This is a genomic window from Nitrosospira sp. Nsp14 (assembly GCF_900113575.1).
Lineage (GTDB): Bacteria > Pseudomonadota > Gammaproteobacteria > Burkholderiales > Nitrosomonadaceae > Nitrosospira.
Window position 1 is genome coordinate 173015 of sequence record NZ_FOPV01000003.1, and the last position, 44727, is coordinate 217741.

The window sequence follows — 44727 nt, forward strand, 5'->3', positions numbered from 1 at the left end:
AATTGCTGTCTGCGAGCATCGGCGCCGCTCGCCACTGCTGTGCCTGCAACACAGCCAATTCGGACGCGAGCAGGGAAAGCGCGTGCTCGTCGCTCAAATCGATGCCGGATGAATTTCTGCGTTCGGCGCCGTACAGGTCGCGCGGCAGGGGAATGGCTGGATGGGGATGAATGCCCTCTTGCTCGATCCGGGTAATTGGATCAGCCGCCAAGTCGTCCATGCTTACATTCTCGTCCACCAGCTGGCTTATGAACGACGAGTTTGCGCCGTTTTCGAGCAGGCGCCTTACCAGGTAGGCAAGCAGCGTCTTGTGACTGCCCACGGGCGCATAGATGCGGCACGGCTTGTCGTGTTGATCCACGCCGACCACCTCGTCATACAACCTCTCACCCATGCCATGCAGGCACTGGAATTCATAGTCGTGGTTGCCTGCATCCTGCGCCATTTGGTAAACCGCCGAAAGCGTTTGGGCGTTGTGCGTCGCAAACTGAGGGTAGACCGCATCCGGCGCGCCCAGTAATTTCTGTGCGCATGCCAGGTACACGGCGTCGGTGTGTATCTTGCGCGTATAAACTGGATAGCCTTCCAATCCTTCCACCTGCGCGCGCTTGATTTCCGCGTCCCAGTAGGCGCCCTTGACCAGCCGCACCATGATCCTGTGGTTGCTGCGGTGCCCGAGATCAACTATCCAGTCGATCACAAATGGGCAGCGTTTCTGATAGGCCTGAACGACGAATCCAATGCCATTCCATCCAGCAAGCTCCGGATCGCGCGCGAGCGCTTCCAGTAAATCAAGCGAGAGGTCCAGGCGGTCCGCTTCCTCGGCATCGATGTTCAGCCCGATATCATAGCGCTTCGCCAGCAGCGCCAGCGACTTCAGCCGCGGCAGAAGCTCGGTCATCACCCGCTCGCGCTGGGAGCGCCCGTAGCGGGGATGCAATGCCGAAAGCTTGACCGAGATCCCGGGCCCTATATAGACACCCCGTCCGCCGCTCACCTTGCCGATCGCGTGGATCGCACCTTCGTAGGAGGCGTAATAGCGGGCGGCCTCGGCCGCGGTCAGGGCGGCTTCGCCCAGCATGTCATACGAATAACGGTAACCGCGTGCCTCGCGCTCGGGGCTGCGCTCGAGCGCTTCCGTGATGGTTTCCCCGGCTATAAACTGCTGCCCCAGCATGCGCATGGCAAGGTCTACGGCCTTGCGGATCAAAGGTTCTCCACCTTTTTCGATCAGGCGCGCCAGCGCTGCCGTCAACCCGCTTTCGGCATGGGTCGACACCAGCTTGCCCGTGATCAGCAGGCCCCACGCAGCCGCATTCACAAACACCGACGGGCTGTGTCCGAGGTGAGCGCCCCAGTCGCCTTTACTGATTTTGTCGCGGATCAGCTTGTCGGCGGTTTCCGGGTCCGGAATGCGCAGCAGCGCCTCGGCCAGGCACATAAGCGCGATACCCTCCTGGCTGGACAGGGAAAATTCGTGCAACAACGCATCGACGCCGAAGGATCGCGTGTGCTTCCCACGCACGGCGCCGATCAGGTTGCGCGCGTGCGCCTGTGCCTGGCAGCGGCTCGCCAGCGGCCAATGCATCCGCGTCATCAGTTCGCCCACGCTTTGCGCCTCATCCTGCCGGTACGCGGCAGTGATCGCAGCACGCAGAGGCGGCTGTGTAGCAAAGAGCTCGGATTGAAGAGCAACAATCATGTGAAAGTCGGCGGCTGCTCTCGCAGCCGCAGATCGTTCGTCATCAGGGAAGTTTGAAGCATGCGTTGCAGGTTAGTTCAGCCGCCGGCCCCTTTTTCACGCTCGCGGCAACCAGCGAATCCAAACTCCGGCCTCCAGGCATAGTGCGACGCCCTCCTCATCCACATAAATGTCGCACGACTGTAATACGCAGGTCATAGACAGGTAACAGGAAGGTCCTAGAATCCTTCTTGGCGATGGGAAATGTAACCAAATCAATAGAGGTGAAAAATGACTTACGAGAATGATGCGTGGGACCTGTCAGAGGAAGAAAAGGAATTAAGAGACGAGATCAGAGCAACAGCGGATGAAGCCGGGAACGAGGACGATGAGGAAGCGTTCCGGAAAATAATCGATGCGGTCGAGAACCATGACGGCGACATCAACCTGCTATATTCCGGCACCGGAATGTATTTGCTTGGCATGACATTCGGGTGGACAGCACTTCGTGTCGTCCACACCAGGAAAGCCGTCCTCAACTACAAAGAAGTTCTCGGCATCACAACGCACTCGCTCACGTTTCCCCACGGCGGCTCGTTTCCCCACGGCGCCTATAAGGCCGCCGCATAATTCCAGCCCCAGCTCCCTGGGGTTTGGGCCGTTTGAGAATACTGAGCCATACCGAGCCCATACCGAGCCCCGGCCATCATCGCGCAAAAGATGGGGCGGCGCAGGACCGACGTCGCCTCCACTGTCATGCCGGGCGGAGCATTGCTGTCGCCCGGAATACATTTATACCACCTCATTTGTACCATATCCCATTCTGAAATACTGAACAAAACCAGATTTTCCCCCCTTTTCCGGCTCAAACCCAGCTCAAGCAGTGGTACACTTGTACTGCTGTGCTGAACTGGAGCTTGCACAGCTTCTTGTAATTTCCCTCGCAGTACGAGCGTCTGTTGCACAGCGCTCATTCTTTTAACTTCGCACGTCGAAATAAACTGGAGCTTGCTTATGTCCCAAGTCAACGCCTATGAGCAGTACATGCTCGAACTCATCAACGCGGAACGCGCCAAGGTTGGCGCCCAGCCTCTTGCCTCTGATGGCGATCTCAATGAGTCGGCTGAAAACCATAGTGCCTGGATGATCTCGACAGACACTTTCTCCCACACCGGCGCCGGCGGGTCGAATCCTGGCGCCCGCATGGAGGCCGCGGGCTACAACTTCACCGGCTCCTATGGCTGGGCCGAAAACATCGCCTGGATGAGCACCCGCTCCCCCGCAGGGCTGCAAAACGAAGTGGAGCAACTACACACCAACCTGATGAACTCCAGCGGCCACCGCGCAAACCTGTTGAATGACAGCTACCGCGAAATCGGAGTCGGGCTGGAAGTTGGCCAGTACCGTACCTACGAGGGCGCATTCGTCACGCAAAACTTCGCCCGTAGCGGATCCAATTCCTTCGTAACCGGCGTCGCCATCGGCGATGCGGACGGCGACAAGCGGTATGACATTGGTGAAGGCATGGGTGGCATCACTGTCAGCGCCAAAAACAATGCGACCAACACCGTCACGACCACTTCTACAAATGGCGCCGGGGGCTTCGAACTGTCGCTCGCCAGCGGAAACTACACGATCAATTTTTCCGGCAGCGGAATTGCCGCCACAACCAAGCAGGTCAATCTTGGCAGCAAGAATATAAAGCTTGACCTGATCAATCCCTCCAGCGGCGGCGGCGCGCCGACGGTTCCGGACGAACCAACGACGCCAACCACACCCACCACGCCGACTACCCCGACCATTCCAACAACCCCAACCACTCCCGTCCCCGGCACCATTTCCGGGACAGCACGATCCGAGAGCCTGTACGGAACTTCAGGCGATGATGTGATTTTGGGGCTCGATGGCAGGGACAGGCTGTATGGCAGCGCCGGCAACGATAAGCTCGATGGCGGTAACGGCTCCGACCGGCTATACGGCGGTTCCGGCAACGATAGTGTCAACGGTGGCAGCGGCAACGATACCCTGGCGGGTAACAAGGGAACAGACACCTTGACCGGTGGAACAGGTGAAGATGCGTTTGTGTTTAATACCTCCTTCGCGGGCGCGATTGACAGTATTACCGACTTCTCGTCGGCAGACGACACGATCTACCTCGAGAACCGTATCTTTACCGGTCTTAGCAGCGGCGACCTGAATGCATCAGCGTTTTACATTGGCGCTGAAGCGCACGACGCCACAGACCGGATAATATACAACGCGGATACCGGCGGACTGTATTACGATGCCGACGGCACAGGTAGCGCGAATGCCCAACAGTTCGCGCAATTGACGGCTGAAATTAATCTCAGCAACGCAGATATCTATGTAATCTGATCAAGCGGGAACCGGGGTTGGAGCAGTTCACGCCTCGGCTCCCCGCGACAATACCCCCGCAGTCTGATAGGCGGTGAATCTCAACGGCTGAGGCGAGATGGAGTTTTCTCCTCCACCCCGGCTATTCCAAATTTAAAAACCACCTTCGGGTGGCTTTTTTCACTCGTAAACCCTGAATGATTACTTGCCGTAAGACTTGAGACTTGAAATCGTTTTTGCTGTGGCCGCAACCAAGCTCACAGATCGTGGTCATCGGCGAGTCTGATCAGAATTTCCGCCAAATCCTCCCGCTGCCGCCATGCAAATATATTCCACCTTTCCGGAGCGTCCTGGATGAATGATAGTAGCGATAACGGAAGAAGGCGGTATCAGTGATCACAAGAGGCCAAGTAGCCGCTACGCCACAAGCTGAGGTGATCGCCCCAGCTCACGCCGGGCAGCCGTGCCTTTCACAGGAAAATCGGCGCTTGTCGTGGAGGCAGCTCATGCTGCCATTTATCTATTCGATGCGGAGCTTCTCTCGAATAAAGCCAAGCTCGGCTGCCTCGACCCGATCAAATCTTTCCACTATTAATACTTCAAGTCCCTCGCTTTCTCGCGGGCATCCTGCTTAGTGTCTCGCTTGTCCTGTCGGCATTCCGCCCGGGTCTTCTCTTCTCCCGCACGACATTCAGCCTTGGTCTCTCTTCCCTCCTGGCGCGCGTCCTGCTTTATGTCCCGCCCTTCGCGGCGTTGTTCGCCTTGTTCTAATGCGTAGCTCGTTACAGGTGTTATCAACAATCCCATTGCGATGGCCAAGCTCGATACCACAACCTGAAAACCGGTTTTACGATTCATGTTCTTGCTCCTTGATATGAGATCTACTTCACGTTTACTGTCCAGACAAGCCCGCAACAACAGCTATGCCGGACCCCGACTCAAAGTCTTCAGCAAAACATCTTCAGCAAAACATCTTCAGCAAAACACTACTGAACCTCCATCCTGTTTATTCAGTATAGTACACAGAAAAAATAAACACTCTTTTTGCTGGTAGAAGCGGCCGATAAGCATGGCCTAGACATTCATGGGTACGTCTGGATGGCTAACCATATACGTCTATTGGCATCGCCCCAATTCCACAAGAGCAACAGCAAAGTCTTACAGTCGGTCGGGAGACACCACGTGCAGTACTTCGATTTCAACTATAGACGCACGGCACCCTATGGGGAGGACGTTACAGGGCGACCATCTAGGCCTCGGCTTCCCTGCGACATCACCACAAGTAGCCTCTCAGCCGGTGCACCTCAACAGCTGGGGCGAGATGAAGCTTGCTCCTCCGCTCCGGCTATTCAAATTTAAAAACCACCCGCGGGTGTTTTTTTGCTGTGGCGCTGCAATCAAGCTCACAGATTGTCATCATCGGCGAGCCTGATCAGCATTCTCGCCAGGCCCTCCACCACTGCCGCCATACGAGCATAGTCCAGCTTTCCCGGAGTGTCCTGGGACGAATGGTAGTGGCGATAACGGAAAAAAGCCGTGTCGGTGATCATAAGGGCGGGGTAGCCACTACGCCAAAAGCTGAGGTGATCGCTCCAGCTCACGCCGGGCACCCAGCTGAAGGCAGCTGTGCCTTCCACGGGAAAATTGGTACTCGTCTTGAAGGCGGCCAAGGCGCTGTTGAGCAGAGGGCGCGAGCGCAGGTTGGATACGAAGGCGATAAAATTTCCCTGGCTCGAACGACCGCGACCGAGAAAAGGCGGATACCGCTGGCTTCGCGGCTCATCGTTATAACATCCCAGCATTTCCAGGGAAAACATGGCGCGTATGTCCTCATTGCGCTGCCTTGCTGCCCGGGCATAAATCACACTACCCATTTTTCCCCAGTAGAAGAACGGTGCCTCCTCATTAACAAAAGCCACCAGGCGGATCGTGCGGCCGGGTCGGCAGACGTAGAGGCGACGGCCCAGTTCCAGCAGCGCGGCAACGCCGCTGGCGTTGTCGTCCGCGCCTGGGGAACCCCGCACTGTATCGTAATGTGCACCCATCAACACCACCTGTCCAGGAAGGCGGGTACCGGGCAAAATAATGCTCAGGTTGGAACAGGGGACATCCATCACTTCATATGTCTGTGCTTCAACCACATACCCTTCCGCCTCCCAGCAGCTGCGGATATAGTCTCGCGCCTCCGCCAGCGATTGGGGCCGAAAGACATGACGCTCGCCAATCTCATGGGCCAGTTTGCGCACATGTGCTTCCAGGGCCGGGGCTGAGATGGGGGTAACGGCATCTTCATCACACGCAGACATCAAAATTTCCTTTGGAAAACCGCCTGCCTCCGGCACTTGAAAGACAAGCTGGACCGTCATACCTGTCGCTCATGCGAGGAGCCAGGAGGGTCCAGACACGACACCGAAAAAGCGAATCCCGCCTGAAGAACTAATATAGAAGAACTTCCTTCATCCAGCCATTACCCTCTTCCAATACCGAGATACAGGAAAAAAGATGAAAGACTGGAACGTGCTAGTGACCGTCGCACCCGGACCGGGGCGAAAATCCCGCCTCCTGCGCCGCTTGCGCGGCCTCGGCTGGTTTGAGCCGACCGAATTCAAGAACGTGTGTCTCGGCAATGTCGAGGACCGGACCCAGTTCCTGGAAACGCTTCGGATTGGCCGGGAAAACGACGAGCCGTGGCTGGCTGATCTCGCGCGCGCCATCCCGGTCGAGCAAACCTTTTCATTCATTCCCGAAAGCCTGACCGAACAAATGAAACAGGCAGCAGCACCGTTCGTAGGCCGCATGACGGACGGCACCTTTCACGTGCGGCTTGAGCGGCGCGGGCTCCCTGGGCAAGTAATGAGCCAGGAGGTGGAGCGCCAAGTTGGGGAACACCTGCTGGAGCTGGCAGAAACAGCCGGCAAGCGTCTGCACGTCTCATTCGCGAATCCGGACTACATTGTGGCAGCGGAAACGGTAGGAAACCAGTGCGGCATCGCCCTGTTGGGCCGCACCCTGATCGACCACTTCCCATTTGTGCTGCCGCATTGAACGTTCGGATCCAGGGGTGCTGAAAACTTGTAATGGAGAGGTTCTACAATTCCTGCGGACACTTGAATACATGAGAAACTTGAATACGGGGGTGAGAATGATTCAGCCAAATGTTACATGGGAAACGCCAGAGGAAGAGCAGGAAGAGGAGGACGAGGACCTGGAGGAGGAGAGGAAAATAACGGAGGAGAAAGAAGAGAAAGAAGAGGAAGAAGATGAGGACGACGAGGAGGTATAGCGCCGCTGGACGAACGCGTCGCGGTAGTGAGTGCGACGGCAGCCAAGCTGCCGTCGCACTCGATTTCCCCGTGACAGGAATTATTTCGCTGACATCTTCCTGCGGCGTGCTACCGCTCCGAGCAAGCCAAGACCTGCCAGCAGCATGGCATAGGTTTCGGGTTCCGGCACGGCGGAGATCATGATGGTGCTATCCGCCAGGCTATCGGGGTGCTGAATATTTACGTAAGCGACATTGGGATTGAACTTGTCGAAATAAAGGCCCGTGGGTTCCGCGCCTATGGTGGACATGGATGCCCAGCGCCCCAAAGACTCGGCCACGCCGTCGTTGTTAGTGTCCCGGGCAAACCAGATGTCGGCCATTCCACCAGGCTGGTCCTCGACAATGTAAATATTACCGGCCGCGTCGATCGCCAGGTTATCCGGGCTCGTCAGCGTCGTACCGACTGCCGCGCCGGTAGCCTCGTCTATCGTAGCGCCGCTCGCGGACAGGCTCATCTGATTTGAACCAAGGTTAAACGAATAAATTTCGTTCGTCGTGGTGGTTGTGAAGAATATCATTTGATCGCCGTTGGCCAGCGTTTTAATTTCCATATCCTCGGGCCGCTGGTAGTCGGTTCCATGCACGGCGTTCGCCGTCAACCGGCCGTCGATGCTTCCGTCCGCGTTGAGCACGGATACGCCGGCAAGAGCGCCGCCAGTGGCATTGGTAATAGGCGCCCAGGTGATCGCGCCAACCGCATTGGCATTGCTGCCGCCGTTGACCAGCATGGCAAAGGTCTGCCCGGCCGCGAAGTAGTCGTCACCGTTCGTCGCATTGGGATTGGCGGAAACATATTTGTAGATGCTGCCGCCATTCAGCTCATCGATGAAGTAGAGGCTGTTGTCCTTGTCGAAAGCCAAGCCCTCATGCGATACGTGCGGCACGATGGACCGGCTTATAAAATGGGCATCGCTCGTGCCGGTGGCCGTCACGGGGTTGGTCAATTCGAACAGGCGGCCCTTGGTGCTGCCCGTGCCCCATGATTCTTCCGCAGTCAGGTAACCGCCCCAAGGCGCCCAACGTGAGGCGTCCCCGGAGACAAAGCCTTGCGTTCCGGGCGCAACGATGGTCCTGGTGGTTCCCGTCATCAAATCGATGCGCTGCACACCAGCCGTCGAGGTTTCGAAGGGGCTGAAGAGGTAACGGCCGGCGTTGGGGCCGGTCTCATTGGCGGTGATCATATCCCAGCTACCGCTGTTGGCTTCGCCAAGACCGAGCTGAGTGGTGCGGTCGGCGATCCGAGCCTGCGAGAAACCGGGCGAGGATAACTGGAACGGGGCAGACTCAGGCAATGACCCCGCCGGTACGCTGCTGGCCAGCGGCGTGAAATTGTCGAAACTTGTGGGCGCGGCCGTGGCTTGCGTGACTTGCGCGGCCCCGCCCATGACCAGGAGTGCCCCTGAAACAAGAATGCTCATTTTTTTCCGATGAAACATGATAACTCCCCAATTGAGTTAAGAAATAGTCCTAGTTATGTACCGGCAGCCCCTGCTTCTGGCTGTTTACGCACGTACCGAATGCGGCTGCGCATATCCGGGGTTCCGAACTCCGTCTCAAGATAGACGGGCGGCCTTATCCTTGCGGCTTGCGGGTACGGGAAAAAATATAACTCGTGGATATGACGAACAAGGCCTCGCCCGAAAGCTCTGCCATAGGCCATTTGGGGGTTGGGAGACTGTCGCTGATTGCGAACGGCAACACGGTCGCGTATGCGCACAGGTGTGCTATGGTGTATTTGAGATTCGACATGATTTCGCACTATGCGGAGGGACGTTGCCGTTGAGGTTGCGGTTGACGTCGAACAGGCAGTCTTCAGCGGATTCAGCATGTCACTTGATTGTAGTTGCTTGCGGGGATTGTTCAAATTCGAGGAGGAGCATTCATTGCATTGAGATGGCCTGCCCCGCGCACGCTTCCCACATTCACAGGCGCATGTCTATCCAACACCAACGTTTTCTCTTTCTGGTGTGGCATGCGATATGAGAGTGAAGATTCCTGGAAGGGCAAATCATGAACACGGCCGAGTTGCTCACGCAACGCCTGGAGCTCGTCTACCGGTGGTACGAGGGCATGGTCAACCCCGATACGGGGATGTTTGAGTATCTCTACCTCCCCCAGGCCGACGACTTCGTCCGTGAGCGATCTCCCATTCGCGACATCGCCTCAGTATGGGATGTGGAAATGCTCAGCGGTGTGCTGAACAGGGGTGAACTTCAACCACTGGTCGAGAAGTCGCTGCGGCACTATGAGGATTACCTGGTGGAACGCGGCGACTTCATGATCCTCGATCCCAGCCGCCTGGAGGAACCTTCCTCCATCGCCCACAGCGCCTTCATGATCCTGGCCCTGCTGCACGCCCCGCCGCCCCGCAGGAAGAGACAAATCGCGGCCCTCGCCGACGGCATACTTCGGCAGCAAAGACCAAACGGCTCGTACAGGGTGTACTTTCACGACCTGCCGGACCATGGAGAGGAACTGTACGCGGGCGAGGCCCTGCTCGCCCTTCTGGAAACCTACCGGGAGCTACAGGATGCGCGTTACCTCCAAAGCGCGGAACGCGGCTTCTCCTATTACGATACGCAGTACTTCCGGCGCGGCCGCGTAGCGGAGGACATGCTTGTCTTCTTCGCCAACTGGCAGTCCCAGGCCTGCCGCCCACTATTCGAATGCACTCAGAACGACGGGATCAAGCAGGACGTCGCGGACTACGTCTGCCGCATGCACGACCAGATAATCAAGCGGGGTTTCTACGAGAACATCGAACGGCAACCCGCGGAGCACGTATCAGTGGAGGTAGCCTGCGCCCTGGAGGGTCTCAACGACGCCTATGCGTTTACGCACGCCTGGGACGATAAGCGCGCCGAACGCTATCAGCAGTGCATCTGCACCGGCTTGGCGTACTTGCTCAGGCTGCAATGCACTTATGACGGAACGGAACGGGAACGCGGCGGTTTCGGCCTGACCTTGGAAAATCGAACGCAGCGGATCGACATCACTGGCCACGCCGCCAATGCCTTCATGAAGATCGTAGAGAATGGCATCGATTGCACGTTGCCAGCGCCCTAAACATTCATAAGCGCGTCAATAATTCTTGTATTTCGCGCGAGGACTTTATTGTTCGGCCGTTCCAGGCATCCAGTGCTACCATCCCAAAATTCGCGCTCTCTACAACCCTCCCAAATTCCCCTTTTAAACAAACTCCCTCGGTGACTTTCCTGCACCCTCAGATTTTCAACCATGACAGCACAACCAAACATGACTAAGGCGGAAACCTCGCCCATCCGTCTGGTGATTCACGGTGGCGCCGGAACTCTCACGCGTGCCCGGCTGAAAAAGGAGCGCGAGCAGGCTTATACGCAGGTACTTGAGCAATCGCTGACGGCTGGACATGCAGTGCTCGCAGCAGGCGGCAGCAGCATCGATGCCGTGATAGCCGCGATCGTGGTGATGGAAGACTCGCCGTTGTTCAACGCGGGCAAGGGCGCGGTGTTCAGCAATGCCGGCCGTATCGAACTTGATGCATCCATCATGGATGGTTCCACGCTCATGGTAGGTTCCGTGGCCGGAGTCACGACAATACGCAACCCCATCCGCGCCGCGCGCGCGGTGATGACGCAAAGCGAACATGTGATGCTGATAGGCCAGGGTGCCGATGCCTTTGCCGCCGAACAGGGTCTGGAGATCGTGGATCCTTCCTATTTTTATACCCAATTCCGCTGGGATCAGTTGCAAAAAGCCATCGCCCAGGAACGCCTGCTGCGCGACCACGACGCGCTTTCCGACAAGCCCGACGCGGCCGAAAAGATGGATCAAAAACACGGAACGGTGGGCGCCGTGGCGCTGGATAGGCACGGCAATCTCGCCGCCGGCACCTCGACCGGGGGGATAACGAACAAGCGCTTCGGGCGTGTGGGAGACTCGCCCATCATCGGCGCCGGAACCTATGCCGACAATCGTTCGGTTGCGGTATCCGCCACCGGCAGCGGAGAAATGTTCATTCGTACCTGTGCCGCCTTCAACACGGCGGCACAGGTAAGGTTGCTGCACAGCTCACTTATCGAGGCGGCGGATAATACACTGAAGGACGTTGCCGCCATTGCGGGAGATGGCGGCTTGATCGTCCTGGATGCAAAAGGCAACTATGCAATGCGTTTCAATACCAGAGGGATGTTCCGCGGCATTGTTGGCAACGATGGCATTGTGCGGGTGGAGATTTTCGAATGAGCTACAACTCGGGATGAATAAGCAGAGTTTAGGCTGGAATTCCTCAAAAATAGCGAAGCACCTTCTACAGCTTTTGTATAGTAAAGCCACAAACTGAAGATAGATTTTATCGCCACTTTATTCGGACTGGAATGCCACCTTTGGGTCGCAGGGTTACCGCCATTTCAACCTCGGCTTCATCCTTGTTGAGCAACTGTAAATCACAGTGCTGAACTATCATGCTTAGCAAAAACTGGGCTTCCATTAATGCAAAATGACTCGCGATACAGCTTCGCTCCCCTATCCCGAAAGGCATAAACGAAAACCTCCGATTCTGGGGTATTAAAAACCGTTCCGGGTCAAACTGCTCGGGTTGCGGCCAAAAATCGGCGTGATGATGAAGATTGAAGATACTGAATATCGCGGGTCTGCCGGCCTTTAAAAAATAGCCATCAACCTCGGTATCTTTATTAACTTTACGCAGCAGGATGCCAGCAGGTGGACGGAGGCGCATCGACTCATTGAGTATGGCTCTCGTATAAACAAGCTGCTGCAAATCTTCGGCGCGCGGTATTTTTCCTTGCAGCAAGCTATCCAGTTCCTCATGCAGTGTAGCGAGTACATCGGGATGCCGCGCCAATAAATATAAGGTCCAGCTCAATAAATTTGCGGTGGTTTCATGCCCTGCGCTGAAAATGGTGATAACTTCATCACGGATCTGCCTATCAGTCATCCTTTCACCACTGCTGTCATCGCGTGCTTTTAACAGCACATCCAATAAGTCATTTTGTGCCGATGACGTCTTGCGACGTTGTTCGATGATTCCGTAAATGACGTCATCAATTATTCCCAACGCCTGTCTGAATTTTTGATTGGCCGGGGTGGGTACATACAACGGGAGAGTCAACGGACTCACGATGGTTTTAGCGGCATACCTCAGTAAAGTTTCCAAAGATGGAGCGATACGTTCTATTTTGTCGAGCACGCTGGTGCTGAACATGGTCTGGGTGATGACTTCTAATGTAAGCTTCGTCATTTCATTAGACAGATTAACCTGTGCGCCATCACCGAGTTGTCGCCATCGATCCAACATATTATTGCCAGCGGTGACCATTTGCGGCAGCAGCGTGGTTATGTTGCTTCTCTGAAAAACCCCCTGCATTAACCGCCGTTGTCTTTGCCATAAATCTCCCTGACTTGTTACTAATCCCTGACCTAAAATCAACGCCAGACCTGTCGGTTTTTCAGGGTTGTAGATTTTTACAAAAACATCGCTTTGCTTGATCAAGGCTTGTTCAATCAGTTTTGGGTGACTGAATAGATAAAATTGGCGGGTAGCCAGTCTGAAGCTGACCAAGTCACCATAATCTCGCTGCCAGTCACAAAGCGCTTGAAACGGATTCGCAATCATCTGACTTAAATTGCCCAGCAGAAAATCGCCTTTGACCTGTGGAACTGTTTTGTTATGCGGCATCGCGAATATAGTTAGAAGTTTCAGTGACAGTTCCATTAGCATTCAATTCAGCGTATGCATCAATCAAACGCAATAAGCCAAGCAAAAGCAAACTCACTGTCGGTTCTTGTCCAGTTCTCGCTATTCTGTTGCCCTCCAGCGGCAAATCAGTATAGCCGACATTGAAAGGCATCAAGCCTCGGCAGTGCTTGGATACCAAACGATGCAAAGGCGCCAGTGGAAGCGTGTTTTTGAACCGTGATAATGTTGAAGGAGAGAATGGAGCTTGACACCAATTCTCCTCACGCTCGCCCACACCAGACTCGCGCGTCAAACGAGCGGAGCTCGATTAGTCAAACCTCGCGACGGTTCTCATCCCAGTTCCCTCAAATTAAAAAGCCACCCGCTGGGGTGGCTTTTTAATTGTGGGGCAGCGTGTGTGTATTGAACAGCTATGATCGTAGGGGGATATTCCTCACGCTATTCCCCACCCAACCAGAGCATGGCCTATTTATTTTGGAACGGATCAAAACATAAATACCCGTCGGATTATCCAAGGTTCGTAAAATCAAGGTGCACTCGCTGTTGCATAATTGTTTATCTTCTCGATATCACCAACCCTGCCGTATATAAAGGCCGCACAGGTCTGCGGATAGTGTGCTGCAACGGCCGATTTGGTGGTCGTAATTGTAACCGTGCGCCTTACATCCTGACCTTGAGGAAGCTGACCGAGGTGGCACGTGGCATACCCGTGGTCTTCCTCTCTAGGACCGCTTCGCTTACAACTTCCCGGCCCTTGTAGTACCGTCATATCTATGATTTTTACTTCCAGAGGTAGCAGTACGATGACGTGGGTGTCAAAGGAGTCGTCATCGTTTCGATTATTGATTTCCGTAGTGCAGACGAAGCGGTCATCCGCAACCTCCGCGCGCACGAAAACAATATTCACGTCTGCGGAGTGTACCTGCGCGTAGGCGACCGTGTAGCCTGAGCACGCAAGACCGAGTAACGAGAGTGATACGAGCCTTTTAATCATGATTTCCCCTTAATGTGCAAAATTACAGAACGAAAATCGGGTAATCGCATACTTAATTAACTCACAGCACAGGTCGGGGCGAATCAATTTGAAGGCGCGGGAATTGTGCCGATGTGGCCAAAAAGATTTTCAAGAAGTATCACTGCTAAGCAGCAAGATTTCTTCTTATCCTTTAGGCACACGATAACTGCGCTTAACACAATTTTCTGTGATAAAACTCACTCCAGACAGGGATTTCCCTTATGTTTATTGCCATGGACCTAGTCCGTAAAGCTAAGCTAGCCAGCAATGTCGGTTTTCGAACACGAGCAGCTGTAATCCCAGGGGAATAAAAGTAACGCGTAGCAGAGAACCAGTAACAGGAAGTTACTGTAAGGCGGCAGCTAAACCGAGAGCAGTTTTTTGAAGTTCCTTCTTGAATCGGGGTGGCAAACTCGCGGGTATTATTGGTGGGGTTACCTCGGAGAGCTGAAAGGATAGGTAATGTACGCACATATTCGGCAGATGCTGGTTTTATGCGTCGGCTGCGTTATTTCGTCTGCCGGCTACGCAGATGAGCGGCGAACACCCTCATGGCTGCATGAAGTTAAGCTCGGCGTGCTGCACCACGATACCAGTAGTTTGTGGAGCGGCTTCCGCCGTGAAAGCGGGGTGGATGTTAATCTCGAAGCAATTTTTTCGCCCCAGCTCAAAATTCTCGGAGGAGCCATTCGTCCCGCCTTTGGCGGTTCGGTGAATACGGCCGGCGATACCTCCAAGCTCTACGCCGGTATTCGTTGGCAATATGAACACATCAGCGGGATATTCTTCGGTGTGGGACTGGGCGGTGCAGTTCATAACGGCGATCTCCATTTACAGCACAATGACATGAAGGCCCTCGGGTCACGGATTCTGTTTCACATACCGATTGAAGCTGGATATCGTTTCGACGGCAAAAATGCGTTATCGGCATACTTCGATCATATCTCCAATGCCAACCTTGCTGACCCCAACGAGGGCATGGATACTCTAGGGATGCGGTATGGCTACCGTTTCTAAAGCGCCGCCTTTACTTTAGTTCGCGCTTCCCGAAATCATTCCCCTCCCCCTCGCGGGACAAGTGGCGGAAATAGCGCCGGCTCAGTGCTTTTTCTACCCGCGCATTAATCACCGTTTTCTCTTTGCAGCGGCCTCTTTCGGGTGCGATACCCCCAGGTAATGCCGTCAGATCTAAGTTTCCCAGCCAACGTTAAAGCATAAGCAAGGCCTAGCCGGTCTCATGTTGTATTGAGGATGGGTATAGCCACCAATCCCATCAGAGCTGCGAGCATCCATTGCACCATTCCTAATGGGCACGGACTCAATTCTTGCATCTCCCGGATTTTCCAAAATCTTTGGCATAACTGGAACTCTGCCTTTGACTTTTAGATTCCATCACCTAATCTGAGTAATGGAACTCTTCAGTACTTTAAACTCCATCTTGCCGGAGCATACAATGATAATTAACAATTGCTTCAGACTCCGCAGCCTTATCCTAGCCGCATCCGCTGTTTTAAGTTTAGCTTTTGCCCTACCCGCGCAGGCTACCGCACTAAAAATTCTCCAGCGCTTTGATTCAACAAATTCAGCATTATTCCTGCAAAATGACTGGAACCCGGCAAATGGGAATACATTCTGGGGACCTGTTGGCGTGTCTCAAAGCACAGATCCTGGCCCTACCGACTTCGCGGGTGCAAACCTTACAGCGAGCTTTTCTGTAGGGGCGGATCTTTGGGAGACCGTTTCGATAAAAAGCCCTGCCGGAAAACAGTTCAATCTTCAGGGAACCCAGGAAATACAGCTTGTCGCCCGCCCGGGGTATGTGACCAGCAGACCCTATGTCAGTGTCGTGTTACGCTTGATCATGCAGGACGGCAGCATTTGGGACCAGCCCAAAGTGCTGGCAAACAATGTGTGGCAAACAACAGCGTTTCCCGTTAAGGACGACTCCTTCGCCCTTGCTGAATGGGGGCCACCGGGAGTGTTCGATCTTGGCAAGGTTGTCTCATGGGAAGTTATCCTGGTAGACCTGCCCCCAGGCAATAACCATTACATCAACTTTCATACCCTTTATATGAAGGGGAGCTATGAAACACCAGGAAACGCTGCAGAGCCATTCGCAGTAGAGTTTTCCTCTGGAGACGGGAGCATTCTGTTCCGCCATGCTGACTGGAACCCAGCAGATGGTGATACCGACTGGTTATATCATGTACGCACGCACCAACATTACTACAATCCATTTGGATATGTGAAGGCGGTTTACCGCTCGCAAGGGGACCCATGGGAAAACGTATCCTTGCGTAAGGAAGCACAAATCTATTTCGACCTGACCGCCAGCGGCAGCGGGCAAATCGTCGCTTTAGTGAATGCCAGCCAGAATTTCGATCCCAATGCATTGGTCATGAGCCTGACCATGCAGGATGGAAGCGTCTGGCAACAGGGAAAGCGACTGGATGTGGTTAGCAAGACTGCCTTAGCCCATTTTACGCCTTCCGGCGACATCGTTCTTCCATACAGGTTTTCGCTTAATCCTCAAGGAAAAGGCTGGGCGCGGGCAGCCTGGGGACCAACAGGCAACTTTGACCTGAGCCAGATCAAAGCTTGGGAACTGTCGTTCACTAATCTTGGGGAAGGGGAAAATTTTGTCTTGCTGAGCAGCATTGGCCTAATGGAAGCTTCTTTAGTAAAAGCGGACAACACGTTTGGAGCCACCGGGCAGGCGCAATGGCGAGAGCTCAGCTTTGCTTCTGACGGCGTGACTGCAGACATTAGTTCAGACGGCTTGGGAAATAGCCTTTACATTGCCTCGGAAACTCCGGTGAATGGGTTGGGACTGGGCTTCAACCTTGAAATCACCAGTAGCTATGTAAACTCCTCCCCGGATGCGGTCATCTTCAAGCTGACGACAAGTGATGGAAAAGTCTGGCAACAAAGCTTTGGTCTGCCCGAAGCTGGACGATCAATACGCAGGATCTATATCGCTTGCCCGAGCCCTTGGACCATGGTACGCCCTGACCCGGATGATTTGCGCTGCAAGAATATATTGGGAGCGTTTTATGGGATGAGCTCTGCCGTTACGAAATGGGAAGTAATTCTAAACAAACCGCCCGCCGGGGAGCACAAAGTTGGGGTTAACCTTCTATCCACAATTCAATAAGCGGTAGCTGTGAGATAGCCTTTGAGGTCACGTGCACCGTGACCTACTGAAGATACCGAAGAAGGAAGGACCCTGCAATGCAAATACGCTATCGCCCCGGAACAATCGTGAAACCCATCATTAACTTAATAAAAATACTGTCAGTTTATAAAATGTGTCCGCCCAAACAGAAAAAAAGCGTAATTCAACTGCTTGCAGCTGTCGGCATCACTCTGATGACGGCAACTGCAAGTTTTGCTGAGGCCATGTTTCCGTCTAATTTATGGAATAAAAGAGGCTCTTCCACGTCGCAGTCCTTGGAAGTTCTCCATGTAAAAGATCAGCACGGCTCAGATGATAATTTTGACAGGTATATGGAATTCAATAGTGATCAAGATGGATATGTAGGAGACTTCAGGTTCAACCTGCCAGCCATGCCTGACAAAGTGATTCAGAAATTAATATTGCATGCCAATTATCGGGGCCCGGAAAATTCCTTTCAGAAATGGGAATTTGAATTGCTTGATGTTAAAACCGGCAAATGGGTTTATATCGCGGACAATGGCGATGTAGCTGACTGGTCCTGGAGTAACATCACCGCAACAATAACGAACCCCAGCCAATTCATAAACGGGCGAAATCAGATAACGTTGCGCTACGTGGCAAAAAATAAGGGGGACAGTAGCCAGCTTGACTTCGTTGCGTTCGAGATAAAAAGCGCGCCATCCAAGCGGCCTATGGAGGCGTCAGGAACAGCTAGTGATCGGGGGAGCCATGGAAACCGCTGGAAACCGGCTCCCGGTTTAAAGTGGCAAATTCAATATACTGACCCGCTTGATACGTCTTTAAATGTCGATGTTTACAACATCGACCTGTTTGATACCAGCGCGGCTGTTATCTCGGCACTGCGATCAAAGGGCAAGCATGTCATCTGTTATTTTAGCGCGGGTAGCTATGAAAACTGGCGTCCTGATATTCGCGCATTTCCAGCGTCGCTTCTCGGCCGGAATCTTGACGGTTGGGAGGGTGAGAGATGGCTCGATGTGCGGAAATTAGATGTTCTGATGCCCATCATGCGGGCTCGCATGGAACAAGCTGCTAAAAAAGGCTGCCATGGTGTCGATCCTGACAATGTTGACGGCTATAGCAACAGTACCGGCTTTGCCCTCAGCTACGGTGATCAGCTGGTTTACAACATAGCCCTTGCTGACGCAGCACATGATCTGGGACTTGCTATAGGTTTGAAAAATAATCTTGATCAAATCAAGCATCTTGTAAGTTATTTCGACTTTGCTGTGAATGAACAGTGCTTCCAGGACGGTGAATGCAACGCGCTCAAACCATTTGTTGATGCCGGGAAAGCTGTTTTCGGTATTGAATATCATCTCTCGAACAGGAGTTTTTGCCCGCAAGCAAATAAAATGAATTTTGATTTTCTAACGAAGAATTTGTCCCTGGATGCTAAAAGGGTGCCGTGCAGGTAGCCATATTCATACCTCAACGAAACGGTAGGAAGAGAATAACAAGCTCAAGCGATGCTGGTTGACACATTGTCCGAGAATGCGGCTCAAATTAAAAAGCCACCTGATGAGGGTGGCTTTTTAATTGGTGGTGGAACACGGAACCGAACCCGCGTGCATAATCGGAGCCAGATAGTAACGCATCGCTCTTGAGTCCGTAGATTCGACAATTTGACCGCTTGCTCAAACCTGAGCTTGGACGCATAATGTCATCAATTTGATGATATAAGGCGTGCTCGAATGAGCAAACGTGAAGTTGGTTTTGGTCCATCCGTCGTTTGTGGCGGTTGAGGAGCGCTTGACCATGCACCCCCAACGAGTCGAGAGCCTGAGCCATGCACAACGAGAGCGGCTCGCCTACATCGACTTCCGCCTGTACTTCATCGGCGAGATCGGTCGGCCTGATCTGAGCAGCCGCTTCGGAGTGGCGCCGGCGGGTGCAACACGAGACTTGGCCCTGTACCGTGAGGTCGCCCCCCAGAACATCGAGTTCGACGGTAGCAACAAGATCTACCGCATAGGCAAGAGTTTCGTGCCGGTCTTCGAGCACTCACCACAGCGTGTTCTGTCGGCACTCTCGTTGGGGTTTGGCGATGGCGTAAACGGTGATTCGCCGCCGCTCTTGCCTTGCGAGTCACCTGCTGCACTGAGCAGTCCCTGCATGGACGTGCTGGCACCTATCTGCCGAGCCATCCACGCCAAGCGTCCGGCAGCCATCCGCTACCACTCGGTGAGCAGCGGAGAGTCCGAACGGGTGATCGTTCCCTTCGCTCTCGTGGACAGCGGCCTACGTTGGCACGTCCGAGCGTTCGACCGTAAGACCGGAGGGTTCCGCGACTTCGTCATCACCCGGATCGAAGCGCCCAGGACACTCGACGACGACCCAAAGGTTGGCGAACGTCCTGACGATGACATCCAGTGGACACGGATTGTCGAGATCGAACTGATTCCGCATCCAGACCAGCCTAGACCTGAAATCACTGCACGCGACTACAGTTTCACGGGCGGCGTGCTGGCGCTGAAGCTTCGGGCTGCTACGGCTGGATACATGCTCCGGCGCTGGAGCGTCGACTGCTCCCCCGACCACCGTCTGCGTGGCCCCGAATACCGCCTGTGGCTCAAAGACCATCTGGCACTTTACCGTGTGAAGAACGCGTTGTTGGCCCCGGGCTATCGCTCGCCAGACACATAAAAAACCTTGGGCAAGGCTGACTGATGCGCCGCGCCGAAAAAGAACAACTGAACTTGACTAGATTCCCTACATGCCCTTAACCCTGCCACAGCTCGAACGCCACCTCTTCAAAGCCGCCGACATCCTGCGCGGCAAGATGGACGCCTCCGAGTTCAAGGAATACATCTTCGGGATGCTGTTCCTCAAGCGCTGCTCCGACGTATTCGATCAGCGCCGTGAAGACGTCATCAAACTGGAAATCGACGCAAGCAAGAGTAAAGCTGATGCCGAAAAGTCTGCTGAGAACTCGCGCTGGTACAAGAAGGAAGGCTCCTTCTGGGTGCCGCCGCAATCGCGCTACGAGTTTCTGCTCAACGACGCACACCAGAACGTCGGCGACTTTCTGAACAAGGCGTTGACAGGCATCGAAACAGCGAACACCAGCCTGTACGACGTGCTGGAGCACATCGATTTCACGCGCAAGGTCGGCCAGAGCAAGATTCCGGACACCAAGCTGCGCCAGCTCATCTCCCACTTCGGCAAATACCGGCTGCGCAACGAGGACTTCGAGTTCCCCGATCTGCTGGGTGCGGCCTACGAATACCTGATTGGCGAATTCGCCGATTCGGCCGGCAAGAAGGGCGGCGAGTTCTACACCCCGCGCTCGGTAGTGCGCATGATGGTGCGGCTGATCAAGCCGACCCTGGCCCACGACGTCTACGACCCCTGCTGCGGGTCCGGGGGCATGCTAATCGCGGCCAAGGAATACATCGACGAACACGGCGAGGACGGCCGCAAAGCCAATTTGTTTGGTCAGGAGTTCAACGGCACGGTCTGGTCCATCGCCAAGATGAACATGCTGCTGCATGGCATCAGCACCGCCAACCTGCAAAACGAGGACATCCTGGCCGAACCACAGCATGTCGAGGGCGGCGAGTTGATGCACTTCGACCGCGTTCTCACCAATCCGCCGTTCTCCATTCACTGGGGCAATACCGAGAAGGATGCCGACGGCAAGCCCGCCTGGAAGCCCAAGTTTGAAGCCGAACGCTTCCCTTACGGCCAGGTGCCGTTGGGTGCCAAAAAGGCTGACCTGATGTTCCTGCAGCACATGCTGGCTGTCACTCGCGACGGTGGCATGGTGGCCACCGTTCTACCCCACGGCGTGCTGTTCCGGGGCGGTGAGGAAAAAACCATCCGCGCCGGCATCATCGAAGATGACTTGCTCGAAGCCGTCATTGGCGTCGCTCCCAACCTGTTCTACGGCACCGGCATTCCGGCCTGTATTCTGGTATTGCGCCAGCGCGTGCAGAACGGTGCCAACCGCGTCAGCGGCAAGGCCGCCGAGCATCAGGGCAAGGTGTTCTTCATCAATGCCGACCGCGAGTTTTTCGAGGGCCGCGCACAAAACTACCTGCTGCCCGAGCACATCGAGAAAATCGTCACCACCTTCGACGAGTTTCGCGCCATCGACGGCTTCTCGGCCATCGTCGACAACGCCACGCTCAAGGCCAACGACTATAACCTCAATATCCGCCGTTACGCCGACAACGCGCCGCCTCCCGAGCCGCACGACGTGCGCGCCCATCTGGTCGGCGGCATCCCGAAGGCCGAGGTGGCTGACAAAGCTGGATTATTCAGCGCCCATGGTCTGAACCCGATGGACTTGCTGGTTGAAAGGGACGCCAAGTATTTCGACTTCGCGCCTGTCCTCGACAAACGGCAGGCGCTCAAGCCGACCATCGAAAACAACGCCGGTCTGGTCGCGAAGGAAGCGGCCATCCGCGCCGCCTTCGAGCAATGGTGGCAGGTCCACAGCACCCGTATCACGGCGCTGTCCGGGCAACTGGACAATGCCGCCAGCCTGGTAGCCCTGCGCAACGACCTGCTGGCTAGCTTCAGCGAATCGCTCGAAGCCATCAGCCTGCTCGACCCCTTCCAGGTGCGCGGTATCGTTGCCGGCTTCTGGTACCAGACCAAGTACGACTTCCTCACCCTGATGGCGCGCGGCGCCAAGGGTGTGGTTGACGCTTGGCGCACCAGCATCGTCACCGCGCTGGAAGACAGGGCCAGCAAGGAAAGCCCGCTGGATCACAAGCTAGTCAAGTTCCTGATGAGTGATTTCGTCGAAGCCATCACTGAGCTGGAATCCAAGAAGGCGGAGCTAGACGGCCAGATCAAGGCCGCCAGCCCCAAGGACGCGGACGGTGACCACGGCGACGCTGCCGACGAAGAAGCGGGCGCTGACGAGGCCGGCGAAGAGAATGTGGTGGACGAAGCTCAACTCAAGGCCTGGAAGAAGGAGCTTACGGCCGTCAAGAAACAGTTGAAGGCCAAGAAGGAGAGTTTTACCGCGCACATCAACGCCGCTGTCGATGGCCTCGCGCCGGAAGCCGCCACCGAGTTGCTGCTGAGCATCCTGCACAACGACATGCAGACCATCGTCGAGAGCTACGTCACCGCCCAGCGCAAGCAGATCGCCGCCGCGTTCGAGAACTGGTGGGACAAGTACCGTGTGACGCTGACCGAGATCGAAGGCAAGCGCGATGCGGCGACGCAGGCGTTGCAGAGGGTTTTGAAGGGGTTGCGGTATGTCTGACAGTCTCTTTCCGGTGAGGCCCCTGTCCGAGCTAGCAACAGCAATCAAGGACGGCACCCACGGGACACATAGACGCGTACAAGAAGGCGTTCCGCTTCTGAGTGCAAAAAATATCTCAGCAAACGGCACCATCATTTGGGACGAGTCGGACGACCTTATTTCTGAGTCAGAGTATCAGGTTTTGAGTCGATCGTTTCAGTTGGAGCCCAACGACCTGCTGCTGACTATCGTCGGTTCACTTGGACGAAGGGCCATTTACGCAGGCGAGCGCGTCACGTTTCAGCGTAGCGTGGCTTATGTTCGCCCGGACAAGAGAAAGCTGGACAGCCGATTTCTCTTCCATTGGATGGGGCATCCGAAATTTTCTGCAGAGCTTGTTCGCAGAAGTAATGCCACAGCCCAAGCAGGTTTGTACCTAGGTGAACTTGCCAAGGTTTCAGCGCCAATTCCGATTCCATCTCAGCAGCGCGCGATCGCCCAAATCCTCGATACCCTCGACACCGCTATGCACGCAACAGAGGCGATCATCGCCAAGCTCAAAGCTATCAAGCAGGGCCTGTTGCACGACCTGGTGACACGCGGCATCGACGCCAATGGCGAACTGCGCCCGCCCCAGGCCGAGGCACCGCACCTCTACGAGGAGTCGCCGCTGGGGTGGACTCCGAAGGAGTGGGATGTCGTCACTCTTGAGTCGGTGTCCAAGACGGTGACCAGCGGTTCGCGCGATTGGGCGCGCTTCTATGCTGACAGCGGTGCGCTGTTCGTTCGCATTGGTAACTTGACGCGTGAGCACATCAACTTCCGCTACGAATCGATCATCTATGTGCGGCCCCGTCGGAATGCGGACGGTCAGCGGACACGACTTGAGTCAGGCGACATCCTTATTTCTATCACAGCCGATTTGGGTATCGTCGGCGTCGTTCCAGATGGTTTGGGCGAGGCCTACATCAACCAACACATTGCGCTGGTACGCCCAGACCTTGATGCTGTTAATTCGCGATTCGTTGGCCATTACATGGCCGGGCCGATTGCGCAAACCTACATCAGCAAGTTGAACGATGCTGGCGCGAAGGCGGGGTTGAATTTGCCGACGATCCGGGGCCTGCTGACGGCGAAGCCACTACGTTTCGAACAGGATCTGATTGCCATGCGCTTGGACGAGATCGACAACCGCATACAGAACGCGACGACCGAGTCCGCCAAGCTGCGAGAGCTCAAAGCCGGCCTTATGCACGACCTCCTCACCGGTCGCGTCCGCGTCACACCATTGCTGGCCGAAGCCGCACAACAACAAGGGAGCGTCTGATGGGCTGGGAACTCGAAGACGTCGAAAAACCATTCGTTGCCCAGTTGCAGGCACTCGGTTGGGCATATAACGAAGGCAGTCTTGACGACCCGGCAGTCACGGGTCGAACCAGTTTTGCCGAGGTGATTCAGGAGGGGCTGCTGCGTGAGCAGTTGCGCGCGCTGAACCCCGGCGCTGACGGCGCGCCCTGGCTGGACGATGCGCGGCTGTCCGAAGCTGTGGCGGCCATCACCCGCCTGGGGACGCACAAGCTGATGGAGGCCAATGAGAAGGCCACCGCCTTGTTGATCCGAGGCTTGACCGTTGAAGGTCTGCCCGGATGGGACGGTGGGCGGGGTCAGACGATTCGCTACATCGACTCGGATACCCCGGCGAACAACCGCTTTACGGTGATCAACCAATATCGCGTGGACTGCCCGCCTGGCTTCAACAGCGGCAAGGCCTTCATCGTGCCCGACCTGGTGCTGCTGGTGAACGGCATACCGCTGGTGGTGGTGGAGTGCAAGAGCCCGGCCACGCCCGAGCCGCTGGCCGAGGCTGTGGACCAACTGCGGCGCTACACCAACCAGCGCAAGGCCGCGTTTGAGGTGGACGATAACGAGGGCAACGAGGCGCTGTTTGCCACCAACCAGTTGCTGGTGGCCACCAGCTTCGACGAGGCACGCGTGGGTTGCGTCGGCGCGGCCTTCGAGCACTACGCTCAGTGGAAGACGGTGGTCGGCCCTGATGGCGCGGGTAGCGAAATCGAAGTGGCGCAAGGCTTGGGCAAGCCCGCCCTCTCTGAACAGGAACGCTTGATTGCCGGGCTGCTTTCACACTCGCATCTTCTGGATGTGGTGAAGAACTTCATGTTGTTCATGCAGACAGGCGGCCAGACCATCAAGACGGTGTGCCGCTACCAGCAGTACCGGGCGGTAAACCGGGCAATTGCCCGGCTCAAGACCGGCCAGACGCGACTGCAGCATGGCGAACACGATAAGCGCGGCGGCATCATCTGGCACACCCAAGGTTCGGGCAAGAGCCTGACCATGGTGTTCCTGGTGCGCAAGATGCGGATGGCCGCGCAACTGCGGCGCTTCAAGGTCATCGTCATTACCGACCGTAAGGACCTGCAGGGCCAGTTGTCCGTCACCGCCACGCTGACCGGCGAGGTGGTGGATGTGGCCGAGAGCATGGCGGGCGTGAAGGCGCTGGCGCGGCGCAAGGGCCCGGGGCTGATCTTTGCCACGATCCAGAAATACCGTGACCCGGATAGCGCCGGCGATGCGCCGCTGACAGCAGACGATCTGCCCAAGGTGGAAGAGCCGAAAGCCAGCTACAAGGCCGACGAAAAGTTTGAGGTGCTGAACGAGGACGACAGCATCCTCGTGCTGGTGGACGAGGCGCACCGTACCCAGGCTGGCGACCTGCACGCCAACCTGCTGACGGGCCTGCCCAATTGCGCGCGCATCGGCTTTACCGGCACACCGATCATCATGGGTGACAAGAAGCGCACCCATGAAATTTTTGGCGAGTTCATTGACCGCTACACCATCAAGGAAGCCGAGGCCGACGGCGCGACGGTGCCGGTGCTCTACGAGGGCCGCACGGCCAATGGGGCGGTCAAGGACGGCGCCAGCCTAGATGAATTGTTCGAGGACCTGTTCCGCCAGCACTCGCCGCAGGAGCTGGAGGCAATCAAGAAGAAGTACGCCACCAAGGGCCACATCTTTGATGCCCCGGCGCTGATTGCCGACAAGGCCCGCGACATTATTCGCCACTACGTGACCAACATCCTGCCCAACGGCTACAAGGCGCAGGTGGTGGCGTACAGCCGGTTGGCGGCCATTCGTTATTTCGAGGCGTTGCGGGCCGCCCGCGATGAGTTGCTGGCTGAGGCCCACGCGCTTTCGCCCGAGGACAAGGCGCTGGATGACGAGGCACTGTGCCAGCGTCCTTTGAGCGTGAAGGCGGTGGTGCAGGCCTGGCGCTACCGCGACACACTGGTACGCATTGAATTCGCGCCCATCATTTCGGGCAGCAACAACGACGACCCGGCGTGGAAGCAGTGGACAGACGGCGCGGCGCACGAGCAACTGATCAAGCGCTTCAAGAAGCCGCTGTTCAATGCCAAGCCAGAAAAGACCGACCCGCTGGCCTTTCTGGTCGTGAAGTCGATGCTGCTCACCGGCTTTGATGCGCCGATCGAGGGCGTGATGTACCTCGACCGCCCGATCCGCGAGGCGGAGTTGCTGCAGGCGATTGCCCGCGTCAACCGCACCGGCTTTGGCAAGCGTTGCGGCATCGTGGTGGACTACTACGGTGTGGCGCAGCATTTGAAAGAGGCGCTGGCGGCCTACGCCGATGAGGACGTGGAAGGCGCGCTGGCCAGCCTGAAGGACGAGGTGCCAGTGCTGCGCGACCGGCATCTGCGCGTGGTGGATCTGTTCCGCCAGCGGGGAATCGAGTCGCTGGACGACACCGAAGCCTGCGTCGAGGCATTGGGTAGCGAGAAATTGCGCGCCGAGTTCGCAGTCAAGCTCAAGGCTTTCTTGGGGTCACTGGATACGGTACTGCCGCGCGCCGAGGGATTGCCATATTCCGGCGATGCCAAGCACCTGGCCTACATCTACGCCCGCGCTCGCAACCGCTACAAGGACACGCCGGTACTGGGCAAGGATGTCGGCGCCAAGGTTCGCAAGCTGATCGACGACCATGTGATCTCGCTGGGCCTCGACCCCAAGATCCCACCGATTCAGCTGACCGATGCCGAGTTCGATACGCACCTTGCGCGTGCCGCGAACGACCGCGCCAAGGCGTCCGAGATGGAGCACGCGATTCGCTCGCACATCCGCAAGCACACCGATGAAGACCCGGTGCTGTACCGTAAGCTCTCTGAGCACTTGAACGACATTCTCAAAACGCTGGGTGAAAAGTGGAACGAGGTGATCTCACAACTACAGAAGATCATCGACGAGCTGCGCACGGGCAAGGTAGGGAGGGCCGATGCGCCGAGCGACTTGCCCGAGCATTGCGCGCCGTTCCTGCGCACCGTCCTGGATGTGATTTGTGCTGGCCAGACGCCAACGGCAGCCGAGTTGTTGCGTCTGAAGGATGTGACCGTGGAGCTGGTGGACCTGCTGGTGCAGGAGCTGCAAGGCAACCGCGATATCTGGAGCCCCCACAAACGCGCGGCACAGGAAGACCTGAACACGCAGCTGTTCGAGCACTTGATGCGCCTGCGGCCGCCGTTGGTGGATACCGATAAGGCGGGTGTGCTCGCTGACAAGTTGATGGAACAGGCTCGCGCCAACCACGACAAGCTGGTGCAGGTGTAAAGCAATGCTGGCGCCCCTGAAATCTACCGACCATCAAACGGACGGCCCCTTTGTTGAGGCAGAGGCTTCCATCCAGGTGGACGACTTGCAATTCACGATACGGCGCAGTGCCAGGCGCCGGACGATGCAAATCACGGTGGAACGAACTGGGGAGCTGATTCTGAGCGCTCCGCCTGACGTTAGTATCGCCCAGTTGCGCGATTTCGTCAGGGAAAAACGCTTCTGGATCTATACCAAGCTGGCCGAAAAGGACCGGTTGCAACGCAAGGTTCCGCGCAAAGAGTTCGTCGGTGGTGAGGGCTTCCTGTACCTGGGGCGCAGCCATCGACTGAAATTGGTCAATGACCAAGACACGCCATTGAAGCTGGTGAATGGCCGCTTTGCGCTGCGCCACGATGCTCAAGCAGCCGCACGGGAGCATTTCATCCGCTGGTATAGCGAAAGGGCTCGTGTCTGGTTGTCCGGCCGGGTGGCCGAGTACCAGTCACGCATGGAGGTGGCACCTGCTGGCGTGAAGGTGCAGGACCTCGGTTATCGCTGGGGCTCTTGCGGCAAGGGCGACTGGCTGTACTTCCACTGGAAGACCATCTTGCTGCCAGCCCGTATTGCGGAATATGTGGTGGTGCATGAGATTGCCCACCTGCACGAGCCACACCACACCCCTGCTTTCTGGCTGCGCGTTGAGCGCGCAATGCCCGACTATGCGCAGCGCAAGGCTTGGCTGGCGGAACACGGGATTGATATTGAGGGAATATAAAAATATGGCGGACTATTTCACCAGTGACCACTTCAAGCTGCTGAACAAATGGAAGGGGCAAAAGCGCGACGAATCCAACCCCGAACAGAACCGCGCCTACGAGGAATTGAAGAAGGCCTATGAGGTTACCGAGGCGTGGGCCAACGAGGTGAAGACCAAGTTGTTTCCGTTGGGTGTTGTCAAGGTTCGCAAGCGTCCGACAAGCCAGGCGAACTCCTTCCTGCCGTACAACTGGGCGCGTATCTACCCGGCAACGGATTCACCCAAGGAACTTGCCTATACCGTTGGGATTGGAGCTGACGATGGTTTTGTGGTCAAGATCGATACGGTCGGGCTTGATGATGGTGCGCCCGTTCGTCGTGACTACCTTTCACTGCGCGGTGGCTACGACAACGCTTCACCCATCGTCGCAATGCTTCCGGCGTCGGATGGTCTAGGCAAAACGCTGGCTGAGTTGGTCGATTGGAGCGTAGAGGCCATTCGCAAATTCCGCGTCCGTTATGAAGAAGTGGTGACCAAGCTGGATTTGGGGGAAAAGCTGAGCGACGAAGACCTGTTAATCCATTTTGATGGCAAGCCCGTCTTCAAAACGTTCCGTGCCTCTTGGTCGCCGCAGGACAAGGCTACGTTTTCCAGGCTGGCCAGAGCTGTTCACGCGGCGGGGCTGGATTGGTGGCACATGGGCAAAGGCATCCAGGTTCGCTTTGGCCGCAAGAACCTCGGGAGTGAGCGTGCGGTCGGCGTGCTCGGCGTGATCCGTGGCACCCGCACCAGGAAGATATCCTGGATACGCGATGTCGGTGCGGTGCACAAGTTGAACCGGGAGCCACTGACCGATGATCTGGTGGCGAGAATTGAAGGCGCCTTGGTTGTCGAACGCGAATCGCTGGACGATTGGTTGGTATTGGAAACCGAACGCCCTGGTCTTTGGCCTGATCAACTTCGGGACGACCCGACAGAGTCCGACGAGGATTCCGATGACGAGGAGCCACCGACGGATACTGTCGTCACGCAAGCCTTCAATCGTATCTACTACGGCCCGCCAGGGACAGGCAAGACTTACGAGGTATCCAAGTTGCTGCGGCGGGATTATGAGCAGGCAATGACATCGGTGTCTGCTGAGGAATGGCGAGGCCAGTTCATCGCAGAAAGGATTGCCCCGCTTAAATGGTGGGAGGGTGCCGTCCTTGCTCTGGTCGTCCTTGGTGGCAAGGCGAATGTCAGCCAACTATTGGAGCATCCCTTCATTGATGCCATTGCGATTACCAAAGGGCGCAAGGACAACTTGCGACAAACGATCTGGACTACGTTGCAAGAACGCACCGTTGATGAATCCACGACCGTCAAACAGAAGCTGCGATTTAGCCCGCAGGTGTTCGATAAGGGTGAGGAGTCTGTCTGGCAGCTTGCCGGTGAATGGGAGGAAGCCTGTGCCGACCTCGTTGCGTTGGTCAAGGAGTACCGAGCTGGCGCCCAGTCTTCGGAAATTCTTCGTCACTACAGTTTTGTCACGTTCCACCAGTCGTATGGTTATGAGGAGTTCGTGGAAGGGCTGCGTCCCGTACTGGATGACGATACTGAATCTGGTGCGATCAAGTACGAAATACGACCTGGCGCTTTCAAGGATCTCTGCCGCAAGGCACGTCTCGCACCGGATCAGAGATTTGCCATGGTCATCGACGAGATCAATCGGGGCAACATCAGCAAGATATTCGGCGAACTGATCACTTTGATCGAACCAGACAAGCGGGAGGGTTCGGAAAACGCAATCTCGGTCACGTTACCGTACTCTGGCGAGTCATTCTCAGTCCCACTCAACGTGGACATCATCGGCACGATGAACACAGCGGACCGGTCCTTGGCCCTGCTTGATACAGCGCTGCGTCGAAGGTTCGACTTTGTGCCTGTACTGCCAGATGCGCGTGATGACGCGGGGGCACCAATTTTTGCCCTGCGCGTGACCTTAGGTGAGCAGGTCATCGACATTCCGCGAATGCTGTCCGTCATCAATCAGCGCATAGAGGCCCTTTATGACCGCGACCACTGCATCGGGCATGCTTATTTCACATCACTTATGAAAGTACCCGACGGTGACGAAAGGCTGGTCGCGCTATCGCAAGTGTTTAGTAATCGCATCGTTCCCTTGCTCGAGGAATACTTCTTTGAAGATTGGCAAAAAATCCGGCTCGTGTTGGCAGACAACCAGAAGCCGGAGGTTGCTCGATTTGTAGTTGAGAGTAAGGATCATGAAGAGGATCTAGCACGTTTGTTCGGTGGCGATCACGGCTTGGGTACCTATGCCACCAAGCGACGCTACGTGGTACAGGATGCGTCGTTCATTAACCCGGATGCCTATATCGGCATCTATCAGTCGCTGCCAACCTGATCGGTAGCCACGGTGATGAACGGTATAACGATTTACGAGTTTGATGCCCTAGCGGTCACAGGGGCGGGCCTCTCGGGTATCGATGGCGTTCGCATCGTTCCGGCCAGCGTATTTCATTGGCTTGAAGATCAATGCCTACGCGCTGCGGAAGAGGGAGACGCTGCCTGGCTGCGATGGACCCAACGCCGTGGACGTCGTGTCATACAAGTGACCAGCTTTGTCGGGGTCATTCGTGCACCAGACGGATATCAAATTGAGGTGTTGCCTAAGGTTGGCAAAGCCATCGGCGGTGGCGCCGTGGAGGCGCGTCAGCTGCTGATTGAAATGTTGTGCTGCCTTCACGGCTTTCGGCATGTCCTTACCGATAGTGCCAAACTTTCTGCGGCGCGGATGCCTTTATTGGAAATCTTCATCAGCGAGTTTCTGCGTACTGTAGAGCACATCGTCAAGCGTGGACTTCGCAGCGACTATCGCCAGCGACAAAACAATCTATTTGCCCTGCGTGGCAAGCTACTGATGTCGCCGCACTTGCGGCAGAACCTTTACCGAGCGGACCGTTTCTTTACTGAACACGACGAGTTTTCGACGGATCGACCAGAAAATCGACTGCTGCACGCGGCGTTACGTCAAGTGTTGCTTCTGACAGGAACGCAGGCCAACCAACAACTGGCCCGAGAGTTGGATTTCGTGTTTGCGGACGTTCCACCTTCCACTCAAATACGGATTGATTTCCAGCGTGTGAGGCTGGACAGAGGTATGGGCTACTACGCCGATGCCCTAGCCTGGTCGCGCCTCATACTTGACAAGGAGTCGCCCTTGACGGGCACCGGTGCCCACAATGCGCCGTCACTGCTGTTCCCGATGGAGGCGGTGTTCGAGGCATTCGTCGCCAAGCATCTTCATCGACAGCTGACACAACCTCTGATTCTGAATACTCAGGCTCGCAGTCATCACTTGGTTCGTCACCGCGAGCAGAATTGGTTCCAATTGAAGCCAGATCTGCTGATTCGGAATTCGGATCGAGATTTACTTGTACTCGACACCAAGTGGAAGTTGCTTGATGGTCTGAAGGCGAATGGGACGGACAAATACGGTTTGTCCCAGAGCGACTTTTACCAGTTGCAGGCCTATGGATTGAGCTATCTGGATGGTGCCGGGGATATTGTGTTGATCTATCCAAAGACGGACGCATTCACTGAATCGCTGCCTGTTTTTGATTTTCCGAAGGCGATCGGGATGCGCCTTTGGGTACTGCCGTTTTGCCTCAAGGAACGTCGACTGAAGTTGCCAGCATTGCCGCAACTTCAGTCGATCTTCCTCGGGGAGAACAGCAATGCATCGCAGGCCGAAGACTTGAATGCCGTGCCAGCTTAAGAGCAATACGAAGAGGAGATACAAAAATGGCGCTTAACCTTGGCAAAGCGGTCGCCTCTTTCAGACGAAAAAAAGTCCAAAACTGGGAACAGCTGTGGCTTCAATATTGGTGGAGGCGGCGGGAATGTGTCTGTCTCGCCTTAGGGCGATCCAGCCATCCCTGCGCTTCGCTTCGGGACCGCACTCGCCCAATTCCGGCTCGCGCGTCCAAGCGAGCAGTGCTCGCTTAGTCGAACCCGATGGCGGGTTCTCATCCCAACCGCCTCAAATTAAGAAGCCACCCGCTGGGGTGGCTTCTAATTGGTGGGGCGGCGACTACCGGATAATGTACTTAACTTGTTGAAACAGTACTTAACTTTCATTTTCATCAGATCCTATTACCCCAACAGTTACCCCTACTCAAGACCCTCTGCCTTCTATCATTCTCTCTGCTCCCACGCCTTTGAATATCCAATAATTGGTGACAGCTTCTATGTTTTTTCTTTGCACTTGTTTTCATATTCAAATCTTTTTCTCTTACGGATTTACGGAAAGTAAGATTGGTTTGATAATTAAATTAAAGAAAACGGATAGCACCAAGACCAATGTCACCGGCATGACGGCTTGGTAAGCTTCCTCGGAAAAGGCGGCCGACCGTCATGAGATCATCCAAAGGCGAGATTCACGGGACGCTCATCCAGATAAGGCTGCTCATGGCGGGACCGGGACCTCCCTTGTTCCTCCAGCAGGGCCACATAGCGGGATAGCACGTCCGCGTCGCCCACATCGATCATTTCCTTCACGAAACGCTGGTGGTGCGCTTCGATGTAAAAATCATCACATCCATGTGTAAGAAATTTTTCGATCTGCCGATAAACATCATCCCGGCAGCGCAGTTCCGTCTCCGGCAGGTATTCCGCCAAAGCGGAGCGTCCCGCATGCAGGTAGTCCCCCGCCAGTACCGGCTTCTTCGCCTTGACAGCCTCAAATACCACCGAGGTGGCCAGGTCAATGATGACGTCCGCCCAGTTCAAGAGGTGGATGGAGTGGATGTCGTCGGCCACGCTCACGTTCGGCAGGCGTCGCAGGGAGGCGTCACTGGTCAGCGATTGCTGCCAACCGCCGCGCGTGTGCGGCTTGATCATCAGTTCCACGCCTGGAAAACTGGCAACGATGCGCACCACTTCACCCACTTCTTCCCAGAAGGTGGAAAAGTTGCTCTTTCTCAGAAAGATGACGACTTTGAGCCGGCTACCTGAACGGGTCAGCGGCGACGGCGGCATCAGTGTAGCCAGCTTGGCGAGCCACTCGTCGCAGTAACGTGGCGACCCCAGAACGGCTAGCTTGCGGTTGTCCATGAAGGGGCGAAAACGAACAGAGCAAAGTTCGTTCGGGACTACCACTCTGTCGAATATCCCTGCGTTGGCAAAGGTGGTGTCGGGCTCCAGGCGCAATTCACCGCGCCGGATCAGCTGGCTCGCATGCGGGCTGTCTCCATGCGGCAGCGACACGGTGCCAAGCCCCATCGCGCGCGCCATCGATAGTACGACCGCTACCCATTCCACGCATATGGAGGAGTTCCTTTCGATCCAGTCGAATACCACCACGCCGTCACCCGCGCCTTCATGGGTATCCCCGAAGCTGCGGGTCAGCAGACGTTGCGCAGTGCTGTTCCACACCGGCGTGCGTTTCTTGACGTCATAGAACCTGACCAATGCCGCCGTTATCGACGCCAGGTAGGGACGGCGTACCTTGCGGATCAGCAGCAGCGTCTGCAGAAACCAGCGGGCAAATTCGAGCCGCGGCAACAGGTCACTGATGTAGGCCACGCGCACGCCATTAAGCTTGCGCAGAAATTCAATACGGTAGTCATTGGGAAACCGCGACCTGCCTATCAGGACAATATCGCAGGTATTACCCAAATCAACCCACTTGTAGATAACTGGGGTAATGTGATCAATATCGTTATAATGACGGAGAAAAAAAAGAGCTTTCATACCCAGGCGTTTAGCTCCGGCATGTTAAGGAGAGACAGCATATCCATTATTTCATTATCCATTAAAGGTTTAAGCCGCCGGGTTTAGCCGGTCAGCTTTAGCTCGCGGCGATATGCTGCACGAAGGGAGGGGTGGCATGCAATACAGGTACGAAGTCGTACGATTTTTCAGATAGCGTACCATTTTGTATGGGTAACGAAAGACCTGTACAAGTGCTGAACGGGGAAGTTACGCACGAACTCGAGAACTTATGCGCGAAACGGGCGGAAAAGGGCGTAATTGTACACTCGCGAATATGCGTTTACCAGTAGAGTGCCCGGATGCTGTAGTGACGCACGACATAGCAGATATGATGCGGAAAGCGGGTTCAATACGCATAGTATGTGGCATTTTTGAACTTTCAGAAGGCTATTGGATATGACTGGCATCAAGGAAAAGAACGCTATCAGAGCGATTATTCTCAGCGCTGGTCAGGGACGGCGATTGTTGCCGCTCACCGAAAATATCCCGAAGTGCCTGTTGCCGATCGGAGGCAAGCCAATTATCGAATGGCAGATTGAGGCGTTACTCGCAGCCGGGATTCATGACATTACTGTGGTCACTGGCTTCAAATCCAGCCTGGTTGAAGCTCAGTTGCAACGCTATGCGAAGCAGGCGCAGATCAGTACGATTTTTAATCCATTCTTTGAAGTTGCGGATAACCTGGCTAGTTGCTGGATTGCACGTTCCGCCATGGACCACGACTTTTTGCTCCTGAATGGAGATACTATTTTTGATAAATCGCTGTTGGTACAAGTGTTGAACTCCGTCCCTACTCCCATTGCTCTCAGCGTGAGTCACAAACCCAGCTATGATACGGACGACATGAAGGTGCAGCTGGATGGGAATGGATGGGTCAAGCACGTAAGCAAGAACTTGCCCGCCGATCAAATCGACTGCGAGTCCATCGGTCTTATCTTTTTTCGCGAGCGCGGGCCGCAATTGTTCAGCAACGCGGTCGAGGATGCGCTTCGGGACCCGGCAAGGCTTAATTGCTGGTATCTCTCGATCGTGGATGCCCTGGCCTCCAGGCAACTGGTGAGTACGTGCTCAGTGCCCGGGCATCTCTGGTGTGAAATTGATTTTGCCGGGGATCTGGTCAGGGCCGAGGCACTTTTCAGCAAAACAGATCAAGATAAAATGCTGCATAACTTCCTTTGCCCGGGTTAGTCAGTCACTTTCGAATTCGCCGGTTCGTTACGAGAAAAAGCACAAGGATTTCTGAATGGTTAGTTCGCCGCCGCCGGATGCACCGGTCTTTAACGCAACAATGCGAAAGTTCGGGGCGCCACAGACAATAATTCATCAATATCAATACTGGAGCGTCATGCTCCGCCCCGTCCAGTTAACGCTTGGTTCCCTGGTTCTCGCCGCCCATGAGCCAGCTCACGAATTCTCTAAGCTCAGTCAAGCGAGTTTTACCGAGCTTCACAAAATAACAGCACAGCTGGAACCCGCTTTAGCAAAAGCGTTTAATTACGATAAGCTTAATTATCTGATGCTGATGATGGTTGACCCAGACGTACACTTCCATGTTATTCCACGTTACGAAAAGGCAAGGTGTTTTAATGGGCTGGAGTTTATCGACTTTGGTTGGCCTGGAGGGCCCGACCTCCGCAAGTCGAATGAAACCGATGCTGAAACCAACCAGCGTATCATCGATTACATTTTGCCCTGCTGGACAGAAGCCCATTGATGCATATCCGGATAATTTTTCCGAAATTAATGCCTCCGTAGTTGCGTATGAATTCCGGTAATGGTAAGTTCGCGCGGCTTGGTACTGCTTTGCCATCGTCGAAAAAATCTTCAATATTGGTGCTTCGCTCTACAACCGCCAAAATCCTGCGGGTCTCTTATTCGAGAAAACCAGATACGGCAAGCCTTCGCGATACTGGCAACGTTCCCGGACAGATTGGCCTCGTTGGCCAGTTAAATTGTAAAACTTATAGCCGGTTACTATAGATATGATTTATGAAATGAGCCAACGATGATACAACTCGTCCTGTTGAGACATGGGGAAAGTATCTCAAACCGGGATGGGTATTTTACCGGCTGGAATGATGTCGCACTGAGTCAGCGGGGTGAACATCAGGCGGAGCAGGCCGGTCGCCTGCTCAAGGAGACGGGTTGCGAATTCGACATATGTTTTACTTCAGAACTTAGGCGAGCCACTGATACATCGCGCATCCTGCTATCGTCGATGGGGCTTGACAGAGTGACAACGCGGCAGAGTTGGCGCTTGAATGAGCGCCACTATGGCGCGCTGGAGGGAGTTCATCGTATCAGCGCCATCGGGAAATTCGGCATATGGCCCGTCCTTGGCTCCCAATTGAGGTTTACCGCCATACCCCCCCCATTACGCCCTGGTGATGCACGTTGTCCGGGAAATCAGCTCCGCTATTCAGATGTCGACAAGAATGAGTTGCCGCTTTCGGAGAGCATGCAGCAGACTTTCACGCGAGTCTTGCCTTATTGGCAGGAAACCATCGTGCCCGAGCTCCTGCGTGGGAAACGGGTTCTCGTCGTATCTCACCGGCATGTCTTGCGCTCATTGATTATGCAGTTGGACGGATTGTCCGTTTCCCAGCTAATGAAGTTAACCATAGCCACGGGACGTCCGTTGGTATACAACCTTGATCATAAACTCGAACCCGTTCAGCACTACTATGCTGATCGTCAGTCCGCTTAGCAACATGTCGAGTACCGAGCTTGGCCCTTCCGCGGCTCTATGCCTTTCAGGTAACGGGCGATAGCTGAAGCCGATCATGGATTACGGCGCGGTTCAATGTCTGCAAGCCAGTAGTGGCGCGCGCACGCGTGCAGATACAGGATTCTGCTCGAACTACCCGGAATCGTAGAAGCGCCCCATCTCTTTTCGTGATCGCATGCGTACTTCGAAACTGTCATTCCGTCATCTACTGGCTCATCTGCAACGCCTGATGACGCTGGCCGGCGGTACGGTCCCCTTCCGTAGCGCCAGCCGATTCGCGGCAGCCGGGATGGTTGGGGCCGTCACCGACGTGCTGTTATTCCAATTGTTCACGAGCCTTGGCGCGACCCTCGCGTTGGCGCATATGGCGAGTTTTTTCGCCGCCGCTGCGTTGAACTACTTTCTCGACTCGAAATGGTCGTTCCGGCCCCGCCATGCGGATGATCAGCGATGGCGCCATTTTGGCCGCGTCCTCGTTGTCGGGTTATTCGCCTTGCTGATGCGTGGTGGAATCCTGGCATTGCTGGTCTTTGGCTGGCATATGTCCCCCATGCTGGCAATTTTTCCCACCGTTGCCGTCACGGCCGCCATTAACTATCTCGGTACCGCCTTCTACGTATTCCCTGTCAAGCAAGATCCTCACACCGTGGATGTGCGCTGGCGGGTCGCTTCACTCGGTATTGTCGCCTTTACCATACTGCTACGCCTGATTTACCTGGGACAAGCGCAGCTGATTCCGGACGAGGCGTACTACTGGAATTACGCCCAGCACATGGATCTGAGTTTTTACGATCATCCGCCCATGGTTGCGTGGCTGATCTGGCTGGGCACCGCACTCTTCGGCGATACGGAGTTCGGCGTTCGCATCGGCGCATTCATTTGCGGCCTTATAACAATGGGCTACCTGTACGCGCTGGCACGCAACCTGTACGACGAATCCACCGCCATGCGCGCGGTGCTGCTGCTGGCGGTACTACCGTTTTACTTTTCCACCGGCATGGTGATGACAACGGATGCGCCGCTGGTGGCCGCTTGGGCTGCGACGCTGTACTACATGGAACGGGCATTGATCGCTGATCAAAATTCCGCCTGGCTGGGCATGGGTATTGCATTCGGCCTGGGCATCCTGTCCAAGTATACCTTGGGCCTGCTGGGGCCGGCGGCGTTGCTGTTTGTGATCCTGGACCCGGCCTCGCGTCGCTGGCTGCGCCGTCCGCAGCCTTACCTTGCCGCTGGGCTTGCCCTGCTGCTGTTCTCCCCCGTCATCATCTGGAATATGGAGAACGACTGGGCCTCGATTATGTTCCAGTCAAACCGGGTCAAGGGGGGAAGTGAAGACCAATTCGCGGCACATTTATTATTTCTCCACCTTATGGTGCTGTTGACGCCGGTGGGCTTGCTTGCCGCAGCCATGGCGGTGTGGCCAGGGGCCGAGCCCGACCGCGACGCCTTTGCGCGCAGGCGTCGTCTATTCGTACGAGTGTTCACCGGCTTGCCGCTGGCAGTGTTTGTAGTTCTCAGCATTTCCGAGTCGCAGCGGTTTCACTGGACCGGACCGACATGGCTCGCACTGCTGCCGACCATGGCATGGTTGATGGGCCAGGCAGGCGATTTCAGTACCCTCTCACGCCGCGTGAGAGCGGCATGGAAACCCACTATTGCGGTTTGCATCTTTCTCTACGCACTCGTACTGCACTACGTGGTGCTCGGCATTCCCGGCATCCCCTATGGCTTTTTGTCCGAACACTATTTCTGGCGCGAGGCTACAAAGGAAATCGAGCAGGTTGTAGCGGAAGTTCGACAAGGAACCGGGCAAGAGCCCATTGTGGTAGGCATGAGTAAATGGTCGATAGCGTCCTCCCTGGCCTTTTACAATCGTAGCGGCAAGCCGATGGAGATACGCTCGCGCAACCTGTTTGGCGACAGCGGCGCAATGTATGATTTCTGGTATCCATCGGAACCACCCACTTCCCGGCCGATCATCCTGGTGGGCATGAGGAGCCACGAGCTCGCGCGTACCCGAAGAATCCCTGACATCGATCGGATGCTTGTACAACCGGGCTCGATACGGGAGCAAGTAGCCATGCGGGACGGCAAGCCGCTGCGGCGAATATATTACCGCATTGCACAGGGGTATTTGGGTAAAGGCCTTGACCCTGAATCCGGCCGTTGACCGCTCATTTAACAGATCGGCAGCTTGCTTGTGATGCAGGTAATACCTTCCACTCAGACCTGGTGGTTTGGCCGAACAAGCGGCAACCCGCGCACGGCTACGGCAAGCTCGGGTGGGCTGGGATGACGGACCTCAATCTATTTATCCTTGAATTTTCCATCATCCTTCCTGATCGCCACGGGTGCAAAAATACGAACCGCCAGTTTTCCTTCATCCTGACCGGGAACAATGTCCTCGAACCATGATCGTAAAGGCCCCTGGGATTGCCGCGCTTGCCAACCCATCATTACCCGGCCGGCAAGAAAGATTGTTGAAAGAAGATGCCAGATAATTACCGACCAGAGACCGATGTCCGGTCGGTCTATAAACCAGCCGAATGTCAACAGGATCAGGTTGGGATTACGCCGAGCAGTAATCAGCCGGTTAAACGAATCCAGCGGGCGCCAGATAAAAATATCAAATGATGCAATCCAAAACTGGAAAGCTCCTTCACACAATCGGCCACCGATATAACCGATGAGTATCAACGAGAATATTAGTTGCAAGTCGGAAACCTGCGTCAGTTCTGCTGTCAAGCCCACACCCCAGGCCATATACCAAAGCGGTGGATGAACAATATCCAGGCCGTGATCGAGCACATCTCCCAAACGGCTCGAGGTGACAGTTACTCGTGCCAGCTTCCCATCGACGGTATCCAGGAAGGTCATTAGCCATCCCATCACCAGACCGACGCCATAGTGGCCATGCCAAAAGGCAACCCCGGCAAGCACTGCAAACACAAGACTGAGCAGCGTAACCTGATTTGGCCGTATACCGAAGCGTACGCAAGCGCGCACCGTCCAAAACGCGGGCGTGGGCCAGAGCCATTTCGTCACAAGGTCGGTCACGCTTTTGTATGATCTGGCAAATAGCTCCGACTCCAGCTGCCGGCTGTTAACTCTGCTGATAGGCAATAGGTAGGGCAGATCCCTTTTCTTGAGATTTTGCTGAAGTCCCAGCAGATTCAAGTCTTTCAGTGTATAACGCGGCAAGTCCGGGAAAGTCTCTCCTTCTCCCTCTCCCATAAAATTCGCCAGCACATGACGCATATTTCCATCGGTAATCCGGACTGCGACCGGTTGACCTGCGTCACTGTTGAGCACCAGGTTCTCTCGCGTGTTAATCAGCGCCGCCAGGACCCTGGCATCAAACAAATGGTCTGCGCGTAAAAATAATGCCGGCGCATCTACTGGAATCTGATCGGGACTATCGACCGTTCTGGTCTGATTGAATCCTCTTAACATCCGTTCCAGGCGCTCACGCCCGCTCAGGCCCCAGATGTCGGTCTCGCTATCTCCAAGGATATAGATGTAGGTTATCACTGGAATATTCCGGATCGTTTGTCTGTGTCTGGTCATGGCGCACTTGGCGTGTGGCGCTACGACGTTCCAGGTCTCTTTGACTATAGAAGGTTTTGAGGCTTCCCTATTTCCTCATCCTTTACGGTTCGGCTGGCGAGGGACAGTAGCTTTTCCTTGCCCTCAAATTTATACCGGAGACGCCACCACTTGCCCCCTGATGGAGTAACAATCAGGAACAGGCCGCGTTCATCGAAGAGTTTGACAGGCTTTGCGCCGGGCTTTGCATTGCGAATTGCAGTATCGGTAAGGGGCATTTTAGGGTAACTCTATTTCATGAATCGGGGTTACCCCGAAGAGTTACCCTATCTAAATCTGGATGTTATCAGACAATACCACCCCTTCTTGGACGAATAAAGTAATAAAAAACCCGCTTAACCGCGGGTTTTTGGACATTATTGCATTTTCTTGAATCAGTTAATGGTGGAGGCGGCGGAAATGTGTCTTCTCGCCTTAGGGCGATCCATCCATGCGCTTCGCTTCGGGACCGCACTCGCCCGGTACCCGGCTCGTGCGTCCAAGCGAGCAGTGCTCGCTTAGTCGAACCCGATGGCGGGTTCTCATCCCAGCACGCCTGCCATCGCCCGGCAGCTTTCTTTAAACCCGGGCAGGCACGCTGAAAGAAGACGTCTAGACGTGCCTCCTCTCACCGTGCCAGCTTATGGAATACGCTGATAGCTGGCTTTGAACAGCAAAACGCGTTTGTTGCATTGTTGCGTTTGCTGCCTTTGTCGGAATGCACCGTTGGAGGCGCAGTCCAGCAGCCCGTATTTTGCCAGTCTTCCACTTTTGCTCCCTGCCCTCCGCGTTCCGCCACCCTGCCACACCGTTAATGGAAGTCCATGCTTCGGATGCAATCTTCGAAGGATGAGACTGTTTTGGCCGTAATTCCGGGTCTTTCGCTCCGAAGTCATCTGTTATTGTCTCCACGCCTCAAGCAGGGGCAGCTTAACGTATCTCTGAGCTTGGCTGAATCTGTTGAAAAGCAAGAGCAGGAGATTATTTCAGTCGGGAATTTACAGAATGTGTTCGTACCATTAACTTCGGACTCTCTTATATCCATATATGTTTGCATTCTTTGAGCAGCTTGTTCGACCTACTGTTGTACCCACCAAGTCGCCGCCTTCCGGCCTTCTCGCCTTTTACTGGCATTTTGTCAGCCAGACAAAAGGCGTTTATGCGGCGCTGTTCGCCACGGGCCTTACGGTTGCGTTGATCGATACACTGATCCCCGTTTTTATCGGGCAACTCGTCGATCTTATGGAGGCGACCGACCGCCCTAATGCGTTAAAGACAGCCACACCAATGTTGATAGGAATGCTCGGCTTGGTGCTGATTGGTAAGCCCCTGGCCATACTGATCGACAGTTTCGTACGATATAACGCCGTTGTGCCCGGCGTTAGCAGTCTGATCCGTTGGCAGAGTCATTGGCATGTAGTGCGGCAGAACTGGACGCTGTTTCAGAACGACTTCGCGGGGCGGATCGCAAGCCGTGTCATGCAAACAAGCGACGCCGTAAGAGAGTGTGTTGTGTCAAGCATCCATGCCGTTTGGTATATCACGGTGTATTGGATGTCGTCTTTATGGCTGATGGCCAGCGCAGACTGGCGCTTGGCCGTTCCTACCGTGATATGGCTGGTCGCCTACATCGTCTTTTTATACTACTTCGTGCCTCGAATGAGGGACCTATCCAAGAAAAGCAGCGAGCAGCGCTCTGTATTGATGGGTCGCGTGGTCGATAGCTATACAAACATTCTGACCGTCAAACTCTTTTCACGAATGAACGACGAGGATGCATACGTCCGTGATGCCATCAACGATCATGCGGCCGCTATTGCGGCCCATATGCGTCTGGTCACCAAGTTCTCGACCACCTTGTCGGCGCTTAATGCATCGCTGCTTGTTGCGACGACGGCCGTTGGTATTCTCCTTTGGGCTCGCGGTGATCTTGAGGCGGGAACAGTGGCCATGGCGGTGCCTCTCGCCTGGACCATCGCTAACGCGGGCGGATGGGTGAGTTGGGAAATGAACAGCGTCTTCGAGAATATGGGTGTTGTGCAGGAAGGCATGGAGACAATCGCTGTGCAAAGCACGTTGCCCGATGCCCCCGCTGCACGCGATCTCGATTCCGGTGAAGTACGCGGAGAAATTCGCTTCGAACGCTTGAATTTTACTTACGGGCGCAGCGATGGGCGAAAGGTGGTGGATAACTTGAGCTGCATCATTCACCCGGGCGAGCGTGTAGGACTAGTTGGAAGCTCGGGCGCGGGCAAATCGACTCTGATCAACCTGTTGCTTCGCTTCCATGAGATTGAATCCGGCGGCATCCGCATCGACGGCCACGACATCAGGGAGCTGACTCAGGAGAGCCTGCGCGGTTCCATTGGTGTAGTTGCCCAGGATACCTCCCTGTTGCACCGTTCCATTGCTGAAAACATTGCGTACGGTTGTGCGGGGGCGACACGGGCCGAAATTGAAGCGGCGGCACGGCGTGCCCATGCACATGAATTTATACTGAGCCAGAGAGACGATAAAGGCCGCACCGGTTATGACGCGCATGTGGGCGAAAGGGGAGTAAAGCTCAGCGGAGGGCAGAGGCAACGAATCGCAATCGCGCGTGTAGTGCTGAAAAATGCGCCAATCCTTGTCCTGGATGAGGCGACATCCGCGCTTGACAGCGAAGTGGAAGCTTTGATCCAGGATCATCTTCTCGACTTGATGGAAGGCAAGACGGTAATTGCCGTGGCGCATCGTCTTTCCACGATTGCCTGCCTGGATCGCCTACTCGTGCTCAACGAAGGCCGTATTATCGAGGAAGGAACACACGAAGAACTGTTAAGGCTCGACGGACAGTACGCCATGCTCTGGCGCCATCAATCAGGAGGATTCCTCTAAATAAAGGAGCGCGACCGCGAAGTGCGGTGGCCATATTTACAAAGAAAAACGCCGTCACTTGGACGGCGTTGGATGTTGCTGGGGGTATTAATGGTGGAGGCGGCGGGAATGTGCCTGTCTCGCCTCAATGCGGTCCAGTCATCCCTGCGCTTCGCTTCGGGACCGCACTCGCCGATAAACTCGGCTCGCGCGTCCAAGCGAGCAGTGCTCGCTTAGTCGAACCCGATGGCGGGTTCTCATCCCGGCCACCTCAAATTAAAAAGCCACCCGCTAGGGTGGCTTTTTAATTGGTGGAGGCGGCGGGAATCTCCAACCTCCACTCACCTAGACTTTAAGCCGCTGATAATGCTTCTTTTCGTAATTCGATCAGCTTGGATTGCCACCCTCACTTGGAGTGTTAAGTTGGGGTCAGTATAGCATCACAAAGGTGTGCTCGGCTCTGACCCATTCAATTCCCGGTTTCGGACTCCGGTTCAATTCCGAGATCCTCCAGCTCCCAGAATAAGCACAACCGAACTCAAGATATGAGCTAATGAATTTAACGCTTACGGCTACGAAACACGACGGGCGAAGAACTGCTATTGCATACTTCGAATAACTAAATCGAACGTAGCCCGTTTGATAAGAACGTTTAAAGACTTTACAGTCGATTATTTACGGTTGAGTATGGGGTGGGGTTAAACAATTGAGAAAACGCGGCAGAGGCTGACAGCGCATTTAACCACTGGCTATTGTTCAGGTAGCGTTAGGGTTGGGTATCGGTCTTGCTTGGATGCGGGGAACCATAAGCATTGAGAATAGGGAGTCCGCGTAAAAAACCTGCACGGGGCAGTGGTTTTTATCACAGACCGCGAGGCCTAATATCGTTACCGTTTACTTGCGTGACAATTGCACGCTGACGCTTCATTACATAAGGGAGATATATCATGAACTTTATTTTTGGAACTCCAGGATCCGACGTCATAACCACATCGTCTGCTTCGACTGGAGTCCTTGGTTTTCCTTCGAAACTTACGACGGCAGATTCGGATAGGATCGACGGAGGTGACGGCAAGGACGTGCTTGACGGTGGAGGCGGTGACGACACCCTTTTAGGAGGATTAGGCGCAGATACCCTGCTAGGCGGCGCTGGAAAAGACACGTTCCAGTTTGATTCGGTGAACGAGAGTCCTTATGCTATTACTGGATACGACACGATTTCCGACTTCAACCCATTGGAAGGGGATGCAATCGACCTTACCCGCATTGATGCGGACACGGGCCTTCTGGGGGATCAGGCATTCCTTCCGAACCAGTTGGTATTTGATCCCATTACCGGAATGCAGAATGCATATTTAAATGTAAATGGGGTGACTGATCCTTTGCCTGCCCTTCAGATTCAAATAGTCTCGGTGGGCATATCAATACAACCCATCATAGGATCGGGGGACGCCTTTTTTGAGTAGGGGTTTAACATTGGCTAATGGCACCGCGTTTTAGAGGGTGACATTAGCTTAGCAGCTACTAACAAGCAGCACCCGCCCGCTCGCACATCCCCCCATTCTTAACCAGAGGGCGCCGCCGATCGTCAGTCGGCTTCCTCGGCCGTCAAAACGCCAAGCCCCCACTAGCTGTCCTTAGCCAGTGCCTATCCAAAACTCATTCGCGTTCTAACAAGGAGCTTATTACTCTCAAAGGATGGGCATCAATAACAACCGGCTTGAATAAGCTATCCACTCCTCGGAGCTCGACCCCGCAAAAAGCAATTGAACAAAAACTGCTGTGGTGTGGTGGTCAAATCATTTCAGACACCGTGACCTGCTATCGTTTTTTGTAGCCAGTTCGAAGGTGAGTCTTCCGGTTCAGGCATTCTGATTTTGCAACCGTTGCAAGCCTGCTTCAGCCGGTGTTCGATTGCCGA

Annotated in this window: 32 protein-coding genes and 1 pseudogene (1 of these 33 running past the window's edge); 23 read left to right on the forward strand and 10 right to left on the reverse strand. The window is 55.1% G+C overall.

The annotated features are described in order from the left end of the window. Window positions 1-1702, reverse strand: the start of a protein-coding gene (gene putA / locus BM022_RS03235) for a trifunctional transcriptional regulator/proline dehydrogenase/L-glutamate gamma-semialdehyde dehydrogenase (protein ID WP_091136830.1). Its footprint begins 1985 nt before the window's first position; the window shows 1702 of its 3687 coding nt (coding positions 1-1702); the start codon lies at window positions 1700-1702; the stop codon falls past the left edge of the window. Window positions 1703-1972: 270 nt separating this feature from the next. On the opposite strand from putA, the gene BM022_RS03240 reads away from it, so the two are divergent. Next, on the forward strand, window positions 1973-2311 hold the full coding sequence (locus tag BM022_RS03240) for a hypothetical protein (protein WP_091136832.1): 339 nt from the start codon (window positions 1973-1975) through the stop codon (window positions 2309-2311). Between the two features lie 384 nt (window positions 2312-2695). After that, on the forward strand, window positions 2696-4057 hold the full coding sequence (locus BM022_RS03250) for a CAP domain-containing protein (RefSeq protein WP_091136836.1): 1362 nt from the start codon (window positions 2696-2698) through the stop codon (window positions 4055-4057). Window positions 4058-4627: 570 nt separating this feature from the next. Here BM022_RS03250 and BM022_RS03255 read toward each other — a convergent pair. Next, the gene (locus BM022_RS03255) at window positions 4628-4894 is read right to left on the reverse strand and encodes a hypothetical protein (RefSeq protein ID WP_091136837.1); all 267 of its coding nucleotides are present in this window, start codon (window positions 4892-4894) and stop codon (window positions 4628-4630) included. Between the two features lie 545 nt (window positions 4895-5439). Further along, on the reverse strand, window positions 5440-6342 hold the full coding sequence (locus BM022_RS03260) for a M28 family peptidase (protein WP_091136907.1): 903 nt from the start codon (window positions 6340-6342) through the stop codon (window positions 5440-5442). 196 nt (window positions 6343-6538) lie between these two features. Here BM022_RS03260 and BM022_RS03265 point away from each other — a divergent pair, with 196 nt between their 5' ends. Together BM022_RS03265 and BM022_RS15670 are read left to right on the forward strand one after the other, a co-directional pair. Beyond that, window positions 6539-7081, forward strand: a complete 543-nt coding sequence (locus tag BM022_RS03265) for a THUMP domain-containing protein (protein WP_091136839.1) — start codon at window positions 6539-6541, stop codon at window positions 7079-7081. A gap of 16 nt (window positions 7082-7097) precedes the next feature. Further along, window positions 7098-7319: a hypothetical protein gene (locus BM022_RS15670; RefSeq protein WP_218146818.1), complete on the forward strand. Its 222-nt coding sequence runs from the start codon at window positions 7098-7100 to the stop codon at window positions 7317-7319. An 80-nt stretch (window positions 7320-7399) separates the two neighbouring features. On the opposite strand, the gene BM022_RS03270 is transcribed toward BM022_RS15670, so the two are convergent. After that, window positions 7400-8797, reverse strand: a complete 1398-nt coding sequence (locus tag BM022_RS03270; RefSeq protein ID WP_091136841.1) for an FxDxF family PEP-CTERM protein — start codon at window positions 8795-8797, stop codon at window positions 7400-7402. Between the two features lie 574 nt (window positions 8798-9371). Between BM022_RS03270 and BM022_RS03275 the strand changes: the two genes are divergently transcribed. Both BM022_RS03275 and BM022_RS03280 read left to right on the forward strand, forming a co-directional pair. Continuing rightward, window positions 9372-10427 (forward strand): hypothetical protein, encoded by a 1056-nt coding sequence (locus BM022_RS03275; RefSeq protein WP_091136842.1) that lies wholly within the window; start codon window positions 9372-9374, stop codon window positions 10425-10427. A gap of 189 nt (window positions 10428-10616) precedes the next feature. Then, complete coding sequence (locus BM022_RS03280) at window positions 10617-11585, forward strand: isoaspartyl peptidase/L-asparaginase family protein (protein ID WP_218146819.1); 969 nt, start codon at window positions 10617-10619, stop codon at window positions 11583-11585. A gap of 106 nt (window positions 11586-11691) precedes the next feature. Here BM022_RS03280 and BM022_RS03285 read toward each other — a convergent pair whose 3' ends face one another. From BM022_RS03285 to BM022_RS03295, 3 genes are all read right to left on the reverse strand, one after another. Next, window positions 11692-13074 carry a cytochrome P450 gene (locus BM022_RS03285; RefSeq protein ID WP_256208879.1) on the reverse strand — a complete coding sequence of 461 codons (1383 nt, stop codon included), beginning with the start codon at window positions 13072-13074 and terminating at the stop codon, window positions 11692-11694. Beyond that, entirely contained in the window at window positions 13028-13333 is a 306-nt protein-coding gene (locus BM022_RS15395; protein ID WP_177191609.1) for a hypothetical protein, read from the reverse strand. Before BM022_RS15395 ends, BM022_RS03285 begins: the two co-directional genes overlap by 47 nt. Before the next feature lie 252 nt (window positions 13334-13585). Further along, window positions 13586-14053, reverse strand: a complete 468-nt coding sequence (locus BM022_RS03295) for a hypothetical protein (protein WP_091136848.1) — start codon at window positions 14051-14053, stop codon at window positions 13586-13588. A gap of 483 nt (window positions 14054-14536) precedes the next feature. Between BM022_RS03295 and BM022_RS03300 the strand changes: the two genes are divergently transcribed. The 10 genes from BM022_RS03300 to BM022_RS03345 all read left to right on the forward strand — a co-directional run bounded on the left by BM022_RS03300 (window position 14537) and on the right by BM022_RS03345 (window position 31637). Next, a complete protein-coding gene (locus BM022_RS03300; protein WP_091136850.1) occupies window positions 14537-15091 on the forward strand; it encodes an acyloxyacyl hydrolase in 555 nt (184 codons plus the stop codon). 961 nt (window positions 15092-16052) lie between these two features. Next, complete coding sequence (locus BM022_RS03305) at window positions 16053-17228, forward strand: hypothetical protein (RefSeq protein WP_143079510.1); 1176 nt, start codon at window positions 16053-16055, stop codon at window positions 17226-17228. A gap of 107 nt (window positions 17229-17335) precedes the next feature. Then, complete coding sequence (locus tag BM022_RS03310) at window positions 17336-18691, forward strand: endo alpha-1,4 polygalactosaminidase (protein ID WP_177191611.1); 1356 nt, start codon at window positions 17336-17338, stop codon at window positions 18689-18691. A gap of 340 nt (window positions 18692-19031) precedes the next feature. Beyond that, entirely contained in the window at window positions 19032-19919 is an 888-nt protein-coding gene (locus tag BM022_RS03315; RefSeq protein WP_091136909.1) for a WYL domain-containing protein, read from the forward strand. Between the two features lie 70 nt (window positions 19920-19989). Next, entirely contained in the window at window positions 19990-22497 is a 2508-nt protein-coding gene (locus tag BM022_RS03320) for a type I restriction-modification system subunit M (protein ID WP_091136855.1), read from the forward strand. Continuing rightward, entirely contained in the window at window positions 22490-23803 is a 1314-nt protein-coding gene (locus BM022_RS03325) for a restriction endonuclease subunit S (RefSeq protein WP_091136857.1), read from the forward strand. Before BM022_RS03320 ends, BM022_RS03325 begins: the two co-directional genes overlap by 8 nt. Then, a complete protein-coding gene (locus BM022_RS03330) occupies window positions 23803-27120 on the forward strand; it encodes a type I restriction endonuclease subunit R (protein WP_091136859.1) in 3318 nt (1105 codons plus the stop codon). The genes BM022_RS03325 and BM022_RS03330 overlap by 1 nt, the downstream gene beginning before the upstream one ends. 4 nt (window positions 27121-27124) lie before the next feature. Then, entirely contained in the window at window positions 27125-27877 is a 753-nt protein-coding gene (locus tag BM022_RS03335; RefSeq protein ID WP_091136860.1) for a M48 family metallopeptidase, read from the forward strand. A 4-nt stretch (window positions 27878-27881) separates the two neighbouring features. Next, entirely contained in the window at window positions 27882-30263 is a 2382-nt protein-coding gene (locus BM022_RS03340; RefSeq protein WP_091136862.1) for an McrB family protein, read from the forward strand. Between the two features lie 207 nt (window positions 30264-30470). Further along, a complete protein-coding gene (locus BM022_RS03345; protein ID WP_218146820.1) occupies window positions 30471-31637 on the forward strand; it encodes an McrC family protein in 1167 nt (388 codons plus the stop codon). Window positions 31638-32281: 644 nt separating this feature from the next. Here BM022_RS03345 and BM022_RS03350 read toward each other — a convergent pair. Continuing rightward, the gene (locus BM022_RS03350) at window positions 32282-33613 is read right to left on the reverse strand and encodes a hypothetical protein (protein ID WP_091136865.1); all 1332 of its coding nucleotides are present in this window, start codon (window positions 33611-33613) and stop codon (window positions 32282-32284) included. A 136-nt stretch (window positions 33614-33749) separates the two neighbouring features. On the opposite strand from BM022_RS03350, the pseudogene BM022_RS16335 reads away from it, so the two are divergent. The 5 genes and pseudogenes from BM022_RS16335 to BM022_RS03370 all read left to right on the forward strand — a co-directional run. Next, a pseudogene (locus tag BM022_RS16335) lies at window positions 33750-33882 on the forward strand (transposase); the annotation flags it as partial. Between the two features lie 148 nt (window positions 33883-34030). Beyond that, window positions 34031-34822: a phosphocholine cytidylyltransferase family protein gene (locus BM022_RS03355; RefSeq protein ID WP_177191612.1), complete on the forward strand. Its 792-nt coding sequence runs from the start codon at window positions 34031-34033 to the stop codon at window positions 34820-34822. Window positions 34823-34877: 55 nt separating this feature from the next. Then, a complete protein-coding gene (locus BM022_RS03360) occupies window positions 34878-35348 on the forward strand; it encodes an HIT family protein (protein WP_091136866.1) in 471 nt (156 codons plus the stop codon). Window positions 35349-35639: 291 nt separating this feature from the next. Beyond that, a complete protein-coding gene (locus tag BM022_RS03365; RefSeq protein WP_091136868.1) occupies window positions 35640-36341 on the forward strand; it encodes a 2,3-bisphosphoglycerate-dependent phosphoglycerate mutase in 702 nt (233 codons plus the stop codon). A 196-nt stretch (window positions 36342-36537) separates the two neighbouring features. Continuing rightward, window positions 36538-38535 carry a glycosyltransferase family 39 protein gene (locus BM022_RS03370; RefSeq protein ID WP_091136869.1) on the forward strand — a complete coding sequence of 666 codons (1998 nt, stop codon included), beginning with the start codon at window positions 36538-36540 and terminating at the stop codon, window positions 38533-38535. 137 nt (window positions 38536-38672) lie between these two features. Here the strand turns inward: BM022_RS03370 and BM022_RS03375 are convergent, their stop codons facing one another. Then, complete coding sequence (locus BM022_RS03375; protein WP_091136871.1) at window positions 38673-39932, reverse strand: CDP-alcohol phosphatidyltransferase family protein; 1260 nt, start codon at window positions 39930-39932, stop codon at window positions 38673-38675. A gap of 44 nt (window positions 39933-39976) precedes the next feature. After that, window positions 39977-40189: an Arm DNA-binding domain-containing protein gene (locus BM022_RS03380; RefSeq protein ID WP_091136872.1), complete on the reverse strand. Its 213-nt coding sequence runs from the start codon at window positions 40187-40189 to the stop codon at window positions 39977-39979. Between the two features lie 808 nt (window positions 40190-40997). Here BM022_RS03380 and BM022_RS03390 point away from each other — a divergent pair. After that, window positions 40998-42827, forward strand: coding sequence for an ABC transporter ATP-binding protein (locus tag BM022_RS03390; protein ID WP_091136875.1), 1830 nt, complete (start codon window positions 40998-41000; stop codon window positions 42825-42827). Between the two features lie 926 nt (window positions 42828-43753). Then, window positions 43754-44272: a M10 family metallopeptidase C-terminal domain-containing protein gene (locus BM022_RS16260; protein WP_091136877.1), complete on the forward strand. Its 519-nt coding sequence runs from the start codon at window positions 43754-43756 to the stop codon at window positions 44270-44272. Window positions 44273-44727 lie beyond the last annotated feature (455 nt).

What these genes read in the sequence shown, in the direction of transcription:
- BM022_RS03240 (WP_091136832.1), top strand. Translation starts at nt 1,973, where the DNA reads ATGACTTACGAGAATGATGCGTGGGACCTGTCAGAGGAAGAAAAGGAA.
- BM022_RS03250 (WP_091136836.1), top strand. Translation starts at nt 2,696, where the DNA reads ATGTCCCAAGTCAACGCCTATGAGCAGTACATGCTCGAACTCATCAAC.
- BM022_RS03255 (WP_091136837.1), bottom strand. Translation starts at nt 4,894, where the DNA reads ATGAATCGTAAAACCGGTTTTCAGGTTGTGGTATCGAGCTTGGCCATC.
- BM022_RS03260 (WP_091136907.1), bottom strand. Translation starts at nt 6,342, where the DNA reads ATGTCTGCGTGTGATGAAGATGCCGTTACCCCCATCTCAGCCCCGGCC.
- BM022_RS03265 (WP_091136839.1), top strand. Translation starts at nt 6,539, where the DNA reads ATGAAAGACTGGAACGTGCTAGTGACCGTCGCACCCGGACCGGGGCGA.
- BM022_RS03270 (WP_091136841.1), bottom strand. Translation starts at nt 8,797, where the DNA reads ATGTTTCATCGGAAAAAAATGAGCATTCTTGTTTCAGGGGCACTCCTG.
- BM022_RS03275 (WP_091136842.1), top strand. Translation starts at nt 9,372, where the DNA reads ATGAACACGGCCGAGTTGCTCACGCAACGCCTGGAGCTCGTCTACCGG.
- BM022_RS03280 (WP_218146819.1), top strand. Translation starts at nt 10,617, where the DNA reads ATGACTAAGGCGGAAACCTCGCCCATCCGTCTGGTGATTCACGGTGGC.
- BM022_RS03285 (WP_256208879.1), bottom strand. Translation starts at nt 13,074, where the DNA reads ATGGAACTGTCACTGAAACTTCTAACTATATTCGCGATGCCGCATAAC.
- BM022_RS03295 (WP_091136848.1), bottom strand. Translation starts at nt 14,053, where the DNA reads ATGATTAAAAGGCTCGTATCACTCTCGTTACTCGGTCTTGCGTGCTCA.
- BM022_RS03300 (WP_091136850.1), top strand. Translation starts at nt 14,537, where the DNA reads ATGTACGCACATATTCGGCAGATGCTGGTTTTATGCGTCGGCTGCGTT.
- BM022_RS03315 (WP_091136909.1), top strand. Translation starts at nt 19,032, where the DNA reads ATGCACCCCCAACGAGTCGAGAGCCTGAGCCATGCACAACGAGAGCGG.
- BM022_RS03320 (WP_091136855.1), top strand. Translation starts at nt 19,990, where the DNA reads ATGCCCTTAACCCTGCCACAGCTCGAACGCCACCTCTTCAAAGCCGCC.
- BM022_RS03325 (WP_091136857.1), top strand. Translation starts at nt 22,490, where the DNA reads ATGTCTGACAGTCTCTTTCCGGTGAGGCCCCTGTCCGAGCTAGCAACA.
- BM022_RS03330 (WP_091136859.1), top strand. Translation starts at nt 23,803, where the DNA reads ATGGGCTGGGAACTCGAAGACGTCGAAAAACCATTCGTTGCCCAGTTG.
- BM022_RS03335 (WP_091136860.1), top strand. Translation starts at nt 27,125, where the DNA reads ATGCTGGCGCCCCTGAAATCTACCGACCATCAAACGGACGGCCCCTTT.
- BM022_RS03340 (WP_091136862.1), top strand. Translation starts at nt 27,882, where the DNA reads ATGGCGGACTATTTCACCAGTGACCACTTCAAGCTGCTGAACAAATGG.
- BM022_RS03350 (WP_091136865.1), bottom strand. Translation starts at nt 33,613, where the DNA reads ATGAAAGCTCTTTTTTTTCTCCGTCATTATAACGATATTGATCACATT.
- BM022_RS03355 (WP_177191612.1), top strand. Translation starts at nt 34,031, where the DNA reads ATGACTGGCATCAAGGAAAAGAACGCTATCAGAGCGATTATTCTCAGC.
- BM022_RS03360 (WP_091136866.1), top strand. Translation starts at nt 34,878, where the DNA reads ATGGTTAGTTCGCCGCCGCCGGATGCACCGGTCTTTAACGCAACAATG.
- BM022_RS03365 (WP_091136868.1), top strand. Translation starts at nt 35,640, where the DNA reads ATGATACAACTCGTCCTGTTGAGACATGGGGAAAGTATCTCAAACCGG.
- BM022_RS03370 (WP_091136869.1), top strand. Translation starts at nt 36,538, where the DNA reads ATGCGTACTTCGAAACTGTCATTCCGTCATCTACTGGCTCATCTGCAA.
- BM022_RS03375 (WP_091136871.1), bottom strand. Translation starts at nt 39,932, where the DNA reads ATGACCAGACACAGACAAACGATCCGGAATATTCCAGTGATAACCTAC.
- BM022_RS03380 (WP_091136872.1), bottom strand. Translation starts at nt 40,189, where the DNA reads ATGCCCCTTACCGATACTGCAATTCGCAATGCAAAGCCCGGCGCAAAG.
- BM022_RS03390 (WP_091136875.1), top strand. Translation starts at nt 40,998, where the DNA reads ATGTTTGCATTCTTTGAGCAGCTTGTTCGACCTACTGTTGTACCCACC.
- BM022_RS16260 (WP_091136877.1), top strand. Translation starts at nt 43,754, where the DNA reads ATGAACTTTATTTTTGGAACTCCAGGATCCGACGTCATAACCACATCG.